Annotated in this window: 39 protein-coding genes and 1 pseudogene (1 of these 40 running past the window's edge); 18 read left to right on the forward strand and 22 right to left on the reverse strand. The window is 43.4% G+C overall.

The annotated features are described in order from the left end of the window. The 4 genes from AB6E51_RS12875 to AB6E51_RS12890 form a co-directional block, all read left to right on the forward strand. Positions 1-2,305, forward strand: the 3' portion of a protein-coding gene (locus tag AB6E51_RS12875; protein WP_372139935.1) for a hypothetical protein. The gene continues 791 nt to the left of window position 1, outside the view; the window shows 2,305 of its 3,096 coding nt (coding positions 792-3,096); its start codon lies off the left edge, out of view; it ends in the stop codon at positions 2,303-2,305. After that, positions 2,298-4,355, forward strand: coding sequence for a hypothetical protein (locus AB6E51_RS12880; protein ID WP_372139937.1), 2,058 nt, complete (start codon positions 2,298-2,300; stop codon positions 4,353-4,355). The genes AB6E51_RS12875 and AB6E51_RS12880 overlap by 8 nt, the downstream gene beginning before the upstream one ends. Next, positions 4,348-4,752 (forward strand): hypothetical protein, encoded by a 405-nt coding sequence (locus AB6E51_RS12885; RefSeq protein WP_224067512.1) that lies wholly within the window; start codon positions 4,348-4,350, stop codon positions 4,750-4,752. The genes AB6E51_RS12880 and AB6E51_RS12885 overlap by 8 nt, the downstream gene beginning before the upstream one ends. A 372-nt stretch (positions 4,753-5,124) precedes the next feature. After that, positions 5,125-7,335 carry a DUF262 domain-containing protein gene (locus AB6E51_RS12890; RefSeq protein ID WP_239917677.1) on the forward strand — a complete coding sequence of 737 codons (2,211 nt, stop codon included), beginning with the start codon at positions 5,125-5,127 and terminating at the stop codon, positions 7,333-7,335. 75 nt (positions 7,336-7,410) lie between these two features. Here the strand turns inward: AB6E51_RS12890 and AB6E51_RS12895 are convergent, their stop codons facing one another. The 3 genes from AB6E51_RS12895 to AB6E51_RS12905 are packed head-to-tail and all read right to left on the reverse strand — an operon-like array spanning position 7,411 to position 12,638. Beyond that, positions 7,411-8,310: a phosphoadenosine phosphosulfate reductase family protein gene (locus tag AB6E51_RS12895; RefSeq protein ID WP_239917676.1), complete on the reverse strand. Its 900-nt coding sequence runs from the start codon at positions 8,308-8,310 to the stop codon at positions 7,411-7,413. Between the two features lie 18 nt (positions 8,311-8,328). Continuing rightward, positions 8,329-11,679, reverse strand: a complete 3,351-nt coding sequence (locus AB6E51_RS12900) for a hypothetical protein (protein WP_372139940.1) — start codon at positions 11,677-11,679, stop codon at positions 8,329-8,331. Positions 11,680-11,681: 2 nt separating this feature from the next. Beyond that, on the reverse strand, positions 11,682-12,638 hold the full coding sequence (locus AB6E51_RS12905) for a DUF4007 family protein (protein ID WP_372139942.1): 957 nt from the start codon (positions 12,636-12,638) through the stop codon (positions 11,682-11,684). Positions 12,639-12,967: 329 nt separating this feature from the next. On the opposite strand from AB6E51_RS12905, the gene AB6E51_RS12910 reads away from it, so the two are divergent. Continuing rightward, positions 12,968-14,023, forward strand: coding sequence for a cysteine desulfurase family protein (locus AB6E51_RS12910; protein WP_239917673.1), 1,056 nt, complete (start codon positions 12,968-12,970; stop codon positions 14,021-14,023). Here the strand turns inward: AB6E51_RS12910 and AB6E51_RS12915 are convergent. Next, complete coding sequence (locus AB6E51_RS12915) at positions 14,010-16,037, reverse strand: DNA phosphorothioation-associated putative methyltransferase (RefSeq protein ID WP_372139944.1); 2,028 nt, start codon at positions 16,035-16,037, stop codon at positions 14,010-14,012. The genes AB6E51_RS12910 and AB6E51_RS12915 overlap by 14 nt on opposite strands. Before the next feature lie 519 nt (positions 16,038-16,556). Here AB6E51_RS12915 and AB6E51_RS12920 point away from each other — a divergent pair. Continuing rightward, positions 16,557-19,103 (forward strand): hypothetical protein, encoded by a 2,547-nt coding sequence (locus tag AB6E51_RS12920; RefSeq protein WP_372139946.1) that lies wholly within the window; start codon positions 16,557-16,559, stop codon positions 19,101-19,103. Between the two features lie 701 nt (positions 19,104-19,804). Here the strand turns inward: AB6E51_RS12920 and AB6E51_RS12925 are convergent. Both AB6E51_RS12925 and AB6E51_RS12930 read right to left on the reverse strand, forming a co-directional pair. Continuing rightward, positions 19,805-20,386 (reverse strand): DUF2913 family protein, encoded by a 582-nt coding sequence (locus tag AB6E51_RS12925; protein WP_140367512.1) that lies wholly within the window; start codon positions 20,384-20,386, stop codon positions 19,805-19,807. Between the two features lie 997 nt (positions 20,387-21,383). Beyond that, positions 21,384-21,551, reverse strand: a complete 168-nt coding sequence (locus AB6E51_RS12930; protein WP_180912791.1) for a hypothetical protein — start codon at positions 21,549-21,551, stop codon at positions 21,384-21,386. A gap of 299 nt (positions 21,552-21,850) precedes the next feature. On the opposite strand from AB6E51_RS12930, the gene AB6E51_RS12935 reads away from it, so the two are divergent. Next, entirely contained in the window at positions 21,851-22,255 is a 405-nt protein-coding gene (locus tag AB6E51_RS12935) for an antitoxin Xre/MbcA/ParS toxin-binding domain-containing protein (protein ID WP_275665304.1), read from the forward strand. Positions 22,256-22,438: 183 nt separating this feature from the next. Here the strand turns inward: AB6E51_RS12935 and AB6E51_RS12940 are convergent, their stop codons facing one another. After that, entirely contained in the window at positions 22,439-22,813 is a 375-nt protein-coding gene (locus tag AB6E51_RS12940) for an MbcA/ParS/Xre antitoxin family protein (protein WP_372139948.1), read from the reverse strand. 520 nt (positions 22,814-23,333) lie between these two features. On the opposite strand from AB6E51_RS12940, the pseudogene AB6E51_RS12945 reads away from it, so the two are divergent. Continuing rightward, positions 23,334-24,254, forward strand: a pseudogene (locus tag AB6E51_RS12945) (YifB family Mg chelatase-like AAA ATPase); the annotation flags it as partial. A 62-nt stretch (positions 24,255-24,316) separates the two neighbouring features. On the opposite strand, the gene AB6E51_RS12950 reads toward AB6E51_RS12945, so the two are convergent. The 6 genes from AB6E51_RS12950 to AB6E51_RS12975 all read right to left on the reverse strand — a co-directional run bounded on the left by AB6E51_RS12950 (position 24,317) and on the right by AB6E51_RS12975 (position 29,436). After that, positions 24,317-25,273: a DUF2860 domain-containing protein gene (locus AB6E51_RS12950; RefSeq protein WP_017066751.1), complete on the reverse strand. Its 957-nt coding sequence runs from the start codon at positions 25,271-25,273 to the stop codon at positions 24,317-24,319. 140 nt (positions 25,274-25,413) lie between these two features. Next, positions 25,414-26,013 (reverse strand): thiol:disulfide interchange protein DsbA/DsbL, encoded by a 600-nt coding sequence (locus tag AB6E51_RS12955; protein WP_017063015.1) that lies wholly within the window; start codon positions 26,011-26,013, stop codon positions 25,414-25,416. Positions 26,014-26,068: 55 nt separating this feature from the next. Then, positions 26,069-27,055 (reverse strand): serine/threonine protein kinase, encoded by a 987-nt coding sequence (locus AB6E51_RS12960; RefSeq protein ID WP_017058781.1) that lies wholly within the window; start codon positions 27,053-27,055, stop codon positions 26,069-26,071. A gap of 73 nt (positions 27,056-27,128) precedes the next feature. Further along, on the reverse strand, positions 27,129-28,547 hold the full coding sequence (ccoG, locus tag AB6E51_RS12965) for a cytochrome c oxidase accessory protein CcoG (RefSeq protein ID WP_065584151.1): 1,419 nt from the start codon (positions 28,545-28,547) through the stop codon (positions 27,129-27,131). Between the two features lie 326 nt (positions 28,548-28,873). Next, positions 28,874-29,137, reverse strand: a complete 264-nt coding sequence (locus tag AB6E51_RS12970; protein ID WP_009848104.1) for a YihD family protein — start codon at positions 29,135-29,137, stop codon at positions 28,874-28,876. Positions 29,138-29,268: 131 nt separating this feature from the next. Further along, positions 29,269-29,436 carry a hypothetical protein gene (locus AB6E51_RS12975; RefSeq protein ID WP_004739323.1) on the reverse strand — a complete coding sequence of 56 codons (168 nt, stop codon included), beginning with the start codon at positions 29,434-29,436 and terminating at the stop codon, positions 29,269-29,271. A gap of 283 nt (positions 29,437-29,719) precedes the next feature. On the opposite strand from AB6E51_RS12975, the gene AB6E51_RS12980 reads away from it, so the two are divergent. Continuing rightward, on the forward strand, positions 29,720-30,511 hold the full coding sequence (locus AB6E51_RS12980; RefSeq protein WP_372058955.1) for a sporulation protein: 792 nt from the start codon (positions 29,720-29,722) through the stop codon (positions 30,509-30,511). A gap of 156 nt (positions 30,512-30,667) precedes the next feature. Continuing rightward, entirely contained in the window at positions 30,668-31,321 is a 654-nt protein-coding gene (locus AB6E51_RS12985) for a hemolysin III family protein (protein ID WP_017063010.1), read from the forward strand. Here AB6E51_RS12985 and AB6E51_RS12990 read toward each other — a convergent pair. From AB6E51_RS12990 to def, 6 genes are all read right to left on the reverse strand, one after another. Beyond that, positions 31,318-31,893: a DUF3157 family protein gene (locus AB6E51_RS12990; protein WP_372058954.1), complete on the reverse strand. Its 576-nt coding sequence runs from the start codon at positions 31,891-31,893 to the stop codon at positions 31,318-31,320. The genes AB6E51_RS12985 and AB6E51_RS12990 overlap by 4 nt on opposite strands. A 26-nt stretch (positions 31,894-31,919) precedes the next feature. Further along, positions 31,920-33,365, reverse strand: coding sequence for a TrkH family potassium uptake protein (locus AB6E51_RS12995; RefSeq protein ID WP_017077319.1), 1,446 nt, complete (start codon positions 33,363-33,365; stop codon positions 31,920-31,922). A gap of 96 nt (positions 33,366-33,461) precedes the next feature. Continuing rightward, a complete protein-coding gene (gene trkA, locus AB6E51_RS13000) occupies positions 33,462-34,838 on the reverse strand; it encodes a Trk system potassium transporter TrkA (protein WP_004735766.1) in 1,377 nt (458 codons plus the stop codon). Between the two features lie 109 nt (positions 34,839-34,947). Continuing rightward, positions 34,948-36,228, reverse strand: a complete 1,281-nt coding sequence (rsmB, locus tag AB6E51_RS13005; protein WP_017058774.1) for a 16S rRNA (cytosine(967)-C(5))-methyltransferase RsmB — start codon at positions 36,226-36,228, stop codon at positions 34,948-34,950. A 92-nt stretch (positions 36,229-36,320) separates the two neighbouring features. After that, positions 36,321-37,268, reverse strand: coding sequence for a methionyl-tRNA formyltransferase (gene fmt / locus AB6E51_RS13010; RefSeq protein ID WP_372058952.1), 948 nt, complete (start codon positions 37,266-37,268; stop codon positions 36,321-36,323). Between the two features lie 37 nt (positions 37,269-37,305). After that, positions 37,306-37,818, reverse strand: coding sequence for a peptide deformylase (gene def / locus AB6E51_RS13015; protein ID WP_017058772.1), 513 nt, complete (start codon positions 37,816-37,818; stop codon positions 37,306-37,308). 140 nt (positions 37,819-37,958) lie between these two features. On the opposite strand from def, the gene AB6E51_RS13020 reads away from it, so the two are divergent. The 4 genes from AB6E51_RS13020 to AB6E51_RS13035 are packed head-to-tail and all read left to right on the forward strand — an operon-like array spanning position 37,959 to position 41,221. Beyond that, the gene (locus AB6E51_RS13020; RefSeq protein ID WP_372058951.1) at positions 37,959-39,050 is read left to right on the forward strand and encodes a LysM peptidoglycan-binding domain-containing protein; all 1,092 of its coding nucleotides are present in this window, start codon (positions 37,959-37,961) and stop codon (positions 39,048-39,050) included. Next, positions 39,047-40,159: a DNA-processing protein DprA gene (dprA, locus tag AB6E51_RS13025; RefSeq protein ID WP_372058949.1), complete on the forward strand. Its 1,113-nt coding sequence runs from the start codon at positions 39,047-39,049 to the stop codon at positions 40,157-40,159. The genes AB6E51_RS13020 and dprA overlap by 4 nt, the downstream gene beginning before the upstream one ends. A gap of 3 nt (positions 40,160-40,162) precedes the next feature. Next, complete coding sequence (locus AB6E51_RS13030; RefSeq protein WP_029235095.1) at positions 40,163-40,639, forward strand: DUF494 family protein; 477 nt, start codon at positions 40,163-40,165, stop codon at positions 40,637-40,639. A gap of 12 nt (positions 40,640-40,651) precedes the next feature. Continuing rightward, entirely contained in the window at positions 40,652-41,221 is a 570-nt protein-coding gene (locus AB6E51_RS13035; protein ID WP_017069578.1) for a type I DNA topoisomerase, read from the forward strand. 88 nt (positions 41,222-41,309) lie between these two features. Here the strand turns inward: AB6E51_RS13035 and AB6E51_RS13040 are convergent, their stop codons facing one another. After that, on the reverse strand, positions 41,310-42,440 hold the full coding sequence (locus tag AB6E51_RS13040; protein ID WP_065584145.1) for a 5-(carboxyamino)imidazole ribonucleotide synthase: 1,131 nt from the start codon (positions 42,438-42,440) through the stop codon (positions 41,310-41,312). A 5-nt stretch (positions 42,441-42,445) separates the two neighbouring features. Beyond that, the gene (purE, locus tag AB6E51_RS13045; protein WP_004735777.1) at positions 42,446-42,931 is read right to left on the reverse strand and encodes a 5-(carboxyamino)imidazole ribonucleotide mutase; all 486 of its coding nucleotides are present in this window, start codon (positions 42,929-42,931) and stop codon (positions 42,446-42,448) included. A 195-nt stretch (positions 42,932-43,126) separates the two neighbouring features. Between purE and AB6E51_RS13050 the strand changes: the two genes are divergently transcribed. The 4 genes from AB6E51_RS13050 to AB6E51_RS13065 all read left to right on the forward strand — a co-directional run bounded on the left by AB6E51_RS13050 (position 43,127) and on the right by AB6E51_RS13065 (position 45,814). After that, positions 43,127-43,684, forward strand: coding sequence for an L-threonylcarbamoyladenylate synthase (locus AB6E51_RS13050; RefSeq protein ID WP_065584144.1), 558 nt, complete (start codon positions 43,127-43,129; stop codon positions 43,682-43,684). Between the two features lie 19 nt (positions 43,685-43,703). After that, positions 43,704-44,621, forward strand: coding sequence for an oxygen-dependent coproporphyrinogen oxidase (hemF, locus tag AB6E51_RS13055; protein WP_065584143.1), 918 nt, complete (start codon positions 43,704-43,706; stop codon positions 44,619-44,621). Positions 44,622-44,696: 75 nt separating this feature from the next. Then, positions 44,697-45,527: a shikimate dehydrogenase gene (aroE, locus tag AB6E51_RS13060; RefSeq protein WP_102429018.1), complete on the forward strand. Its 831-nt coding sequence runs from the start codon at positions 44,697-44,699 to the stop codon at positions 45,525-45,527. Between the two features lie 17 nt (positions 45,528-45,544). Next, the gene (locus tag AB6E51_RS13065) at positions 45,545-45,814 is read left to right on the forward strand and encodes a DUF1488 domain-containing protein (RefSeq protein WP_017058764.1); all 270 of its coding nucleotides are present in this window, start codon (positions 45,545-45,547) and stop codon (positions 45,812-45,814) included. Here AB6E51_RS13065 and AB6E51_RS13070 read toward each other — a convergent pair. Then, positions 45,811-46,356, reverse strand: coding sequence for a gamma carbonic anhydrase family protein (locus AB6E51_RS13070; RefSeq protein WP_050642894.1), 546 nt, complete (start codon positions 46,354-46,356; stop codon positions 45,811-45,813). The genes AB6E51_RS13065 and AB6E51_RS13070 overlap by 4 nt on opposite strands. Between the last annotated feature and the right edge of the window lie 166 nt (positions 46,357-46,522).

Raw genomic sequence — 46,522 nt, forward strand, 5'->3', positions numbered from 1 at the left:
GGTTGATACCCCAGTGTTATACAGTGCTTACCATGTGTCGATTGAATTCTTTGATGCACTTGTTGATTGGAAAGTTAAGAAACTAAGTAATGATGTTAAAGAATGGACTGTCAGGTTGAGTATAATTGGTGCATTAGAAGCAATTGAATACATAAAAAGTAGTGATAAGTATAAAGAAATATTCACTGATGTAAATCTGTTGATATTCAATGAAAATATAGATTTGTCAGAAGATTTAAAGGGAAATGTAGATCATTTTAATCATAAAACTATGATTGAAGTCTTGACTCCGCTAGGTATTGATTACCCAAATTATAGAGTGCCACTAAAGTTACAAGGAGGAGATGTATTTTTAAAAAATACCTACAAATACTCAAGGGTAATATTCAATGAATTAGCGGATATAGCTACAAAACATGAATTTAAGGGAGTAAGTAGAACCACTGTCATGCATTACTTTTCAGACTTTGACTCTATCGGCCTTCCATTGCTAAAAGAGATACTACCTGATAATGAATTTAATGAGTTATGTAGATTAGGTCTTAATTATTTAGATAAAGAAGATATCAATGATAGGATCAATGAACGCGCCAGATTAATTGGAGCAAAGTCATTATATCGTCTTGGATTGTCAATACTAAAACATCATTTCAATAAAGATGTATTTGTTATAAAAGACTCTCCATATACGTTATATTTTAGCGGTATATCAAGAAATAATGAAATTAAACCTATGAGCCTAGATGTCTTAGGATATTTATCAGAAAAGGCTTTCTATGACTTCAAAGTAAAACATGAAGAATATATGCGAAATCTAGACCATATTGATATGTCTGAAATAACCTATCACTCAAAACTTCAGAATTTTATAGCTGGTTTAAAAAAAGTCTTGCCAAGGTTATCCAGTAAACAATTAAAGGCAATAAAAGATAATGGATTATTAGCCTTTGTTGATAGAAAATACAATGTAGGTGTTACTTGCTTAGAGATATTTCAATCTCTTGTAAAAGATAAAAGCGAAAATTCCACAACAATTATGCACTATAGAAATTCATTTAGGAGTATTATTGGCGAGTTTGCAGGAGAGGTTCCTGATGTGTATGTTATATCAAACTCTAAAGATGAGAAAATTAAAAAGATTTCTGGTAATAGTAATAAACACTATACAGTGGAAGAAGTTAGAGAATTGGCTTTCTACATAGAGAAAGCACTAAAATGTAAAAATACTTCTTTACGTGATAAAATATATTTCTATTATGCAAAGATACAAATAAAGACAGGTTGGAATCAACAGCCATTATTGGACTTATCATTAAATAGATTAACCAAAAGAGTTAACCCTATAACTAATCAAGAAAACTATGACTTGGTTTTGATTAAAAATAGGCGTTCATATAAGCCAAGTCAATATGACTTTGATAGCAGTTCAGTTGCAGACCGAGACTTAAGGTCGGTTGTAAGAGATATTATATTTGTCAGAGATAACCTAACTTCTGAACTCAGGAAAAAACACAGTGTCGAAAATCATTTATTTATAGAGCCATGTGAAGTGAATGGTGTAAAAAGGATAGATGCCGGTAATTTAAGAAGGATACCTAAATTAATATCAGACTTAGGGTGTAAGATACACTATAACCCAAGAAAAATTAGAAAAGGTGGCGTAAATTTTATTTACAAAAATATAGCCAAGAGTGTGAGAGAATATGAGGAATTGGCTGCTCATAACTTTCAAACTTTCCTGAAAAGCTACAAAGTGATATCAAAATCTGAGGGCGAGGAAACACTTTCAAGGGGAATCGATATAATGGCTAACTATTTCTCAGGGAAAGAAATAAGCCAAGAGTTAAATGCTATCGATGATATTAATGAACTTGATAATGCTCAAGAAACACCAGTAGGAGTTTGCTCATCAGAACCAGATAGCGATGAAGTGAAACGATTTAATAAATTAAATGCTAAAATTGTTGATAAAGACAATAAGTATTGCGGCGATTTTCTTGCTTGTATTTGGTGTAAGTATTTTAAAGTAGTGAAAGACGCAGACCATATGTGGAAGTTATTGTCATATAAAGAATATGTCATATCATCAATGGAGCGAGCTATAGTCAACAATGAAGATCCTGAGAATCAGAGGGAGTTCGTTGACATATTGTCAAAGAGAGTTGATGACATTATATCTTTCATAGAAGCATCTAAGCCAGACATTGTTAATAAAGCGAGATCTTTAATTGAGACAAAGGGGCTGCACCCTGATTGGGAGTTTGCATTTCCATTATCTAATATTGTAGGTAATAGCCATGAATAAATTGGATGAAGTGTTTGATAAGCTAGTGTCTCAAGAGCTAGATGGAAGCTATAAAATTAATAGGCTAACATTGAAAGAAATCAATAAAATACCTAATTTTACTGTCTACGAATCACAGTTGAGCGGCGAAGCTTACAATTTTAAAGGTAATAAATTTAGACCAAATAAAACTGAAAAAAGACTCGTAATAGAGACGCTTCCTATATTCGAGTTTGAAGTAAAAACGATTTTTATCTTAATAGCTAAGCGTGGTACTAAACTAGGAGGTGCCACAAAAAGGTTCAGTACATCTTCAAGAATAATAAAAGAATTGATAAGACTTTCAAAGTATCTTAACTCCAGAGGTTATGAATCATTTCATGAGTTAGGTGAATTACCAAAGTTGAAGTTTAATGATATTGTTTCATCTTATATTAACTATCGGCAGGAGCATGGTCCGTCAACAGTTGGTGTGGTTAAGGACTCCTTGACCGTATTGCTTGAGCTGAACTTCATAAATCAAGAGTTTTCAAAGGAAGTTATTGAGGCTAACACTAAAGCCAAACGAACTAAAGCTGATACTGTCAACCGACTGAAACACCCATTAGTTCCACCGATGATTCAGAAAAAAATAATTTCTGAATGTAGTAAATTATTTGAAAATAAAAAGGATATAAAGCGGTTTATCACCCTAGGAAAAAAAGTTAATGTCAATTTTGAAGCTTATGCACTAAGAAACCCAAATGTGAACCAGAATGTTTTAAGTATATTACCTAGAATGCTGAGTAAAGATGAAGTTGTTGAATATAGGGGGCTAAGGGATAAGATAAGAAGAATAACTCCTTATGCATTTACTATGTTGCTAGCTCTTACAGGGTTTAGGGTATCGGAAGGCAAAGCAACAAAAAACAACGCTCATAAGTGTAAAAGAGAAAATGGGAAGGTGAAATATTTCATTGAGTCAACATTGAGGAAATATACCAATGAGGATGTTGTTCTTGATTGGGTATCCTGTAAACAAGTGTATGACGCTATGAAATTACTAAGTGACGTTAATACTGTCTATTATGATAGAATTAAGCTAATTCTAGAATACTATCCTTCAAAAATTAGTGAAAGGAACGGGGAGCTATTTGAAGAAGCTCTTGAAAATAATTATCTCTTCGCATTTAACTACGCATCACAAAAAGGAAACCTCTGGTTTCCTAAACCAACCAAACCAATTAAAACTGATACTTCTGGGCAAGGCTCGACTGCTGTAGCGTTAGATTTAATTGAAGTTGAAGTAACAGAGTCTGATATTGAGTTTTTAAAAAAATACAAATGCAACTATAAATCAGTAAGTGCAAACTCTGGTATGAGAGGAGTTGAATATAAAGTGGGAGATATTTTCAGAGTTACGCCTCATATGTTGAGGCATAGTTTTGCGTGGTTCATTATTGCCAATAAATTAGGCGATATCCATCATATATCCCAACAGTTTAAGCATATGAGCGAGATGGTCACATTTGTTTATGCTCAACGTGGTTTTGAGGCGATTGATGATTTAAAAAATATTATCGAGGGATTTGATGCTCTTTTAACAGAGGAAGTAATTACCGATATTGTTGAAAGCGCTATAAAAGGTGAAATAGGTGGCGGCGGTGGCAAACGGCTGAAAAACATCGTCAATAAATTAAACAAAGGACAATCAGGAATTATATTCTCGACAGACCATCACGAACATATAGAGAGTATTCAAGAGCTAATTGCCTTGGCGACAAAAAACAGTGATGGAATCCTTGGTTTACCTCATGGTTATTGTGCAGCAGGTTCTAGCTGTAAAATGCACAATGTGGCCGTTCCTGATAGCTGTATTTATTGTTATACATATTTTGCGACTAGAAGGCACTTACCATTTTGGACGGCAACCAAAAACAGCGCCGAGCGAGGCATTAGCCGAATCATGGATGCTGGCTTAGCTGATAGATACCAAACCTTCTTAAGTGTCTTGAAAAGGACGCTAGCATCAGCTGATAAGGCTATATCTGATATAGAAGGTAATGGAACAAAAGAGGTTTATAATGGGTAAAGTATCAGAGGAAAAAATCGAGCAGGCTTTAGCCCTTTTTATCAGTGAAGATAGAAAAATAAATGCTAATGCCATCGCGAGATATCTAGGCTGCCAACGCTCTAACATTGCCAATAACTATCCTAAACTATTGGCAAAAATTGACACTGCGGGGCAAGTTCAAAAAAAACAATGGGATAATAGAGATTTATCCTATAAAAATAAGAAGCTAACAGAGCAGAATAAGAAGCAGCAGAAGGCTATATCACAGTTGAGTAAGTCGGCTAAAGGTGATGACGTATCTGCCTTACTATCACACATTAACGCCTTGTACAGCATGTATGATGATATGAGAGTCAGATACGAGAATGCATCTGAGTTACTACTAGAATATAAAGAAAAGTATGGGAAGCTTTAATGCGCAGTGAAGTGACTATTTTAGGTAAAGGCTATAACAACATCCCCTAGTTTTGAATTTAAATAGGAATAACTTCGAGAATTAAGCGTGTACGTTTCATTGGGCTTCATACCCCGTTATGTACTACTACTTTCTCTTCGTGCGCGCTACTCATAGGCTTTGTGTGGGTGTAGGGTTGTACTGTTGCCTGAGAAGTATTCATCCAATGATAGAGCTCGATATGCTCACGGAATTGAAATGTTGCGAGAATAAGTTAGGCCTGAAGTGATTGTATTTATGTGATATTTCTCATTATCAATGGTAAATATGTAGATTGTGTGATAGAAAATAACCACAAAAAGTGTTGGCTAAAAATGAATTTTAAGGTTGGTTATGGAACGCTCTCTCAGTGATACGTTTAAGAAAATTAACGATCAAACTTTGTTATTGCCTGACTTCCAGCGGGATTACAAATGGGGAACGGCAAAACAGCAAAGCTTACTTGCATCGATTCTACTTAAGTTTCCGGTTGGCAGTTCCTTGATTTTAGAAGGGCAGTCAAACGATTTTGCTTTGCGTAAAATTGGGGAAACGGTTCAACACACTTTAGCTAGTGCTGATCCCTGCGAATATTTGCTCGATGGGCAGCAGAGAACAACTACACTGTACAATGCATTTAATGATGTGTTTGACTTCTCTCAGTTCTCTGACCAAGCTGAACTGTCCGAATTCATTTCGAAAAAAGCCAATCCGATGAAAGTTCGTTGGTTTATTCGCGTGCCGGTTGTTGGTAAGGCGAATGAAAACGTTACTGATGTTTTCAATGCTACTAAGGTCGTGTTTGATAAAGATGGCCTTGATCACTTTGAGCCAAATGATATCGTCGATATTTTTAACTGTGAAACGTTCAATGAGCGCAACAGTAAAGGTGTGTCTAAATGGTTTTCTCCATACAACCAAATTAAAGCCATCGAGACGGGTAAGACTAAACCACAGGTCATCACTCAATTTGTCAACGACTGTGTCGAATATGGCATGATTCCTTTGTTTATGATTGGTACCAAGTCGATCGTAGTAAACCGTATCTTAGAGGGGATTGCTGAAATCAACATGCAGGCAATCCGTGACAAATACGAAGACGATTTTTCCTTCATTAAAGAACATTACGATACAGCACAGCTTTTTGATGGTATTGACTCCATTGAAGAGTGTGAAGAAAATAGTATTGTCTACTCAGAAGAAATCGAAAAAATCTTCATCACTTGTAAAAGTGAGTGGAAGAATAATGTTTCTAACTACTTAATTCGTGATATTTTTGATGACTATAAACTCAATAGTCTCGTGACCAACGATATTCGCCGAGCTATTCCTATTTTCTGCCACTTGAACGATGGTGGCATGAAGCTTGATGACTTTGACTTGGTATCAGCTAAAGTTGCAAAGAGCGTTGCTGGGGATACGTCTACATACTCACTCAGCTCTATCATTCGTTCAATGTTTATTAAACCTGTTACTCTTTGTTCTTCGCTTCAGCACGCGAGTGGTGCATCCGGTGGTCTGTATCTCAATGAGCTAGACAGTTTGTCTGATGGTTTACCTTCTGGTTACCTTTCTAAGGCGATTCTCGCTATCTGTACTGCATTAGCTCGCCGTGAAATTGAGCTTGAAGCGGGCAACGATTTTGAAGTGAAGAAAAAAGATACCAGTTCAAAAACGTTACTGAGTCTAGATACTGAAATTATCCGCAAGTATATTGAAACTGCAACTTTAGCAGTACAGCGCGCATATTCGTTCCTATTGATTCGCTGTGGTGTTCATAACTCTAACAAGTTGCACTATAAGCTAATGATTCAGCCTATCGCTTTCATTTTCGCGGAAGAGCGTTTTTGGAATGATTCTGCGGTGCATAAAAAAGTCGAGTTCTGGTATTGGACGAGTGCGTTCTCTGGTCGTTACCTTTACGATCAAAGTGCAGTAGTGATTGATGATATTAATCAGTTGTACAACTGGGTTGCTAACGGAGAGGGACAGGTAATCTTGGATCGAGAAACGCAGATTTTCCAAGATGACAAGTTTGCATCTAAAGACCTGTTGATGCAGCGTTTAAATGAGTACCCGAAAGAAGGAATTCATAACCTGATTTTACAATACGTTTTGAGTGTGTCGCCAAGTTATGACTTACATGCAACAGAAACTAAGCCACTCAATGCATTCAGAAAGAACGAGCAGGATGACGTTGTGTTGTGGCCGGCGAATGCGTCAGATGGTTTGAATGACCACCACATTATCCCTCTGGGATCTGTAAAGGGACTGGGCCAAAAAACCGAGGATATCCGCCAAGACCCTAACCACATTTTAAACAGTCCATTAAACCGGGTACTGATTTCTGGTGCGGCGAATAATGTGATTAGCTCAATGGACCCCTCGCGTTATTTTGCTGATATTCCACAAAACAATATTGTGATGAATTCGCTTCTGATCGGTGGTTCGTTTAAACGTATCTCTACTAGTTCCACGATAGAGGATATTGAAGCTGCTTTGTCTGATCGTTTTAACGAGCTGGAAAGCTCTTTGAAGTCTCGTTTGTTGAGCTTACGCGTCTAAGCTTCACGTACCTACCATAATCTTATAAGGCGCTTTGTATGTTGTACAAAGCGCCTTTTTTATTGCAGTCTTCACTTATTTGTAGCAAGTTATACAGGCGCCACCACCCTCTTCAAGATCGTACATTGCGTCCATGTCTAGCGTGTCGATGAGCATGCTTTCATCGACCATTGCATGCATACCTAAGCGGCGTTTTCTCTCACGTTGCTTTTTCTTTTCGAACCGAGCCTTTACCTTCTCATGGTTTTCTTTGATTTGTTTGATGCGCTCGGGATCTTCGAGCGTTTCTAATGGTTCATTAGGGCCCATCCAAAAGAAGGTTTCACCATTGGCACTGGTTTCCGCTCTTTTCTCATAAGACTTTGCTTCTTCAAAGGCTTCTGGGTGCTCTTCACGTAGGCGAACCCATTCAATCTTGCGTTGGAAGAAGCAGAACGTACAGCCTGAACGAGAGCGCCAGTCGTAGTACTTGGGTAAACCCAATCCGGCACTATCAAGAATGTCGAGTACTCCCTGTTTCTTTATGCCGTCTTCTGCAAATGGCATTTTAATAGTGAGGTACTTTTGGTTTTCATTCGGACGGTAACCGTCTCGCCAGGGTTCATCTGCGCGAATACCGACATAAGAGATGACTTCATAGCCATCATTAAGAAAAGGTCGAATCCATTTTTCAAAGGGCTCGAGTTTCATGCGAATCGTACACCACCGTTGCTGACCAGCGGGTAGAAAATTATTGTGTTGCTCTAACCAATAATCGAACCCTTTCTTGTCATTGATGTGCAAAATTGGTTTACCCAGTACAATTTCAAGTTGTTCTAGGTATTCATACACCTCGGGTAGTTCTTTGCCAGTATCAGTAAAGAAATACTCGATATCGAGTTCAGGATAGTTTCTAGCCATGTACACTGCAAGAGCAGCACTGTCCTTACCTCCTGATAAGCCAAGGACATGTTTTACCTTACGTTTATCACTCATTAATAATACCTGCGTGCGTTAACTTTGCGCTTCGAGCGATTTTCTTAGTAGTTGTTGTAATAGATTGATTTTATGGAAATCATCGAGCCCTGAGAGCTGGCGTTCAATCGTAATTATGGTACTTTTCAGCTCTTCTGTTTCTATTGCTCTGATTTCTCGTTTGAACGATGTCAGCTTGCCGTCATCCCCTTCTAAAACGAGGGAGACCAGCTTTGTTTTACTGGATGGGGAGGCTGCACCGCTGCTATTACGTTGGGATTTCACTACACTCAAAAAATCTTGGGCGTAATCACTGATTTTGTTTGACGCAGTCTGAAGGATACCTTCGTTCCAGTTCTGTTTTCCGCGTCCGATGACGATCTGAATGATGCTTTCCAGCCATTGTAACAATCCTGTGTCACTTTTCGCGAGTTCGCGTGCGAACGCCTTTAAGCGCAAGTCGCCGGAGTTTTGCTCGACATATTGGCACATATCCACAAGCTCTTCGCCACTTTCGGGGAAAATGGTTTTCACCTTGATTTTAATCGCGGCAAGCATCTGCTCGTGCTTTTGTCTCAATGTCTTAAAGCAGTCCTCTAACACATCGATTTGACTCGCAAACTCATCAACACCAAAGGCGATTAACTCTTTGCGTAAGTCTTTGATGAGTAGTGTATGCGGGTCATTGGCTTGTAAAAATAGATCTCGGATCCTCAAATAGGTTCTATTGCGCTCGTCATTGTCTGGGAAAATATGGTGCGCGTTTTTTACCCAGTGTGGAAGGTTGTGCATAGTCGTTACTAATGGCGTCGCGACAGAAAGGATGTTATTGGATACATCACGGTTAGTTTCAGACGCCGCGAAAATCGCGAGATGCTGCAACCATTCTTTCTCATCTTTCGCCAAAACAATGTATTTAACGGCGAGATCGCCCGGATTCTTGATCAGTTTGTGGACATATTCACTATCTGGTTCTGTAATAAAGGCAAATTCACCAGACATATCTTTTTCGTAAAAGGCGATTTGTTCACCCATCGATTTCAAAAACGCGAGCAAGTAGATCGGGATGACACCTTTTGTTAAACCAAAAGGCGCGTTTGCCCAAAGCTCCGCGATTTCAGATAAGTCGACCTCGTTGCCCTTGCGATCTTTTAGGCGTTTTTCCGCAGCGGCGAATACTGCATTTAATTTTTTATCTAGGTTATCTCTAAACCAATGCTGCCCTTTTTCACCTTCAGCTGAGTGAATGTTAGTATTTTTTAAGCAGCTGATATACATTGATTTCTCCGGTGGAAACCCTTTAATACCCAAACCCTCTCGATCTTCTGCATCAAGCATCGCTTCCAGTAGTTTTTTCAAAGCGGAAACCGCCGTACCAGAGAGTTTGTTACGGTTAACTAGCTCATTAAGAATTCTAGGGGCTTGATGGAATATGCTGTCAGCGGCAAAAGTGGCGATTTCACTCATCGTTTCTTTACCATAGACCATGCCATTGTGTATCCATCGCGAGTTACTGAAGGCGGTAGTCAATGCCCCGTCTAAAGCCGATTGAGCGTTAAACGAGCGTGCTCTATGTTCTTCCCTAGCGACCTTGTCGTGCGTCAGCGCTGCGCCAGTGGTCTTGTCACTTTTGATGAGCTCCAGTGCGTACTTTTCATTAGCTAGAGCGATGATTTCATTTGCATTAGGTGCACATGCGATCATCAATGACTTATCATTGCGTGTCAGCTCAAGTAGGCGATCTTCTGGTTCTTCTTTTAGCAATAACAAGAAGTTTGCAAACTCGCCACTCCGAGATCGAATAAGGGTCGGCATATCGATATAGTTGAGTTGCATCGCTACGGTTTGAGCAGCCCATCTCAATGTACCAAATTCATGATAGTGGCCTTTTGCAATTACTTGAGAACTAAAGTTAATGCGCTCAATAGCTTCGTGGCTGTTATGCAGTTGTTCTATTTTCTCTTCTACTAAGCCTGCAATATCGAGATCGGAGCCTTCAAATACGACCCAAGAAGATAAGTACTTTCTAAAGACTATGCATGAGGCTTCTTTGAGCCGCTGTAAGCATCCTTTTAGCTGCTTTTTATCGGTAATCTCCGTTGCGGTAAGGAGTATGGTTTCCGTCGCTGTTAGGTTAGCTGATTTACCAAACAGGGTAATTAATGAGATAGCTTTAAGCAATGCGATGCATTGTGGTGAAAAATCTTGTTTGAGCGCTTTTCTTATCGCATCCGCCGCTGTTGCCCATCCATGTCCATCAGGAGAGCCCAATATTGCGTGTTCCATGTTAGCTTCAAGATAATCCCACAGATGGCTAAGATCGTATCGAGCGTTTTGGTTACTCGTTTGTTGTAAGAAAAGTTGGAAGCTGAATTGCTCGTACGAGTTTAAAAAGCTGAATGTACTGCGTTCGTTTTGACTAAAGCGCCTCTTGGCGATAGGCCCTAGTAGTAATGCTGTTAATGGGTGAAGTGGAACACATTGCTCTAGGCGCGTGAGTAGCAACTCTTTACGCTGTTGTTTGTCTTCAAGAGCTGAGAGTACGCGTTGAACGAGATCATCACCACTACGGTGTGGTGATGTTGTTTTGATCGAGTTACTGATCAGCGCGACTGTTTCATCGGTCGACACATTGTACAGAATGTCGCTGTAACGGCCTTGAATTTTGGCCCATTCATCTTGTAGTTTAGTGCCGCGCTCTTTTGCATACTCACTGAATGCTTGATGTAGCAAGCCTAAGAAAATGACAGGAGTATCAATGCGAGAGAGCTCTTCAGCAATGTCTTGGAATAAGTGTAAATCCCCCCCGCTTCGGTTAATGAACTCTAAGCTTTTCCCCATCTCATCGGCAATGATCAATACACCATCAACATAAGGCGCGACATCATCAAAGAGAGCCTTCCATGAGCTAATCAGTTCGCTATCACTCTCAACACTGGCTTTACGGTACTTGTTAAGCACTTTGGTCTTATGCGTCTTAGGGTGCTCCTCAAGTGCTCTCAACGTGGCACTCCAAAAAGATTCGATAGGGCCATTGACGCCTCCTACGGCACGTATTTGTAGCCATCCCTTCTGATATGGTGTGCTCTCTTTTAATAGTGATTGTGACTCTGCATTAATGGAGTTGATTGCAGCACTACGGATACTTGAGTCAGCATGCAATAGACCTGCCATGAGCAGCGCTACCGTCGATTTACCGGACCCGTAAGCTCCTGTTAATGTGTAAGCGCTTTGTCCTGTTTGGCCGTACTGGCGAAAGAGTGTTTCTAAGGAAGCTTGTGCTGTCCCGTGATAAACCAAGCCAGGAAAGAAGTCGGCGCTCAAGTCACTATCGATACGGGTTGAACGTTGGTGGCGTGTAGCGATAGAGTATTGTTTACTGAGAGTCACGCTTATTTTTCCTCTGGTTGGTAGTAGTGTTTAAGGTACTGGCTTGGGTCTATGCAATCGATGCTGTCAAAAGAGTGCTGCACTTGTCTTAAGCCCTGAGTATCGGTCCAAGCAATTTTGCCGTCAGTGAGTGTTTCGACTTGATCCAATTTGTCACTCAACCCTACGGAAGATAGGCGGAATATTCGGCCTGGGGAGCCTATGTCATTTAACAATGCGTCAAAAGATAAGGTGTTGACCTTGCTACCTTTATGTTTTTTCTGCATGTAATCAATCAGTGCATAGGTGAAAATTTCGACGGGCAAAGATGGACGTCGAGTAAGCTCCGCAATGTAGCTTTTAGCGTCCTCTTGTTTTAATAGGCCGAGTTCGGTAAACGGAGAGGCAAAGCTGTCTTCGTTGATTTTGTTGGTCTGTAACGATTTGTGTGCATACATTTGTAAAAGACAATCAATGTCTTTATTCAGCGTTGCTTCTGTGAGTTCTTTTTCATGATTCGCCAGTGCGTCTTTGATTTCTGTCGATAAGGACTCTTTCTTTACTTTTATTCCATTGAAATAATTAAAGAAAAATCTAGAAGCGTTAAGTTCAGCTTTAGTAGGCTCGATAGATTGCAACAACCAATGTAGGAGCCAAGTTGTGCCTATTTTATCGAGGTATTCATCATACGCAGTATGCTCGTATTTGTCCGTAAACAAGCGCTCAGCAAGCGGTGTCAATTGATAAATCTGTTCTTTGTTATCGATACAAATCACCAAGTTGAGCGCACGGATCCAGTGTCGAACAGACAGTACCATGTTCTTACCTACGCCCATCGATTGCATTTGCTGCTCTATGTTCGATTTACTAGAAAGGGATTCACCTTTTACAACTTCTTGAATAATCTTGTAAATCCACCCGTAACGAATAGGGAAAGTTTGATGTCCGGAGAATTTCAGTGTCGTAGATTCGATGTTCAATGCGCTTACCTTGCTGAATTGGAGATTTTATCCAAACAGCGATCTTACACATTAATACCTTCAGGTCTAGCCGCTTTTGCTGAAAGGTGATATGGGGCTGTTTTTTTATACAGTGAACGGGTCATTACGTTCACTGAAGCTATTTGGTAATATCCTTTGTGCAGTTTAGTGTATGATGGTTAACTAATAGGAATCTATGATGTCATTTTTATATTAATCATTGGGTTAGTTATATTTTATTGAGAAGTGCTTTATAGGGAAACCCAAATCGGTATACGATACACCTTTATAGCGAACTTCAATCCTTGGCTAGAGTTTTATTGCTTATAATGAACAATTACTATGACTATGCTGCTTCTACGCCGGTCTCTCCACAAGTTTTAGATGCCATGAAACCTTGGGAGAACGAAAAGTTTGCGAATGCCTCGTCAGCTCACCAAGCGGGACGTGTCAGCACTCAGGCAATCCAACAAGCAAGAGAGTGTATTGCTGAGAAGATAGGAGCGCTACCGAGTGAGATTATTTTTACAAGTGGGGCCAGTGAAGCGAACAACCTCGCACTAAAAGGTGTTGCTTTCAAACATCTAGATAGTAAAAGCCACATTATTACTTCAGAGATTGAACACAAGTGCATTCTTAATACTTGCGCATTTCTCGAGTCAATCGGCTTCGAAGTGACTTACCTCGCACCAGATAGAGATGGTCGTATATCGCCATCGTCTCTCGCAGCTGAAATACGAAGTAACACTATTTTGATTTCCATCCACCACGTTAATAATGAACTTGGGACTATTCAACCCATAGAAGACTTTGGTGCGATAGCTTTTAAGCATAATATCCCCTTTCACACTGACGCTGCACAGAGTTTTTGTAAATGTGATATCGATGTAGACGATATGGATATCGACATGCTCTCGTTATCAGGTCACAAAATCTACGGTCCGAAAGGCATAGGCGCACTTTACATACGGGACGCCAGAGACTCTGAACTCGTCCCACTGATCCACGGGGGGGGGCAAGAATTAGGGTTGCGAGGCGGGACCTCTCCTACCCCGTTGATCGTTGGACTTGCCGCGGCGGTGGAATCGTATCCAACAAAATCAGGCTTTATCGAAAAGCAATTTCTCGACGTAATGGCACATTTTGATTTTACAAGGAATGGCGGCGCATCTGTAGTTCCGTCGACGTGGAGTGTTACATTTCACACGGATGAAGAAGTGAAGCGCTTTACGAGCGAGCACCCTTGGCTGATTTCTCAAGGTTCTGCGTGTAATGCGCTCTCAAATGTGGCTTCACATGTCCTTACAGCGATTGGTATGCCCGAAGATGTTGCACGACGCACTTATCGTATCAGCCTTCCACCATACCAGTTCAGTGAGAGTTGAGCCTAAAGCCAGAGACAGTTTTTCCTGCTTGAAGCAAGCGCTCTTCGTACATTTTTCGGTGCAAAATGACTTCAATTGTTGGCGTTGTTCCTAAGAGCTTTGATAGTCGCAGATCAAAGCGCTTTTGCTTTTCATACTGCCCACTCTGTTTATCAAGCAACAAGTGTTTATTGAGTAAGGGTGGGCGGTGCTGTTCATCTACATAGTCAAAAAAATCGATATCTTGATCTGCCATCTTTATTTTTGTTCTTTCGACTAAATACGGGACTGATTCTTCGAAATCATCGTATTGAGTCAAGGTAAGCTTCCCGGAGTTGATATGTATTTTGATCAAGTCAATGCTGTCATCGAGCTCACCGTACATCTGCAAAGCGGCTCCAATATAAACGCGTAAAAGAAGCGGTAACTGTTCTATATAGATCTTGTGGAAAATTAGAGAGTGTCCTTCGTTGAGGATGCTCGCCGGTAATTGCTGGTGAGCTTTGACACACTGCTCTCCAATGAGCTCCGTATCTGCGATCGCAAAAAGTAACTCGGTCGCGAGATTAATGGCCGTACGATAATCATCAAACAAGGCTTTAATATCACGCTTTAGGCTTTCAGGCTGTTGTGTGTAGGGTTTGCGCTTGTCAAATAGCCCAATAGCAAAATAGACAAGTAGGTCCTCTTTTCGGGATTTCTCTGCATTGGCAAATTCTCGTGTATCGAACATTTCCTGAAGTAAACGAAACACTTTTTTATGAGAACCAATTAAACTTCTCACTTCTTCAGAACGGTTAAATTCGTCATTCGCCGGTATCCGGCCAAGTTCCAGACATACGTTCCAAAAATCATCAAACAAAGTGCTGTTTTGGCTAATGACTAACTTGGCTTTATCTTTACTCTCTATAGGCTGAGGCGATGTCAGTTGCTGCCAAGTATGGTGTCGCTGGTACTTACTTTGGAGGTAACGCTGTTCTTCTAGCTTATCTTTGAATATGTAGAAGATGCCCGGTGCAACAGCAATAGCATCCTCTTGCAAAGAGCGTTCTAAGTACCCCTTGAATTCTGATTGCGCGTAGTATTTTTGGAACGTGTTTCTCGACGTAATCACTCCGTCTTTATAGGGTTGGAACTGCGCAATATACGAATCGTTGGCCAGCATTACCGAGACGACCAGTACTTTGTTTGCTAGCTCCCAAGCGCTCAATAGTGCTTCAAGACGTTCATCTTGGTCTTCGATAACATTTAGGACAAACCCCAAGTTCACAATATCCGAATTGACTTTATCGTTATCAGGTGAGAAAACCGGATCCCAGCCCAACGCATTGAGCCCGTGTGCTTCAAGCTCTCTCAGGTCATCCCCTCGGCCACATCCGTAATCGAAAATAGAAAACCGCCCATCTAGGTAACCTTGCTTCGCCAATGTTTTCATCGGGCCTGATAGTTCATGACGTACAATGGCTGTTTTGTGGCGATCTATCCCTGTATCTTTTTGAGCATTACTGAATGCATCCGGTTCGGCTTTCAGTATCCTTCCATCGACTAACTGGTATCCCTTTTTTTGGATCAAATTTAACCACGACTGTTTGAAGCCAATCGTGCGGGTGTTCTCGTATAGGCCCGCAGCCTCTCCTTCTTTAGTCAGTGCGGTGAAGAGCTCAAAATGGTCACTGCCTGGTAGAATCATCGTCTCTTTTCGATGCAGAATCGGTGGATTTTCTGAAGAGCGATAGCAAGTCACTTTATGACTAAGTTTGCTCAGATCTACATTCAGGCTCTGCTCTAACGCTGGGTAGGAAGCGGTATAAAAGGTAGGGTAATTCAACAACGATAAACGGAATTCCTTTTTAAACAGCTTAATGAGGTTCCATTGGTCGTCCGGTAAGTTTACCGCTTGAGCAACCGCCCGTACGAACTTTTCTAGTGAGTGGGGAAGTTCACTCATAGCATCCCTATGCAGGTACACCGCATCGGGAAGCTGCTTCCCTATACGAACCTGATTGACAAGCTGTTTAAATAGTTGGAAATCCATATATATCACCCTTGGCGCCTAATCGCTCTATTTTAACGGGTTTAATCATGCTTAACTATCCATTGTTACCCTACTTTCGGGTGCCAACCTCCCTCACAATAGCGATCAAAAGAGCTGAACCCTCGTTATTAAAAGTGTCGTCGAACATTAGCGTTATAACTCGACAATAAAGTTCGAAACTTTCCGATGTTTTTTGTCGTCGTTTGTCTTTCCCTCTAAGAAGGTTTTGCTCCAAAAACACTTAGATTCAATACTCTACACAATTCAGAGGGCGTGCATTTCCCCTATCAAATCTAATCCGAGCCTAGGAGAAAGAGCATCATCATCCCTCCTTTCAGTGGTGAATGGCGTTTTTCAATGCCTAAACCCGCATATATTCATGTCAAGATGTGATTTTCATTCAATAAATCATTTTAATTTCAATATGTTACCTATGGCATAGTGGTTAAAATGAAATCGTGAAATATTTAATCAGGTCAAGGTAATATGAGCTATCGAGTTGTACGGATCACAGAGTTAATGGCTTATGAGTTTGGACAAGTTGAAGGTGGCTTTAATGAACTCAATGAACGCGAGTTGAAGACGGCAATTCCGTCTGGGATGGGGTTTAAAGCTTTCATGGATCAGTTAAGGCAAGGACACCTTGTTTTACTGACGGACTCACCCTCAACACCGATGTTGCTCTCTGAATCAGGAACGATGGGGGGAGGCAAAACGTGGTCTTTGAACTCTCAAGCTACCGATAACGTTGAGCCTGCTGCACAAAGTGCATTGCTAGCGAGAACTCGAATGAGTGGAAGTAGCGCTGGTTACAGTCGAAATCAGAGCCTACATCCTCCGCTACCGATGCCAACGTATGTTCCAGAGCCTCCGAGACCAGATTACTCAGATGAACCACCGAAGCTAAAGTATGAATACAGCTTTGAAATTACGTGCTCTCAAGATTCAGCACGCAGGGCTAGCAATTGCCACTTTATTTTAGCCAAAACAAAGAATGAAGTGGAGCTAGGTCGCTGGGTTGAAACAAAAACTGAACATGGCACCCGCTACACTATACAGACGGCATTTGATGAGCCTAAACGGCTTGTCGCCCAGGTTGCTTCTCGTCCTATGGGGATTTCTCCTACACATCCCGTCAAAGTCAGAAATATCGGCGCACAAGTTGCCAATGAAGGCTTTATTCCCGTGACACCTACCGTGCAATTGGGCGAACGATTAGGGTTCCCTACCGAAGGCTTTTATTATCACTTCCACGACAGTCAGTTGGTACAAGAGTACCGTTTACTTGGTGATGGACGTTGGAGTTTTTATGCCACCCTAAGTAGGCATCAGCGTCTTGACCCTGAGCGGGGGTACAACACGGATCAATCTGTCATTCTAGTCTTTTGGAAGCTAGGAGGCAAAGTTGTTGAAAATCAGTATCTCGTTTACCTAGAAAAACAAATTACTCGCGATGAGCTGGATAATTTGACCGAAGAGTGGTTGAACGAGCATGGGGTAAAATTAGATATTCCTCAGCTACTTGAAGCGACCAAACACCCCATAATTAAACGAACTGAAGTAACGAAACCAGCCGAACAAAAGCAACCTGAGCCAGTTAATCATATTGTTCAAACCGATCCCGAAACAGGAGCGCGAGAAACGTGGATGAAGATTGCCAAGCAGCACGGTCTCGCTCCAAAAGCTTTATTGGATCTCAATCCGCAGTATGACGCAGATCCGATGTCTTTATCGGTAGGTGATTCTCTGAATGTACAGAAGTCGCAACCTCAATGCATTGAAAAAGAATCCGTTTATGAGATACCGCCAGAGAGTCCTAAGCGATTTAACCAACCGTTGAATACATTTTATGGATATACAGGCCACTGTTTAGCTGATACTTCAATAGTCTCAATCAATAGCGAAAGGTTGGTCGAAAAAGACATCCCTGTGGTAAATATCAAAACAGTCTCTGACGTTGCAACAGAATTTGAACTTGGTTTTACCCAAGTAGGACAAACACAGCCGCTTGAAAACTATTGGCAAAGCCTTTTCTCTTCAGAAACAAGTGAAGACATCAAAAAGCTTTTGAAGAAATATAACACGCATTTGAATAACCCAGTGCGGCAGGGAGAGATAGTAGTAGTACCAACTAAAGAACCAACCACTGAAGCACATAGAAGTAAGCTTGATTCTCTTATTGAGGAAGCAAAAGCAGCCAGTGCCGAGTTAGCGAAACTAACTGAAGAACAAGTTGCTACCGTTAATCGACACTTTGAGTTATTAGACTATTATGCTAGCGAAGCAATCAAAAAAATTGAGGAGGACGGTCTTCCAACTGACCTATATGCCGATGCATCAATAGGAGTTGGTGTTGTAGCAGCATTTGTTGAACAACATTTAAAAAACATCAATGGTGTGCTTCTTGAAATAAACCATCTTTACGTATCACAGGTGGCAATGGCGAGTCGCGTTGGTGGTGTCAACTATGGTTCTTTTATCGCAGAGCGAGCTTCGCTCTTTAAAAAGTTAGATGGTAGCTTTGCCGCGTTATCAAAGCGTAGCGTTCAAATACCTGTTTATACTCAGATTAAACGCAACCTCAAACTATCTACTCGCTCAATCATTCATAATGCCGATGAGATTATCGCAAAAGGTATCGTGCCTAATTTAGGTAAGCGTATGGCAAATGTGGCGATTGGTATCGCTACATCTCGTGGAGTTGGCTACGTTGGGCTAGTGCTTGGCGCAGCAAGTGGCGCCAAGAATATCTATGATGCATGCTCTGTCGATGGCTCTGGTGAATGTGGCAGAATAACTACTCGTGAAGTGGCTGGATTTATTGGCGGAATTTACGGTGGAGGCGTCATGGGTAATGCAGCAGTTGGTGGAACACTATTAGCACTAGGGGTTGTTGGTGTAACTTCTGCTCCGATCTTAGCTATTGCTTCAGTAGGGGCTTTTGTTGCAGGTGGTGCTGTAGGTGGTATCGCAGGTTCTACTATAGGAAAGAATGTCGGTGATGTTATTTATATTGCTTATCAGTGGGGGCAAGAGCAGCTTGAAGTCATTCAGGAAAGTTTTTGATGATTACTCTTAAATTAGTTTTAGCCTTATTCTCGATTATCATATTTTGGTACTTTGTCATCTGGTGCGTACTAGGTGCTATATCTGGAGCAGTATTGAGCTTAGGAGATCCTCAACGCATTGTCTTTATTGATAAACAGTTAGCAAAAGATGTCGATAAACTTCACTCTGATTATCAGTGTATGATGTCTTATAATATCTTGACAAGATTCATGGGGTATTGCTTTAAGTACCCTTTTATACGTTATAGGGTGAAAGTTTACTCTTGGAAATTCAATGTGTTTATGTGGTTGAATTGTATTGGATTTTGGTTGTTTTTTATAACGTTATGTATAGCGCTTCTAGCGAAGTTATTTGTACCGATAGTCCTAGGTTAATGAAACAAAAGAGTTATGTAATCAAGTTAAGATAGTTGGTTCATCGTTTTATTGGAAATTTGTGACCATCTCTTCTTTGATTTCCACTATTTCATGAAGTGATCTTTGTTCATTTGAATGCTTAACAAAGTAAGCATTCATGGCTCTGTTACAATTATAGTCGAGCCAGGCATTATTATGAACCTGTGGTTGACTGAATGTGGTCATTTGATTGGAGGTTCGCAATACCTGAAATTCCCGAGAGATGCTAATTTAGCAGACTCACTGATGCGCTTATGTCCATTTTTGTTAAATAGCGGTTTAAATGCTCACTAACCAGGTTTATTAAGCAGGATGCACTAAGATGTGGGCTTGATGTATCTCTGCGTTCCACTCTTTCATTTCAGCAAGGAATAGGCCGTGAGTATTAATAGAATTGATGAGCTCTGGTGCACGCTCTAGTTGGATAAGCATCGATAGTGGGGTTACTTGGTTGTGTTCTTTATCAAAACCGTGTTCGACTTGCTCCTCTAACATGTAAAGAACCCCTGGTTCCGCTTCGCTACCTTCCTCAAACAGTCGCGACTCAATACCCTCTTCGTCATAAAGGTGTACGAGTAGGTTATAAAGCTTTTCAGCGCCGACGAGTTTGGCTTTATTCGACTGTGAGTTTAGCTGGTGCAGTTTTATTTCTAGGTTTCCACCTTTTTTTCTTGCTACGCTGAGCATCAGCTTTATGTCTTTTTTTATATTCGATAACGACTTATCGTTGAGCTTTGGCTTAAGGTATTTGATAAGGATGTCATTGCGCGTTGTGACTGGTACAAAACGGGTGGATGCTGATACCTGACACAACAAATGAAGCAGGGCGTGGGTAATGACGTTGTGAAGGTTGTGGTAGTAGTCAAAGTCTCTTTTGATTTGCATGGGCAAGATAACGTTGTGGTTCGATATTTCAAAATATGGGGGCTCGTAGTGCTTTATCAACCACAATCTTGAATCGTGAAGTGGTTTCCCATACTTTTAGTTATTCATGATTTCCTAATGTTTAATTTCCCGAAACTGATATGCCTAAAAGTCAGTTTCAACTTTGTTGTCACACTTTCTTTGGATAGCCACGATAGAAATACACTTCGGAAGTAGAAAAGTTTCAAACTATTTATAACTATTATCCTCCAACAAAAAAGAAAAAGCCAAGGGCTTCCAACGATATTACTCATCTCTCCCGAACACGATGCAGCAGAGGATGAAGGGTAAGTCAAACTATGCTTTAGAGAATTGAACGCTCGAAACTAATAATAAAGAGGTAGTAGTTTGTTGAGCGAAGCCGTATTAAATAACAGTGAACTTGCGATATTTAGTCTATAACTTTAGACTAGACGTGAGAGCCTCGGGTATTTCTGCTTTTTCATTGAGCTGCTATTTACTGTCTGGCCAGAAGTAATAGTATCAATTTGAATCTGGCGTAGTTGCAAAGCAGCCCACCGAGGACATACGATAGCCCTGTTTTTCCGCTCATAGAGTATTAACTACAGGTAGATACGATAAGAGCCGCTAACAGTGGCTCTTATCGTATCTAAGCACCAGAAAAGCTAAGATATCTCTCTTCAGATTCGTCACGTTTATATGTGGTGCGTAACACATTTCAGAGCAAATGTGTGTTTGTCGTGAACTTTTCTGGCACACCTCTGGATATCTATCAGCAATCGCAAGAAATGGGTGTCTATATAGTGAAATATGACATCTAACCACTAGTATTACCTGTCTTTGAATTCACAAAAGTTTGAGTTTGCAGGTAGGAGTAGTAACAGTGAATTTAACCTCATTTACGGTTGGAGCGTAACTCCCCAGGAAATTGAGATGAATGACGGTAAGATTAACCGAAAATTTAATAAAATTTACGGTTGCATCAGGTGATTTTTTGTTAACGTTGGTATTTTTTCTTCAGCTTTTCTAGCTCTTCTGGATTGTTTTGCTCTAGCTCTTTCTCATATTCATCCATGTGTTTCGAGAGCCAAATGTGGACTTTTTGCGCATAAAGAGCAAAAACACCAATAGCTAAACTCAATGCGATTACTATACTTAAAAACAATATCCTAATCCTCTCATGATTTATGTAGGCGCGCTAGTGAGTAATAGCGAGCAACCCTATCAATTCATCAGTTGTAGCTGTCTTCCATGAATCATTTCTCGTTTATTGTATATACAACAATACGATACTTGGATTAGTTATGGTGTAGCAAAATCAGCTTACCACTGAATAGAACGAGCTTGTAACTCGCAAACGTCGAGACATTTCCGTGTTAAAGTTATCAAATTACACCATTTGTCGCCTATTGTGTAAGTGTAGTTATATTCGGAGGTACTTTAATGTTCAGTGCTGCTTATGAGATGCTTGGAGGTGATAAGCGCAAAGCTCACAGTGTAAGCGATAGTCTAAAAATTATTCGTCAAGGTCTTCCTGTCGGGACGTTGGATAGAGGAATGTTAATTATTGGTCTGACTAAGACAGAGTACGCGAAACTCATTGGCGTTAATCTGCGTACTCTCCGGCGAAAAGTGAAAGAACCGAACGCAACGCTAAGTCCAACGGCCAGTGAACATGCGCTTATGCTTACCGATATGGTCAAAGAAGCAGATGTGTATTTTGGTAATCGTGATGCGACATTACGCTGGTTAAATAAACCTAGTTTGGTGTTTGGCAAAGAAACACCACTTTCATTCTGTGATACAATAACTGGCATCATTCTGGTGATAGAAGAGATCAATAAGTTGAAATACGGATATACGGTTTAAATGGAAACCTACCTATTGTCACACAACAACTTTATTGACATGGTTGGGAAAGTCAGTCTGTTTGGTTTTGCGATTTGGACCTTAGACACGCTATGATTGGTTCTTATGCAGCGTATCTCTGCGTTGCATTTTAGGGCGCTATAGCTCGACATATTAACCTGAGTTCTTTGAGATAAAATTATCTCAAGAAATATCGCCATATTTGATACGATTTAATGCCTCTAAAACGCGTTTTAAGTCACCTTCAAGCACTACTTCAAGCGGAGTTAAACCAGACAGCGCTGGAATTGCAGAAGTTAACCATTCTGTTTTCAAGTCAGAGTCGTCAAACACACCCTCCATTTGAACTTTTAAGGTAGGATATTGTGAAAGAATATACTCTATAGACTTTGACTGGATATCCCCCTCAAATTTGACTTTACGTAAAGTCCATGAACCGTCTTTATTTTCCAGCCATTCGATTTGATCGCCTTCATTCCATTGCAATTGTTTTTGCAGTATTTCTGGAATGGTGAAGAAAGCTTCACCATCACTAGTCTTCTCAATTTTTACTTTCATTGCTGCTTAAAACCTATTCTATTCACATAGTGGGGTTATGACACGTTTATGTTAGTACTAGAACCCCTATCAATTCATCAGTTGTAGCTGCCTTCTTTGAACCATTTATAGTATATACGACAATACGATGCTTGAATTGGCTTTGGTGTAGCAAAAGCAGCTTGCCACTAATTGGAAAGTGATAAGCTCCCAGCATACTAAATTCTCACCAAACTGATAAGAAAAGGTAGGCCAAACCAAATATTTATCAGTAAAGTATGACGGCTAAGTGAGATAGCTTAGAGATAGGCACAACCAATATAGAGCAACCTGTCTAGATTGTGTGCTCCATATAATGTTTGATATTCAATGGGTTTTTCTGATGTGATCGCTCAAATCCCTCCGTTTAGGTAACGATTTTCCATAAAACCTCAAATCAGTACATATAAAGTATGCATAAGTAACACTTTTTTGTGTTATCTCTTTGTAAGCCTTGTCTGGCAGTATTTATAATACTTTTAGTAAAAAACTAGGTGACGCTAGGCGTGTAGAGATAGCCGCTGCTGGGAATCATAACTTATTGTTTCTTGGCCCACCCGGAACCGGAAAAACTATGCTCGCTTCTCGACTGCGTGACCTATTACCTGAAATGAGTGATGACGAAGCGATGGAAACCGCGTCGGTGGCCTCGTTAACGCAACAAGAAATCAATCAATACAACTGGAAGCAACGACCTTTTCGCTCTCCTCACCATTCCAGTTCAATGGCGGCATTAGTGGGTGGTGGTTCGGTGCCTCGCCCCGGAGAGATCTCTTTAGCGCATAACGGCTTATTGTTCTTAGATGAGATGCCGGAGTTTGAGCGCAAGGTGCTTGATTCATTACGAGAGCCACTAGAGTCGGGCGAGATCATTATCTCCCGTGCTGCGGGCAAGACTCGTTTTCCTGCGCGTTTTCAATTGGTCGGTGCACTTAACCCAAGTCCAACGGGTTATTACGAAGGTAACCAGGCGCGCGCCAACCCACAGATCATCCTGCGTTACCTCAATCGCTTATCTGGGCCCTTGCTGGATAGGTTCGATATGTCATTGGAGATACCTCTGTTGCCAAAAGGAATGTTGGCCGAAGGCGGTGATCGCGGTGAAACCACTCAAGTAGTTAAGCAAAGGGTTAGGCAGGCGCGAGAGTTAATGCTATCTCGCAACCATAAATCGAATGCACTGTTAGGTAGCCGAGAAATTGAGAAGTATTGCCCACTGCGACGCGAAGATGCAGAGTTTCTTGAGACAGCACTACATCGCTTGGGTTTATCGATTCGTGCTTATCATCGAATTATTAAGGTGGCACGAACCATTGCCGACCTTGACGGTAACGAGCAGATCGAAAAGAAACATCTATCAGAAGCGCTAGGCTATCGCGCGATGGATCGCTTGCTGAAACAACTCACGGCTCAAGCTGTCTAGCAAGCAGAAAAAGCCTGCTTAGATGCAGGCTTTCGTTGGATTGCAGTTCATACTCGCTAAGGTTAGAACTTGTAGTTCAAGCCAACTGAAACTATATATTGAGACTCGTCGTAGAAGGTAATGTTCGAGTCGCTGGTGCCGTAGCCTGCCAGTGAAATAAACGACCAGTTTTCCCAATCCATGAATTGATCATACTCATAGGCGGCGAATAGGTTGATATTGTCGTCGCTGCGTTTCTTGTCGTAGATCGGGTTGCTCGCATCGTAAGAGCGTTGGTTGTAACCCGCTGTTAGTGCGTACTTGTGACGCCCCATGCCACCAAACAAGCTTACCTCACCACCGAATTGGTCGTAAGATTCAGCTTTACCATCAGCATCACGTGTTTGATAGATGACGGATGGAATAAGCATCATGGTACGACTGAGTGGCAGGCGATATTGACCTTTCAAGTAGAGAGTATTGGCATCTCGTTTGAGCTCTTGATCTTGAATATCATCCTTGTCGACATCTTTGGTCGCATAGGCCATGTCTAGCGAGAAAGCTGAGCCCGCAATGTTGCTTAGCTTCAAACGAAACGCATTGCCAGTTTCATCGGTCTTGGTGCGAGCTGATGTGGTGTTGTATGGATCAGCCCAAGTTTCACCAGACATAATGGTTGGCAGCAGTGAAGCGTCGATCACCATGCCTGACTCAAGTTGGTATTTGTAACCGACTTCGAGAACTACAGTACCTGTTGCTACATCATCTCGCGCGGTACCTGTGTATACCTGATGGTTTAGCTTTTCACCAAAGGTATAAGCAACACTACCTAAAGGAGCAACCAGAAAAGAGCTTTCCGAAGAAGCCTTCTGATCTGTGGATGAAAGATTGCTATCAGCATCGGTATTAAAGTTCGAGGTGGAAGAGGTAACCCCGGTATTGAGAGAGATTTCACCACTGAAACCTTGTTGGTCTGCAAGCTTGGCAAAAGCGGGAGAAGCCGCAACGCTCAATGCCAAGAGAGTTATTTTTATTTTCATTCAAGGGCTCCTTGCCCACCGGTTCTTAGGACGGGTTATTAATAGCAGTAAAGCTTTAAACTTCCAGGTTAATTATTTATCAATAATGATTTTTGAACTAGCAAAAAAAAAGGAAGCCGAAGCTTCCTTTCATCAATGGCTTACTTCTTTAATAAGAAGTTCACGAGCTCGAAGTACTCATCAAGAGAGTTGATACCTTGAGCTTCTACTAGGTAGCGGTTGTTAACCACAACAGCGGGTACACCTGAAAGGCCGCTGTCTTTGAATGCTTTGTCGAAGCGACGAACCATAGAATCTACAGCAAAGCCGTTATACGCAGCATCGAATTTCTTCGCATCAACGCCTTCGTCTAGGAAGATTTGACGCAGTTCTTCTTCATCACGTGGTGGCTTGTTCATTGTGTGGATGCGGTTAAACATCACTGGCACCATTTTATCTTCAACTTTCAGTGCAATCATTGTCGCGTAAGCTTTGCTCATTGGCAGACCCATGTTGCCACCCATGAATGAAACATGGTTCTTCTGTAGCTTAGCGTCTTTAGGTAGCTGTTGTTTTAGCTGCTGGATGATTGGCTCAAAGCTATTACAGTGTGGGCAGTAAAAAGAGAAGAACTCTGTCACCATTGGTTTTTTTGATGCTTCTAGGTCGAGAACTTTGTAGTGTTCACCTTCGTTAAATTTCGCAGCGTGAGCGGTAAGGCTCAACATGATCAATGAGAAAAATGCGAATAGCTTTTTCATTTATCCAATCTCCATTATGTTTGAATTTTTATCTAGTTGTATGTTGCGATTGCTGTTACCACTGAGGCATTAACGAAAGTGGTGGCTCTTGCAGGGTAGCAATTTGCTCTTTACAAGCAAGTACTTGTTGCTCCCAATATTTCGGATCATTAAACCACGGGAAGGCCAGAGGAAACGCAGGATCGTGCCATCGTTTCGCCAACCATGCCATGTAATGCACCATACGTAGACCGCGTAGTGGTTCGATTAGTTTCAGTTGTGCGGTATTAAAATCGCAAAACTCTTGGTAACTCTCTAGCAAAATATCCAGTTGCATCAGCTTATCTTGGCGCTCGCCATTGAGCAGCATCCACAGATCTTGTATCGCAGGGCCGTTACGTGCGTCATCAAGATCGACGAACATTGGCCCATCGCGCCACAAAATATTGCCAGGGTGGCAGTCACCGTGCAGGCGGATATTCTCAATGTTGCTCGGCCACTGGCTCTCTAGCTCTTTGATCAGAAGGTCAACGTCATTGAAGAAGGCATTTTCTAGGTGCGTCGGGATAAACTGAGAGTTCTCTAGAATCTTACGTGGCTGATAAAGGTATTCATCTAAGCTGATGGTCGGGCGATGCTGGAATGTTCTTCCCGCGCTGGCTTTATGAATACGACCAAGAAAGCGTCCTACGCCTTCCAATTGATCTAGATTGTCAACTTCATACTGTCTGCCGCCAACACTTTCAAATAGTGCAAATAGGTAGCCTTGGTATTCATGTAAGGTTGCACCGTTGATTCGCATTGGAGGCGCAACCGGCATCTCTTGTTCGATAAGCTCGAGTGCGAAGTCATGCTCTTCTTGGATCTGTGCCTTGTTCCAGCGTTGTGGACGGTAAAACTTAACGACGTAGCGCTTACGGTCTTCATCGGTGAACTGATAGACACGGTTTTCGTAACTGTTGAGAGCGAGAAGCCCGGATTCAGCGCGAACTCCGATGCTCTCCAGTGCGTACCACATGAAGTCAGGAGTCAGGTTATCAAAGTTAAAGGCTTGCATCGTCATAGAATAAAAAAGGCTCATTACTGAGCCTTTTTCCATTTATTGGGTTGTTATACCAAGCACTACGGTGCGGGTATCAGAGCTTCTTGATAAAGCGGCTTTCGACTTCCATCGTAAACTCTTCATTATCCGAGAGTATAAACTGAATTGTCGAAACTGGTGAGCTCAGTTTTTCTGGGTCGGCGCCCAAACTGATAGGTAGGTTCAAAACCTCGCCTGGATCGACAGTAATCGTCTGTTTACCATACCAGATAGAATCGGGCAGTCCGCTAACATCGAGTTTGTACTCTTGCTCTTGTTGAGTCTTGTTGATCACTTTCAAGGTGTAGGTGTTTTCAACCAACCCTTGGTTATTGACTCTAAACAGTTGGTTTCGGTCACGCAGAACACTTAGGCCGGCAGGATCAACGCTCGCGATTTGGGCGAAGAACAAGCCCAGCATCACGATCAAGATAGCGCCATAGCCCAACAGCTTGGGACGCATTACCTTGGTCGAGTGACCTTCAAGTCTGTGCTCGGTGGTGTAATTGATCAGGCCTTTCTCATAGCCCATACGCTCCATCGTGTTGTCACAGGCATCAATACACGCGCCGCAGTTAATACACTCGTATTGCAGGCCGTCACGGATATCGATACCCGTAGGGCACACTTGTACACACAGATTACAGTCAATACAGTCGCCTAGACCAAGCTCTTTTGGATCGGCTTTACGAGAGCGAGGGCCACGGCTTTCACCACGTTCTGTGTTGTAACCCACGATGAAGGTGTCTTTATCGAACATTGCCGACTGGAAACGCGCGTAAGGACACATGTGCAGACAAACAATTGAACGCATCCAACCCGCATTGGCATAAGTACATCCAGCAAAGAACAGTACCCAAAACACCGGCCAGAAAGACGAGTTAAAGGTAAAGAAGCCAACCACTAACTCTTTGATTGGGATGAAGTAACCAACAAAGGTTAAGCCCGTCGCAATGGCAATCGCCCACCACGCAATGTGTTTGAGGGTTTTTCTGAGGATTAAATTGCTCGTCAGTTTGCCCGAGTCTTGTTTTCTTCGCTTATTGGCAGCGCCTTCTAGCTTCTCTTCGAACCAGATATACATGAAGGTCCAGACGGTTTGCGGGCATAAATAGCCACACCAGACGCGGCCTAAGAAGGTGGTTATGAAAAACAGGCCAAACGCGGCAATCATAAATAGGATCGCGAGTAGGGTCAGATCTTGCGGGTATAAGGTGGTGCCAAAGAAGTTGAACTGTTGGCTGCCGATATCGAGCAAGATCGCTTGACGTTCACCAAAGGGAATCCATGGGATAAGCGCAAAAAGTAAAAGTAAGAACCAACCGCCATAGCGACGCAGTTGTTGGAATTTACCTTTGCTTTCTCGAACATAGATTCGGTTACTTGGGTTAAATCGATCTCCATTACCTTTATGTGTTTTCGGGTTAAAGGTTTTAGGAGTCACATCTTTGATATCGATTTTATCCTGACTCATGGACTATCCTTTTTGTGGCTTGTTTGCCCGGTTAAGTCGGGCATGACGACATTACTTGAAAGTATGGTTTAGAGAACCTGTTGAAATTGAGCTTGGTGCATTTGTTGTTATCGCACTCACTCTTATTATTTTAGAAGATTCTTATGGATGGCGATTATAACGACAATCTTGTTCTCATTTCTTTAACGCTATCAACCTTTAACAACAAAAGTCATAACAGTTGTGACGAAAAAATAGCGAACAGAAACAAAAAAGCGACCTGGTGGTCGCTTTTTAAAATTGAGTGTTTTATCTATACGGCAATTGAGCTCTAAACAAACGGGCGACTAAAGAAGGCCACGTGCTTTTAGAATTGCGGTTTTGAAATCATCTTCTTGGTCTTTTTTCAGGCCCGGGATCATTTCATCTTTTTCGCTGTTGCGCATTTTTAGGTGGTAGATAAGAACATCGTCAGTCAGTTCTTCAAGCTTGCCTTGGTAGCCCGCTTCTTTTGATAGCTTAATGATGAACTCTAATAGGTTAAGCTCTTGATCTTTCTGCCACTCAGGCTCCATCAGTTCAAGCAGTTCTTCAATGCGGTGACACTTCATACTTTATTTCTCCACAAATTTTATAATGATTTGTGGCTAAGGTATCAAATCGGGTAGGGAATACCAATGTGTAAACACATTTCAAGATGGGAGCGGGCAAGAAAAAAGCGCAGTAAAAACTGCGCTTTTTGTTAAGCGGCTTTAATCACTTTTGTTGTAGTCGGTGCTAATAAAGCAGTCTTCTCAACTAGAGTCATTGTCGGAGCCAATTTCTTAGCCGTTGGAGCAGCAACAAAGCCACTACGACGACGCATCGCACTACGGTTGGTGTGCGAGAACCTGACAGCTGTTGGGCGCATTAATTTACCTAACGGTCAGGCATATCCATTGCCAATCTAATGGCCTGATTTACCATGAGCTCCACCTCAATTGCTTGAAGCGTCACTCGTCTGGCTTTCGCCAATCCGAAGAATAAATCAGGATAATGATATGCATGCATATCAAGGCTTAGATTATCACTATCTAAGTTATCGATCGACGCCTGAGTGATAAATAGACGATATTAGAGCTAAAATAGTGTGAGCAGTATATTTGAGTTTGAACCTCTTTCAGGCTTAAGATGATGCTTTAAAGGAGGTGCATATGTCGTTCTTAAAGAAAACGTTAGCAAGTTTTGGAATTGGATCTGCCAAGGTGGATTCTGTATTGCAACAGGAAGTGCTTTATCCAGGCAAGAAGGCGAGCATTATTGTGCATGTCTATGGTGGCGCTCAGCCACAAGAGATCGACAACATCGATCTCAACTTGTGCTGTCGTTACGTCAAAGAAGTTACCATGAACTCGCAAAGGCAAGAGGGCGGTCAAACACGTCGAATGCACCAGACATACTCGTTGGCCAAATGGAGCCTGCCGTATGCCTTTGTTATTCAGCCGGGTGAAACCCGTGATTTTGAATGTGAATTTGATGTCCCGCTGAACACTCCGGTCACGATTGGTGACTCAAAAGTATGGCTTGAAACCGGGCTTGATATTGCGATGGCGATTGATCCATCGGATAAAGACATCTTAACGGTTCGTCCTGATGCACTCCTCGATGGTATTTTTAATGAACTTGAAGCTCAAGGGCTGCGCATTCGCCAAGTGGAATGTGAGGCGGTAGAAGGCTTTGAATTGCCGTTTGTACAAGAGTTCGAATTTGTTCCGACGACTGGCCCTTATCATGGCCGTTGGCGTGAGTTGGAGGTGGTAGCACACCACGATGAAACAGAGCTTAAGTTGTGGTTTGAGATAGACCGCAATCGCGACGGTGCCAAAGGCATGTTGGCGAGCTTATTGGGAGTGGGTCAGCTACAGCGTCAATTGAGTGTGCCATTGGATACCTCACCGGAAGAAGCCGGCAAGATGGTGCTTGAGTACCTAGATAGCGCCTCTTAGTCAGCTTTTTGGTTCTTTAGCTTTAGAGACCTTAGCTTCATCACACCGTTTAGGCGTTATTAATGTCATAAAAGATGTCATAAAAATTTAAGCTTACACGTGTAAGCTTAATGTGCAATACTAGGCAAATCGAACATTTACTCTAGTAGGATAATCATGTCTGCATCATCGGCGAGCGAATACAGTGACATCGAAGAACGCGCCAATGCGATAACCCATGGCTTGGGTGTTGTGCTTGGCGTGGTTGGTTTAATCCTGCTGCTGATTCGTGCGTTTGACCATCAAGCCGACATACTGACTATTGCGAGTATGGCGGTATATGGCAGCAGTATTATCCTACTCTTTCTCGCTTCCACGCTTTATCACTCGATCACCACAGAAAAGACCAAGCGATTACTGAAAACTCTCGATCACTGTGCGATCTACTTATTGATCGCGGGCAGTTACACGCCATTTTTATTGGTGAGTTTAAGAACACCATTGGCGATGGGTTTGATGGCAGTGATTTGGGGTATCGCGCTAGTCGGAATCATTATGAAGATTGCCTTCGTCTACCGATTTAAGCGTTTGTCATTGGTGACTTACTTGGCGATGGGTTGGTTATCGCTGATTGTGGTTTATCAACTGGCGATGAATATCGAGATGGGTGGTTTGGTGCTACTAGCACTCGGTGGCGTGATTTACTCGTTGGGTGTGATTTTCTATGTGGCAAAACGCATCCCTTACAATCATGCCATCTGGCATTTGTTTGTGTTGGCGGGCTGCGCTTGCCATTTCTTCGCTATCTATCTGTACGTGACTCCGGTTTAACGAGTCAGCACCTCAGTAATCTCAGCTTTAATCTGATATTCAGGGTGTTGTTCTAGGTCGAGCTTGATGAGCTTGCCTTCTTCACCCGTCTTTGGTCGTAGGTATGTGTCGGCCATTCGTTTGATTGATTTCCACACAGCAACTTCTTCTTCTGCCAACAACTCACCTTCTGCAGTAAATACGCTGATGTTAAGTGATACCAAAATGACCGCTTGAGTGCCTTGGTTAGTGATGGCTGTCGGAATGATAAGCTCACCGTCTTCATAGCGACTTGCACCCAGTACAACATCCACTCCTGACTGAGACAGCTGTAAGCTTGGCTTTTTACTATTAACCACAATCGTAGTGCCACGCGTGTTCGTTGCGACAGGTACGGCTACGACAGGCACTGCTATCTCTGATGTTGTCGTTGCTGCTTCCGTTTGCTTTGGTGCCACGTATTGCCAAGTAAAATCATCTTTGAGTAACACTTGCTTGCCATCAGGCAAGGTGACCATTTGATCAGCAAAGGCAGAACTTACGAATACTGAGTTTGCGAGCAATGCGCTAGCGAGAAGTACGTATGATTTCATCTGTGTTTCCTTGATTTTGTGCTTGGTTAACGTCGCCAAAAGGCTGGGAAAAATAGAACAATGAGCGTCAATATCTCGAGTCGCCCCATCAGCATTCCTAAGCTTAGCAACCATTTAGCGGCGTCGGGCAGTGGAGCAAAGTTCCCGGTTGGACCGATAACGCTGCCCATACCAGGACCAACGTTGGCAACGGCTGTGATAGCGCCAGATATACTGGTCACGGGATCAAGCCCCATCGCGCTCAAGCCACCTGCAATTAAGATAATCGTAATAAAGAACATCAAACCAAATGCGACTAGTGAACGCACAATATCGTCATTCACCGGTCGCTGATTGTAGCGTTGAACAAACACGCCCGACGGGTGAATCAGTTTCATCATCTGCTTATGAAGCATGGTCATCGCGATCTGGAAGCGGAAGATCTTGATACCACCAGAGGTTGAACCTGAGCACGCGCCCGCCATCATTAAAAAGGCAAACAGCGTGGTAGGCAAAGCGCCCCACGCGGTGAAATCTTCTAAGCCAAAACCGGTTGTGGTTACGACTGACACAATATTGAACATCGAAACACGCATCGCATCCATGACCGTGTAGCCATCTCTAACCACCAACCATGTCGATATCACGGCACTGGTGACTAAGAATAGATAGGTGAAGCCTCTCACTTGCGCGTCTTTGTAGAGGATTGAGAGTTTTCTGCCACGCAGTGCGCTAACGAACAGTAGGAACGGCAGACCACCAAGGAACATGAACAGGGTTCCCACCCAGTGAGCACTGTTAGAGAAGTGGTTCATCGAGCCATCTGATGTTGAGTAACCACCCGTAGACAGTGTTGTGAAGGCATGATTGATCGCGTCAAAGATGCCCATGCCTGCAAAGAGATAGCTAATGATGCACAAGCCAGTCAGAACCAGATAAACCGCCACGATGTTCTTCGCGACCGTTTTTGCTCGTGGGCTGCTTTTATCTGACCAGTCGGATGATTCGGTTTGGAACAGGCGCATACCACCGACGTTGAGCATTGGCAGAACCGCTACCGCCATAACGATGAAGCCGATGCCACCTAACCATTGCAATATAGAACGCCACAACAGAATGCTTGGTGCCATGCTGTCTAAGCCGCTTAATACGGTTGAGCCTGTTGTGGTGATACCAGACATGGTTTCAAAATAGGCGTCAGTGAAGCTGATGTGGTTGATGAAGACAAACGGCAGTGCAGCAAAGGCACTGGCTATCGTCCATACCAGAGAGGTGATCAGGAACATGTCCCGCACCCCAAGTCGGAACTTAGCGGAGCGCCCTAAGCTCAAGCAGATGAACGCCACAATGTGCGTGATCACTACCGATTGACCAAACTCGAGGAAGCCACCGGTGCCTGTGAAAAAGGCAACCAATGTGGGGATGTACATGAAAAGGGCGAGTTTTGATAACACTAACCCTATCACTAATAATATCGGACGAAAGTTGACCATAGCTTAATAGACCATAGCTTTAATTGATTACAGCTTTGTGCCGGAGCGTCGTTCTCACAAGAAGAAGGTTGCGAGAAGATACTTACGAGAACAAGGCTATAAGAAGAACGGGCTCGGTTGGAATAGAGACTCAACATCAGGTACGTATTTCTTGTCCACTAGGAACATCACTACGTGGTCATCTTGTTCGATTACGGTTCTATCGTGCGCGATAAGTACTTCTTCTCCGCGAACAATCGCACCAATAGTGGTGCCCGGTGGTAGCTTGATGTCGCCAATCGCTCGGCCAACCACTTTCGATGTGGTTTCGTCACCGTGAGCAATGGCTTCGATCGCCTCTGCAGCGCCGCGACGTAGAGATGATACGTTAACAATATCAGCACGACGAACGTGAGTAAGCAGCGCAGAAATGGTCGCTTGCTGTGGAGAGATAGCAATATCAATCACGCCACCCTGAACAAGGTCTACGTAAGCACCACGCTGAATCAGTACCATTACCTTCTTGGCACCCATTCGCTTCGCCAGCATTGCTGACATGATGTTGGTTTCATCTTCATTGGTTAGGGCAATGAACACGTCCACTTGATCGATGTTCTCTTCGGTTAGCAGCTCTTGGTCTGCCGCATCGCCACAGAAGACGATGGTGTTTTCTAATTCTTCAGACAGCTTTTCGGCACGAGTGTAGCTGCGCTCGATAAGCTTGATGCTGTAGCTCTGCTCAAGGCGTTTTGCCAAGCTTGCACCAATGTTACCACCACCGACAATCATGATGCGGCGGTACGGTTTCTCTAGGCGTTGTAGCTCACTCATTACTGAGCGGATATGGTTACTCGCTGCCACAAAGAAAACCTCATCATCGGCTTCAATGATGGTGGTGCCTTGTGGGCGAATAGGGCGACCTTGACGGAAAATAGCGGCAACACGGGTATCAATGTGCGGCATGTGCTCACGCAAAGCAGACAGTGCGTTACCCACCAGTGGACCACCGTAGTAGGCTTTTACTGCTACTAGGCTAACCTTCTGTTCAGCAAAGCTCACAACCTGCAGTGCGCCTGGGTATTGAATCAGGCGCTCGATGTAGCTGGTCACTAGTTCTTCGGGTGCGATCAGGTGATCGACTGGGATGGCACCTGATTTGAATAACGCTTCTTTCTCTTCTAGGTATTGAGGAGAACGAATACGAGCAATTCGGTTCGGCGTATTGAAAAGAGAGAAAGCAACCTGACACGCAGCCATGTTGGTTTCATCCATGTTAGTTACGGCAACTAACATGTCGGCATCTTGCGCACCCGCTTCACGTAGTGTGTTTGGGTGGCTGGCATAACCGTTTACAACCCTAAGGTCGTACTTATCCTGAAGTTCACGAAGTCGGTCAGCATTACGGTCGACAATGGTGATGTCGTTGTTTTCACCAACCAGGTTTTCAGCAAGGGTACCGCCAACTTGTCCAGCACCTAGGATAATGATCTTCATAGCCTTTCTCTTTTCTTTACCGTGGTAATTCTAGTTATCTAACTTTGTTTTGATAATGCACTAGAAAGAAACAGCGGCTAAGAAATAAATTCTTAGCCGCTGTTAGTTGTTATGCCTGTTTTACTAGAACTGCGTAGTAGAAGCCATCCATATCTTCTTCTCCAGGTAGTATTTGACGACCCGGATTTTCGATATCAGACCCAACCAGCGTTGCGTTTTCAGTACGTGCTAGGAATGCTTTCACTTGCAGCACGTTTTCTTGCGGCGTGATAGAACATGTCGCATAAACCATGGTGCCGCCTTCTTTCAGCTGACGCCACATTGCATCCATAATTTCGCTTTGCAGTTCAGCCAGCGCATCAATGTCAGATGCACGACGTAGCCACTTGATGTCAGGGTGACGGCGAATTACGCCAGTCGCTGAACAAGGTGCATCAAGTAGGATACGGTCGAACTTATCGCCCATCCACCACTCTTCAGGGTAGCGAGCATCACCACAAATTACGTCGGCACGCAGTTGTAGGCGCTCAAGGTTATCGTAAACACGGTCTAGACGTTTGATGTCGCAGTCAATCGCAACCACTTCAGTATCTTGAGTGTGCTCAAGAATGTGTGCCGTTTTACCACCTGGTGCAGCACAACAATCTAAGATCAGCTCACCATCTTTTGGTGTTAGGTAATCAACCGAAAGCTGAGCGGCAGCATCTTGCACTGATACCCAACCCCTGTCGAAGCCAGGAAGCAAAGTAACATCACAAGGTGCAGCTAATTTTATGGCATCAGCTGCTTCTGGGTGCAATGTGTATTCAATGTTTTCGTTTTTAAGCAGTTCTACATACTCGTCACGAGTGTGGTGTTGGCGGTTAACGCGCAGCCACATTGGTGCCTTGCTGTTGTTTGCTTCAACCAGTTGCTCCCATTGATCTGGGTAGCTCTCTTGAAGCATTTTTAGAATCCAGCTTGGGTGGCCGTATTTGCCTGCATTGTGGCTAACGGCTTTCTCGTCTAGTTCTTCTTGGTCACGTAGGTAGCTACGTAACACAGCGTTGATCAAACCACTCAGGCTTGGACCGCGCAGTGTCTTAGTACCCTCAACCGTTTCAGCAACCGCGGCATGCGAAGGGATACGCATGAAGCTTAGTTGGTAAATGCCCACCAAGATTAGGTGGTGGAATACACGCTTTTTACCTTTAAGCGGGTTTTCCATCAGTTCGTTAGCGATTGACTCTAAACGAGGCAGATAACGAAGTGCGCCGTAGCAAATCTCTTGCAGTAGAGCATGGTCTCGCGGACGGATCGTTTTTTGAGCCGCAGGGAGAGCGTGTGAAAGAGAGTGGCCTTTATCGACAACTTGGAATAGGACATTTGCAGCAGCAGCGCGAACATTCATGAGGGGTACCGAATATTTATTTGAATACATGAGGGCATCTCTGCCCTCGTAAAGGTTTTCTTAGCTGCGTAATTAGCAGCTTTAAAAGCGGATTAAGAAAGCTGTGTACCAACTTCAAACCAGCTTGCACGTGAGTTCAAGATATCCTGAACTGACATGGCTTTTTTACCTGGAACTTGCAGCTGTTCAAGAACAAGTACGCCTTGCCCTGTCGCAACATAGATACCAGTTTTATCCGCTTGCAGAATGGTACCTGCAGGCTTATCAGAAGTTTGCTCTGCCACACGGCTTTGCCATACTTTAATGCTGTTCTCAGCGGCTTCAAAGTGGCTCATTGGCCATGGGTTGAAGGCACGAACGCAGCGCTCAATATGAGCTGCTTCATCACTCCAGTTGATACGCGCTTCTTCTTTACTTAGCTTCTTCGCGTAGTTAGCAAGCTCATCGTCTTGCTTCTCTGCAACCGCTTTGCCAGAAGCGATGTCCGCTAGACATTCAACAAGCGCGTCAGGGCCAAGGCACGCTAACTTCTCGTACATTGATGCGCTGGTATCTGTCGCTTCGATAGGCAGCGTCGCGATACTTAGCATGTCGCCAGTATCTAGGCCGATATCCATCTGCATGATCGTCACGCCTGTCTCTTTATCACCTGCCCAAATAGAGCGTTGAATCGGAGCAGCACCACGCCAGCGCGGTAGGATAGAGCCATGTACGTTGATACAACCTAAGCGAGGTGTATCTAATACAACTTGCGGAAGCAATAAGCCGTAAGCGACAACAACCATGATGTCAGCGTTCAATTCAGCTAGCTCTTGCTTAGCCTCATCTGACTTGAAGTTTTCTGGTTGGTAAACCGGAATATTGTTTTCAAGTGCGATGTTTTTTACTGGGCTCGCAGTGAGTTTTTTACCGCGGCCTGCTGGGCGATCTGGCTGTGTGTAAACAGCAACAACTTCATGCTCCGAAGACAACAACGCCGCCAAGTGACGGGCGGCGAAATCCGGAGTACCTGCAAAGACAATTCTTAAAGACTGACTCAAGGTAGGCTTCCTTCTAATTTAGTAATAGCAGCGGTTATTAACCTTGTTTCTCGTTGAAACGTTTAATCTTCGCTAGCTTATCTTGGATACGTTTACGCTTTAGTGGCGATAGGTAATCAACAAACAACTTGCCTTCTAGGTGGTCAAGTTCGTGCTGAACACAGATAGCCAGAAGGTCGTCAGCGTCGAATGTGAATTCGTTGCCGTCACGGTCTAGTGCTTTAACCGTTACTTCTGCAGCGCGAGGTACTAGAGCTCGAGCGCCTGGTACAGATAGGCAGCCTTCTTCGATTCCATCTTCGCCGCGCTTCTCAGTAATTTCAGGGTTGATAAGCACCATTGGCTCATCACGTGTTTCTGAAATATCGATAACAACGATGCGTTGGTGGAAATCTACTTGCGTTGCCGCAAGGCCGATACCTTCTTCGTCGTACATGGTTTCAATCATGTCATCAACGAACTTTTGAATCTCTGGGGTAACTTCTTTTACCGGTTTCGCCACGGTACGTAGACGATCATCTGGTAATGTTAATACTTGTAATACAGACATATACACTCGAAATATTGAACTGTGCCGAAACAGCTTAAACCTTGTTGGCTCAATTCTAGACATTTTAGAGGTCAAATGACAGCATCCTGAAGGTAATTCTCCAATCAGATGTCATATATTCAGACCAAGGAACCTAGGTCATGCGTCATTTATTGCCTGCTTTATCTCTTATTTGTGCCTCGATTTCGTTCGCCGCTACGGCTGAAAATAGTGAGCAACCTTTAACCATTAAACAGGGCGCACCTGAGGCGTATGTGGTGGTTAAGGGCGATACTTTGTGGGATATCTCTGCGATGTATCTCGATAGTCCATGGTTGTGGACAAGGTTATGGCAGGTCAATCCAGAGATAGAAAACCCTCATCTCATTTATCCCGGAGATAAACTGTCTTTGGTTTGGATTAATGGCGAGCCTGTATTGAGCCTCAAGCCTGTTATCAAGCTTAGCCCTAAGATTCGTGTCTCTGAGAAGAAAGCAGTACCTACCGTCAACGAGGGACTGGTTCTACCTTATTTACAGTCTGATCGCTTGGTAGAGCAGCAAGATATCGAATCGGCACAACGAGTATTAGGAACCAGTGATGGTAAACGTTTCTTATCGGGTGCAGACCGGTTGTTTATCTCAGGTAACCAACAACATCAAAAGTGGGGTATCTACCGCGCAGTTGAAACCTACCAACGGCAGCAACCCCAAGCAAGTATGACCTCTTTGCGTTTGGTCGCCACGGCGCGCTTAAAAGAAGTGGATGCTGAGTTCAGCAGCTTGCAGATAGACACTCAGCTGCAAGAGGTATTGCTGAACGACCTTGTGCTACCAGAACTTGGTGTTGATCAGGTGAAGCTCTCTACCACGTTTTATCCTGCACCTAGTGCGGCGGGTCAATTTGCTAATATCTTGGGCTCATTAGATGGCAGCCAATACAGCGCGAAGAATCAGGTGGTAGTGATCAACAAAGGTTCACAGGATAACCTTCGCCAAGGTTCTATGTTTACCCTCAGCGAAAGCGGTGCGGTGGTGTTTGGTAAGCAAGGTGAATACAGTTATAAAGAGTCTGCGGCGAGCGATAAGGTGCAATTGCCAAGTACCTCGCTGGGTAGCTTGATGGTCATTCGTCCTTATGAGTATTTTAGCCTCGCGTTGATCACTCAGAGCTCTAAGCCTGTTAGCAAGGGCATTCTGGCAGTATCGCCTTTGGATCTTGCTTTGACAGAAGAGGTTAAGGGCTCCGAGTGAATGAGCAACAACTGAGTGCTTGGCTAACTCTAAGTTTTGTTCCTCAATTGGGTGGCAAACGCCTTTCTCGCCTGCTGAGTATCGATTCCCCTTCGAACATTGTTGGCTACTCAAGCCAGCAGCTGCAAGTGATGGGTTTATCAGGCAAACAAATTTCTTATCTAAGAGAGCAAGCCCCAAGAGAAGTGGAGGCTTGCTTATCATGGCAAGCAAAACAGCCTAACCATCACATCATTACCCCTAATTGCCCACATTATCCCAAACTGCTTAATGAGATTGCCTCTGCGCCCAGTGTTCTTTTCGTTAGAGGTAACGTTGAAAAGCTGATTGAACCTCAAATCGCGATGGTTGGCAGCCGTAATGCCAGTATCGAAGGTCTACAGACGGCGAAATCATTCGCTAAAGAGTTTGTACAAAATGGTTTGATTGTCACTAGCGGCTTAGCGCTTGGTATTGATGGTTATGCCCATGATGGCGCACTAGATAAAGGAGGCGAAACCTTTGCTGTATTGGGCTCAGGCTTGGATTCTATTTATCCTGCAAGACACAGAAACCTCGCGGCTAGGATATGTGAAAGTGGAGCGCTGATTTCAGAGTTTCGACCGAGTGCTAAACCAAGACCTGAACATTTCCCCCGTCGTAACCGTATTATAAGTGGCTTGTCGTTAGGAACCTTGGTGGTGGAAGCGGCTGAGAAGAGTGGCTCTTTAATTACCGCTCGCTATGCCATGGAGCAAGGTCGAGAAGTGTTTGCGCTGCCCGGTTCTATTCATAGCCCAACCAGTCGCGGAGGTAACAGTCTCATCAAAGCTGGAGCATGTTTAGTGCAAAATGCTCAAGATGTTCTGATTGAAATAAAGAGTCTGTTAAACTGGTCTATAGATCAGCAGCCGAGCTTATTCGAACCTACGCCGAATGAGGGTGAAAATGAACAATTGCCATTTCCACAGCTGTTAGCTAACGTAGGATTAGAGGCGACACCCGTTGATATTTTGGCACAGAGAACCCATATACCTGTGCATGAAGTCATGATGCAGCTTTTAGAGCTTGAGCTCTCAGGGCATGTTGTTGCAGTTTCCGGTGGCTATATTCGAAAGGGGAGAGGCTAAGCTATGATGATGGACATACTGATGTACTTGTTTGAAACCTACATCCATAGCGATTCTGAATTGCAGGTGGATCAAGACGAACTTGAAGATGAACTTCTTCGAGCGGGGTTTCACCAAGATGATATTTATAAGGCTCTCCATTGGTTAGAAGACCTTGCTGCACTGCAAGATACCGATAACCAAGCGGCGATTACTATGTGCTCTAATACCTCGATGCGTGTTTACACAAGTAAAGAGATATCACGTATTAATATGGAGTGTCGTGGTTTCTTGTTGTTCCTTGAGCAGATCAACGTCCTCACGACAGAGATTCGTGAAATGGTGATTGATCGTGTCATGGGGTTAGAGACCAATGAATTTGAGTTGGATGATCTGAAGTGGATTATCTTAATGGTACTGTTCAATGTACCGGGTAATGAAAGTGCTTACACGCAAATGGAAGAGCTGTTGTACACCAAAGAGCAAGGTATCTTGCATTAATACAGGCTTATCATGAGTAGTAAGATTGATAATCAGCTTTTTTCAGCACATGAACATGCGTTAGAGCATGAACCATGTCCACAGTGTGGTGGGGAGCTTCAGCTTCGCCATGGTAAGCACGGCCCATTTTTAGGCTGTAAGCAGTATCCGAGCTGTGATTACATCAAGCCTCTTCATCAAAATGATGGTCATGTGGTGAAAGAGCTGGGCGTTCCGTGTCCTAAATGCCAAAACGAATTGGTATTAAGGCAAGGTCGCTTTGGGATGTTCATTGGCTGTAGCAGTTATCCAGAGTGTAATCACATCGAATCTTTGGATCAACCGAAAGAACAACCTGAAGAACAGCCACTTGTTGCCTGCCCTGAGTGTGGCAGAGGCCATTTGGTTGAGCGTAAATCTCGCTATGGCAAAACCTTCTATGCGTGTGATAACTACCCTAAGTGTAAGTTTGCCGTTAATCAGCCACCAGTTATAGGTCGTTGTGAAGAGTGCCAGTTCCCACTGTTACTGGAGAAGAAAACGGCCAGTGGTACCAAGAAGCAATGCGCAGATCGCAAGTGTCACCACATTCAATCTCAATAACTCGATATTATAGACACAAAAAAACGGCGCTCACTGAGCGCCGTTTTTGTGTCCAATAAACTTTTTATATCAATAAGCCAATGTAGGCTTACTTCATCTGCTCAGCAAACTCATGCACAGCAGGGTAGGCTTGTTTATCAAGAATCTCAGCCAATGAGCACAACGCTCTTTGTAATTCTGCGTTGTAATCAGCGCTCACGTTAATGTGGCCCATCTTACGACCTGCACGCTTCTCTTTACCATACCAATGAACATGACAACCACCTTGAGCAAGAATTGCTTCAGGTAGGGTATCTTCACCAAGGATGTTGATCATTGCGGTTGGACGAATCAGCTTAGTGCTGCCTAATGGCATGCCACATACGGCACGTAGATGGTTCTCAAACTGACAAGTTTCAGCGCCTTGTTGTGTCCAGTGGCCAGAGTTATGAACACGTGGTGCAATCTCATTCACCAGCAGTGAACCTTGAACATCAAAGAACTCTAGCGCGAGTACGCCAACGTAATCTAAACGCTCTGCAACTGCGGTGAACATGGTTTTCGCTTGTTCTTGCAGTTCAATGTCATCAATGGCTGTTGATAAGCTCAACACGCCATCGGTGTGAACATTCTCAGCCAGTGGATACACTTGAACCTCGCCATTGGTATCACGAGCACCAACCAGTGATACTTCGCGGTCAAACGGAACAAACTCTTCAGCCACAATCGCTTGGTTGTCGGTCGCGGTAATGCACTCAGCCATTTCTGCCCAAGTCGCGTCAACATTGTCTAATGTCTTTAAGCGCCATTGGCCCTTGCCGTCGTAGCCGCCAAGTGTGCTCTTCAACACCATTGGTAAGCCAACGTGAGCAATTGCAGCGTCAAAGTCTTCGCGAGAGTTAACCACGTAGTACTTAGCATTCTTCACGTTCGCTTCGTCTAACAGGGCTTTTTCAAGACGACGGTCACCGCCAGCTTTGATTGCTTCTGTTGTCGGTAAGAACTTACCGCTGCGCTCACACACCTCAAGTACATCGTGAGGAATATGTTCGAATTCAGCAGTAATGACGTCCGCACGCTCAATCGCATTTTCTAAGCCGTTACCTAGAATCGCTTGCGTTAATGGGTGAACAATATTTTTGCTGCCAACATCAAAAGCAGAAATTTCAATATTCAGCGGTGCCCCAGCTAGGGACATCATGCGAGCAAGTTGGCCCGCGCCTAACACAAGAACATGCATGGAAATTAGTCCTCTGCAGGGTTTGGATTAGCCAAAACCGTTTCTGTTTGCTCAGAACGGAATGCTTCTACTTTTGCCATTACTTCTTCATTGTGTGTACCAATGATTTGAGCCGCTAGGATGCCTGCATTGGCAGCGCCAGCTTCACCGATAGCCAAAGTACCTACCGCGATACCTTTTGGCATCTGCACGATAGAAAGCAGAGAGTCCATGCCTTTCAGTGCTTTAGACTGAACTGGAACACCCAGAACTGGTACGCTTGTGAAAGCAGCAGCCATGCCCGGAAGGTGCGCTGCACCGCCAGCACCAGCAATAATTACTTTAATACCGCGCTCTTTCGCACTGGTTGCGTAGTCTGCAAGCAACTGAGGTGTGCGGTGAGCAGAAACCACTTTTGTTTCGTACGCCACGCCAAACTGATCCAACATTTCTGCAGCTAGCTTCATTGTTGGCCAATCAGATTTAGAACCCATGATAATACCGACAGTCATCTCAAACTCCTTCAGGTACGATTTAATTAGTGATTAGATATTTTGCGCGCATTATACGGGTAAAATTGCTTAAGGAAAACGTTTGCGTCAGTCTGAGTTGTTAATTGATACATTTTATAAACAAATAGCTTTAGTCACAGTGAATGATAATTTGTACACTTAGTGAGTTAGATAACTGAATTAATGAGGCAACCCGTGGATAACTTTCAACATACTTTGCAGGCATTACAACAAGGTGAAGTCATTGCTTACCCGACTGAAGGCGTTTTTGGGGTCGGTTGTGATCCCGATAATCCACAAGCCATCAAGAAATTACTCGACTTAAAACAACGACCGATCGAGAAAGGGTTGATCTTAATTGCTGCAAGTTACGAGCAACTGTTACCTTACATTGATGAAAGCCAGTTGACGGAAGAACAGTTGGTAACAGTGAAAGCGACATGGCCAGGTCCGGTCACTTGGATTATGCCAACCAGCAGCAAAGTTACTGACTGGGTAAGTGGTCAATTTGATTCCATCGCGGTACGAGTGACTGATCACCCTTTGGTTCAAAGAATGTGTAATGAGTTTGGTAAGCCGTTAACCTCTACCAGTGCTAACCTGACCGGCGAGCCGCCTTGTATGACGACTGAAGAAGTTAAGCAGCAACTTGGCCAACATTTGGTGGCTATTTTAGAAGGTCAAACGGGTGGTCGTGAGAAGCCAAGCGAAATTAGAGATGCAAAAACGTCGAAAATATTAAGACAGGGCTAAACCCTGCAAAGGAAGTAAGATGTCAGCAATTGATAAAGAAGCAGTAAAACAGTTTTTACTGAGTCTACAAGATTCGATTTGCCAGCAGCTTGAGCAAGCTGATGGTACTGCACTGTTTGAAGAAGATGCATGGCAGCGTGAGCCTGGCGAGCGCCTTGGTGGCGGTGGTCGAACTCGTGTGATGACCAACGGTGCGGTATTTGAGCAAGGTGGGGTTAACTTCTCTCACGTAGCGGGTAAGGCTATGCCTGCCTCAGCTACAGCTCATCGACCTGAATTAGCCGGACGTAAGTTTGAGGCGATGGGGGTTTCATTAGTTATCCACCCTAAAAACCCATATATCCCAACCTCACACGCGAACGTTCGATTCTTCATTGCGGAAAAAGAAGGGGAAGACCCGATTTGGTGGTTTGGTGGTGGTTTTGACTTAACGCCATTTTATCCTGTCGATGAAGATTGCCAATCTTGGCACCAAACAGCCAAAGATCTTTGTGCGCCATTTGGAGATTATGTTTATCAAGAGCACAAAGAGTGGTGTGATAAGTACTTCTATCTTCCTCACCGAGACGAAACACGTGGTGTTGGTGGGTTGTTCTTTGATGATCTTAACGAGTGGGGCTTTGAAAAGAGCTTTGCTTATATGCAGGCGGTCGGTGAAGGTTTTGCAGCCGCATACTTACCAATTGTAGAACGACGCAAACAGACGCCTTATGGTGAGCGCGAGCGTGATTTCCAACTTTATCGTCGTGGTCGCTATGTTGAATTTAACTTAGTCTATGACCGTGGCACTCTATTTGGTTTACAAAGCGGCGGTCGTACAGAGTCTATATTAATGTCGATGCCGCCATTGGCTCGCTGGGAATACCGCTACGAACCACAAGCGGGTTCACCGGAAGCTCTGCTTTATAGCGACTACCTAAAGCCTCGAGTTTGGTAGTTCTTCCTTCCTTATAGGGATAGTGATAGGGTCATCTATATAGATGACCCTTTTTTATTTCTGTTAGGTAAGGATATGACACAGCAAGTAGATCGTTATGCCGTTTTCGGTAACCCTATTGGGCAAAGCAAATCGCCATTCATTCACACATTATTTGCTCGCCAAACCAGACAACAACTTACCTATACAGCATTACAGCCAGAGCATGGTGAATTTATCACTGCGGCCAAAACATTTTTCAGTGAAGGTGGTCGAGGATGTAACGTCACAGCACCTTTTAAAGAAGATGCGTATCAGTTTGCCAATCGCCTAACTGAGAGAGCTGAACTAGCTGGTGCCGTAAATACCCTTAAGAAGTTAGATGATGGAGAGATCATTGGTGATAACACCGATGGTGAGGGCTTAGTTCAAGACCTGCTTCAACATCAAGTCACGCTAAAAGGAGCACGTGTTCTTCTTCTTGGCGCTGGTGGTGCTGCGAGAGGAGTGATTCAACCTCTTCTCGACCAAAAGCCACAACAGCTGGTGGTCGCTAATCGAACCAGCTCCAAGGCTGAACTTCTGGCTGAGATGTTTTCGTCGCATGGCAACATCAAGGGGATGGGGCTAAGTGATGTTAATGAAGGCTTTGATGTCATTATTAACTCTACCTCATCTGGTCTAAGCGGGCAGCTTCCTGAAGTGTCTGAGGTGATTTTCAATTCTACTAGCGCCGTTTATGACATGGTTTATGGATCTGGAACGACGGTATTCAATCAATGGGCATTAGATAATGGTGTTCATGCTGCTTATGATGGTTTGGGTATGCTAGTGGGGCAGGCAGCAGAAAGCTTTATGCTTTGGCGTGGTCTTCGTCCGGGAACAAAACAGATTTTAAGAGAATTACGTAAAAATCTAGAGATGTAATGGGGTGTTTATAAAAAATGAATCAATCAATTCTATTTCCTGATATCCAAGATTGGGATGAAGAGAGCCGAACAATCACGTTCCCAGCACAACAGTCGGGCGCATTGATTGAATGTGTCATGTCTATTGAGGAATTATCACGATTGGCAGGTAAAGATATAGAAGAAGGCGATCAAGCTTTAGTTATCTTTTCAGAGTTACGTTTCGATATTGAAGAGCTAGCGGAAGAGTTAATAGAAGAAGAGGAGTATGACTCCTCTAATCGGATTCAGATCAAAGCGCTTTAGACTGGAAGTACAGAGTCTAGATAGTCATTTTTATTCTGAACATAGTTGTCTGCTGATTTCTGTAAAAAGGCTCGCTCTTTATCATTTAATGGGCGAGCTTGTTTTACTGGGCTTCCTACATAGAGATAACCGCTTTCAAGTACCTTGTTTGGTGGCACTAAGCTACCAGCACCAATCATCACTTCTTTTTGGATAATCACGCCATCCAACACGATCGCTCCCATACCAACAAGTACACGATCCTCAATAGTGCAGCCATGCAGCATTACTTTATGCCCGATAGTGACATCATTACCTATTAAGAGAGGATAACCGTCAGGGTTTTCAGCATTCTTATGGGTGACGTGCAAGACACTACCATCTTGGATATTCGTTCTCTCTCCAATATGAATGTGGTTCACATCCCCTCGAGCTGCAACCAAAGGCCACACGCTAGAGTCGTTACCGATTTTGATATCACCAACCAGCACTGAACTTGTATCTATATAGACACCTTGCCCAATCTGAGGGGATATTCCTTTATAACTGCGTATTGAACTCATAAATCCTCCTTTATATAGGCACCTTAAGCCCTTAATTAAGAGGAATACTAGTGAAAATGGGGTGTTTTGAACAAAAAACGCTCGAACAATCAAAAAAGTAAGAAAAACTTCAAAAAGGGCTTGCCAGTGTGATCGAAATCTCTATAATGCCACCTCGCTGACACGG

Source organism: Vibrio sp. 10N.247.311.47, assembly GCF_041467535.1.
Lineage (GTDB): Bacteria > Pseudomonadota > Gammaproteobacteria > Enterobacterales > Vibrionaceae > Vibrio > Vibrio crassostreae_C.

Coding starts and splice junctions, on each gene's coding strand:
- AB6E51_RS12975 (WP_004739323.1), bottom strand. CDS start 29,436: ATGCGCCCAACAGCTGTCAGGTTCTCGCACACCAACCGTAGTGCGATG.
- purE (WP_004735777.1), bottom strand. CDS start 42,931: ATGACTGTCGGTATTATCATGGGTTCTAAATCTGATTGGCCAACAATG.
- aroE (WP_102429018.1), top strand. CDS start 44,697: ATGACACAGCAAGTAGATCGTTATGCCGTTTTCGGTAACCCTATTGGG.
- AB6E51_RS12885 (WP_224067512.1), top strand. CDS start 4,348: ATGGGTAAAGTATCAGAGGAAAAAATCGAGCAGGCTTTAGCCCTTTTT.
- AB6E51_RS13070 (WP_050642894.1), bottom strand. CDS start 46,356: ATGAGTTCAATACGCAGTTATAAAGGAATATCCCCTCAGATTGGGCAA.
- def (WP_017058772.1), bottom strand. CDS start 37,818: ATGTCTGTATTACAAGTATTAACATTACCAGATGATCGTCTACGTACC.
- AB6E51_RS12940 (WP_372139948.1), bottom strand. CDS start 22,813: ATGAAAGTAAAAATTGAGAAGACTAGTGATGGTGAAGCTTTCTTCACC.
- AB6E51_RS13030 (WP_029235095.1), top strand. CDS start 40,163: ATGATGATGGACATACTGATGTACTTGTTTGAAACCTACATCCATAGC.
- AB6E51_RS12880 (WP_372139937.1), top strand. CDS start 2,298: ATGAATAAATTGGATGAAGTGTTTGATAAGCTAGTGTCTCAAGAGCTA.
- AB6E51_RS13040 (WP_065584145.1), bottom strand. CDS start 42,440: ATGCATGTTCTTGTGTTAGGCGCGGGCCAACTTGCTCGCATGATGTCC.
- AB6E51_RS12925 (WP_140367512.1), bottom strand. CDS start 20,386: ATGCAAATCAAAAGAGACTTTGACTACTACCACAACCTTCACAACGTC.
- AB6E51_RS13065 (WP_017058764.1), top strand. CDS start 45,545: ATGAATCAATCAATTCTATTTCCTGATATCCAAGATTGGGATGAAGAG.
- AB6E51_RS12890 (WP_239917677.1), top strand. CDS start 5,125: ATGGAACGCTCTCTCAGTGATACGTTTAAGAAAATTAACGATCAAACT.
- rsmB (WP_017058774.1), bottom strand. CDS start 36,228: ATGAATGTTCGCGCTGCTGCTGCAAATGTCCTATTCCAAGTTGTCGAT.
- trkA (WP_004735766.1), bottom strand. CDS start 34,838: ATGAAGATCATTATCCTAGGTGCTGGACAAGTTGGCGGTACCCTTGCT.
- AB6E51_RS13035 (WP_017069578.1), top strand. CDS start 40,652: ATGAGTAGTAAGATTGATAATCAGCTTTTTTCAGCACATGAACATGCG.
- AB6E51_RS12960 (WP_017058781.1), bottom strand. CDS start 27,055: ATGACGATGCAAGCCTTTAACTTTGATAACCTGACTCCTGACTTCATG.
- AB6E51_RS12980 (WP_372058955.1), top strand. CDS start 29,720: ATGTCGTTCTTAAAGAAAACGTTAGCAAGTTTTGGAATTGGATCTGCC.
- AB6E51_RS12915 (WP_372139944.1), bottom strand. CDS start 16,037: ATGGATTTCCAACTATTTAAACAGCTTGTCAATCAGGTTCGTATAGGG.
- AB6E51_RS12985 (WP_017063010.1), top strand. CDS start 30,668: ATGTCTGCATCATCGGCGAGCGAATACAGTGACATCGAAGAACGCGCC.
- AB6E51_RS13020 (WP_372058951.1), top strand. CDS start 37,959: ATGCGTCATTTATTGCCTGCTTTATCTCTTATTTGTGCCTCGATTTCG.
- AB6E51_RS12990 (WP_372058954.1), bottom strand. CDS start 31,893: ATGAAATCATACGTACTTCTCGCTAGCGCATTGCTCGCAAACTCAGTA.
- ccoG (WP_065584151.1), bottom strand. CDS start 28,547: ATGAGTCAGGATAAAATCGATATCAAAGATGTGACTCCTAAAACCTTT.
- AB6E51_RS12910 (WP_239917673.1), top strand. CDS start 12,968: ATGAACAATTACTATGACTATGCTGCTTCTACGCCGGTCTCTCCACAA.
- AB6E51_RS12895 (WP_239917676.1), bottom strand. CDS start 8,310: ATGAGTGATAAACGTAAGGTAAAACATGTCCTTGGCTTATCAGGAGGT.
- AB6E51_RS12950 (WP_017066751.1), bottom strand. CDS start 25,273: ATGAAAATAAAAATAACTCTCTTGGCATTGAGCGTTGCGGCTTCTCCC.
- AB6E51_RS12955 (WP_017063015.1), bottom strand. CDS start 26,013: ATGAAAAAGCTATTCGCATTTTTCTCATTGATCATGTTGAGCCTTACC.
- hemF (WP_065584143.1), top strand. CDS start 43,704: ATGTCAGCAATTGATAAAGAAGCAGTAAAACAGTTTTTACTGAGTCTA.
- AB6E51_RS12995 (WP_017077319.1), bottom strand. CDS start 33,365: ATGGTCAACTTTCGTCCGATATTATTAGTGATAGGGTTAGTGTTATCA.
- AB6E51_RS12970 (WP_009848104.1), bottom strand. CDS start 29,137: ATGAAGTGTCACCGCATTGAAGAACTGCTTGAACTGATGGAGCCTGAG.
- AB6E51_RS12935 (WP_275665304.1), top strand. CDS start 21,851: ATGCTTGGAGGTGATAAGCGCAAAGCTCACAGTGTAAGCGATAGTCTA.
- AB6E51_RS12920 (WP_372139946.1), top strand. CDS start 16,557: ATGGCTTATGAGTTTGGACAAGTTGAAGGTGGCTTTAATGAACTCAAT.